At 61.7% G+C, this 43,552-nt stretch carries 40 protein-coding genes (1 of these 40 cut by a window edge); 22 read left to right on the plus strand and 18 right to left on the minus strand.

The window, feature by feature from the left end; all coding sequences use genetic code 11:
• Positions 1 to 116, plus strand: partial view of a glycine betaine ABC transporter substrate-binding protein gene (locus tag R6254_RS05850; RefSeq protein ID WP_318405126.1) — the end only. Its footprint begins 1,429 nt before the window's first position; only the last 116 of its 1,545 coding nucleotides appear in the window; its start codon lies off the left edge, out of view; it ends in the stop codon at positions 114 to 116.
• Positions 117 to 227: 111 nt separating this feature from the next.
• Here the strand turns inward: R6254_RS05850 and R6254_RS05855 are convergent, their stop codons facing one another.
• From R6254_RS05855 to R6254_RS05895, 9 genes are all read right to left on the minus strand, one after another.
• The gene (locus R6254_RS05855; protein WP_318405128.1) at positions 228 to 1,196 is read right to left on the minus strand and encodes a Bug family tripartite tricarboxylate transporter substrate binding protein; all 969 of its coding nucleotides are present in this window, start codon (positions 1,194 to 1,196) and stop codon (positions 228 to 230) included.
• A gap of 48 nt (positions 1,197 to 1,244) precedes the next feature.
• A complete protein-coding gene (gene glxR, locus R6254_RS05860; RefSeq protein WP_318405130.1) occupies positions 1,245 to 2,132 on the minus strand; it encodes a 2-hydroxy-3-oxopropionate reductase in 888 nt (295 codons plus the stop codon).
• 104 nt (positions 2,133 to 2,236) lie between these two features.
• Positions 2,237 to 3,019, minus strand: coding sequence for a 2-dehydro-3-deoxyglucarate aldolase (gene garL / locus R6254_RS05865; protein WP_318405131.1), 783 nt, complete (start codon positions 3,017 to 3,019; stop codon positions 2,237 to 2,239).
• A gap of 45 nt (positions 3,020 to 3,064) precedes the next feature.
• Entirely contained in the window at positions 3,065 to 4,639 is a 1,575-nt protein-coding gene (gene garD / locus R6254_RS05870) for a galactarate dehydratase (RefSeq protein WP_318405132.1), read from the minus strand.
• A gap of 31 nt (positions 4,640 to 4,670) precedes the next feature.
• Positions 4,671 to 5,960, minus strand: coding sequence for a TRAP transporter large permease (locus tag R6254_RS05875; protein WP_318405134.1), 1,290 nt, complete (start codon positions 5,958 to 5,960; stop codon positions 4,671 to 4,673).
• Positions 5,951 to 6,439, minus strand: coding sequence for a TRAP transporter small permease (locus R6254_RS05880; RefSeq protein WP_318405135.1), 489 nt, complete (start codon positions 6,437 to 6,439; stop codon positions 5,951 to 5,953). Before R6254_RS05880 ends, R6254_RS05875 begins: the two co-directional genes overlap by 10 nt.
• Before the next feature lie 101 nt (positions 6,440 to 6,540).
• The gene (locus R6254_RS05885; protein WP_318405137.1) at positions 6,541 to 7,515 is read right to left on the minus strand and encodes a TRAP transporter substrate-binding protein; all 975 of its coding nucleotides are present in this window, start codon (positions 7,513 to 7,515) and stop codon (positions 6,541 to 6,543) included.
• A gap of 49 nt (positions 7,516 to 7,564) precedes the next feature.
• A complete protein-coding gene (locus R6254_RS05890; protein WP_318405138.1) occupies positions 7,565 to 8,458 on the minus strand; it encodes an SMP-30/gluconolactonase/LRE family protein in 894 nt (297 codons plus the stop codon).
• 4 nt (positions 8,459 to 8,462) lie between these two features.
• Positions 8,463 to 9,272, minus strand: coding sequence for an NAD-dependent epimerase/dehydratase family protein (locus tag R6254_RS05895; RefSeq protein WP_318405140.1), 810 nt, complete (start codon positions 9,270 to 9,272; stop codon positions 8,463 to 8,465).
• A 186-nt stretch (positions 9,273 to 9,458) separates the two neighbouring features.
• On the opposite strand from R6254_RS05895, the gene R6254_RS05900 reads away from it, so the two are divergent.
• The 3 genes from R6254_RS05900 to R6254_RS05910 all read left to right on the plus strand — a co-directional run bounded on the left by R6254_RS05900 (position 9,459) and on the right by R6254_RS05910 (position 12,510).
• Positions 9,459 to 10,223, plus strand: a complete 765-nt coding sequence (locus R6254_RS05900) for a FadR/GntR family transcriptional regulator (protein WP_318405142.1) — start codon at positions 9,459 to 9,461, stop codon at positions 10,221 to 10,223.
• Positions 10,224 to 10,484: 261 nt separating this feature from the next.
• The gene (locus tag R6254_RS05905; protein ID WP_318405144.1) at positions 10,485 to 11,477 is read left to right on the plus strand and encodes a Bug family tripartite tricarboxylate transporter substrate binding protein; all 993 of its coding nucleotides are present in this window, start codon (positions 10,485 to 10,487) and stop codon (positions 11,475 to 11,477) included.
• Positions 11,470 to 12,510, plus strand: coding sequence for a Gfo/Idh/MocA family protein (locus R6254_RS05910; RefSeq protein ID WP_318405146.1), 1,041 nt, complete (start codon positions 11,470 to 11,472; stop codon positions 12,508 to 12,510). The genes R6254_RS05905 and R6254_RS05910 overlap by 8 nt, the downstream gene beginning before the upstream one ends.
• 112 nt (positions 12,511 to 12,622) lie before the next feature.
• On the opposite strand, the gene R6254_RS05915 is transcribed toward R6254_RS05910, so the two are convergent.
• Together R6254_RS05915 and R6254_RS05920 are read right to left on the minus strand one after the other, a co-directional pair.
• On the minus strand, positions 12,623 to 13,555 hold the full coding sequence (locus R6254_RS05915) for an RCC1 domain-containing protein (protein WP_318405147.1): 933 nt from the start codon (positions 13,553 to 13,555) through the stop codon (positions 12,623 to 12,625).
• 53 nt (positions 13,556 to 13,608) lie between these two features.
• Positions 13,609 to 14,478, minus strand: a complete 870-nt coding sequence (locus R6254_RS05920) for an amidohydrolase family protein (RefSeq protein ID WP_318405149.1) — start codon at positions 14,476 to 14,478, stop codon at positions 13,609 to 13,611.
• Between the two features lie 125 nt (positions 14,479 to 14,603).
• Between R6254_RS05920 and R6254_RS05925 the strand changes: the two genes are divergently transcribed.
• The 15 genes from R6254_RS05925 to dnaJ all read left to right on the plus strand — a co-directional run bounded on the left by R6254_RS05925 (position 14,604) and on the right by dnaJ (position 32,795).
• Entirely contained in the window at positions 14,604 to 15,398 is a 795-nt protein-coding gene (locus tag R6254_RS05925) for a crotonase/enoyl-CoA hydratase family protein (RefSeq protein ID WP_318405151.1), read from the plus strand.
• 19 nt (positions 15,399 to 15,417) lie between these two features.
• Positions 15,418 to 17,310 (plus strand): feruloyl-CoA synthase, encoded by a 1,893-nt coding sequence (locus R6254_RS05930; protein WP_318405153.1) that lies wholly within the window; start codon positions 15,418 to 15,420, stop codon positions 17,308 to 17,310.
• Positions 17,307 to 18,071: an SDR family NAD(P)-dependent oxidoreductase gene (locus R6254_RS05935; protein WP_318405155.1), complete on the plus strand. Its 765-nt coding sequence runs from the start codon at positions 17,307 to 17,309 to the stop codon at positions 18,069 to 18,071. Before R6254_RS05930 ends, R6254_RS05935 begins: the two co-directional genes overlap by 4 nt.
• A 37-nt stretch (positions 18,072 to 18,108) precedes the next feature.
• Complete coding sequence (locus R6254_RS05940) at positions 18,109 to 19,248, plus strand: ABC transporter substrate-binding protein (protein WP_318405156.1); 1,140 nt, start codon at positions 18,109 to 18,111, stop codon at positions 19,246 to 19,248.
• An 87-nt stretch (positions 19,249 to 19,335) separates the two neighbouring features.
• Positions 19,336 to 20,376: a branched-chain amino acid ABC transporter permease gene (locus R6254_RS05945; RefSeq protein WP_318405158.1), complete on the plus strand. Its 1,041-nt coding sequence runs from the start codon at positions 19,336 to 19,338 to the stop codon at positions 20,374 to 20,376.
• A gap of 1 nt (position 20,377) precedes the next feature.
• Positions 20,378 to 22,144 (plus strand): branched-chain amino acid ABC transporter ATP-binding protein/permease, encoded by a 1,767-nt coding sequence (locus tag R6254_RS05950; RefSeq protein ID WP_318405160.1) that lies wholly within the window; start codon positions 20,378 to 20,380, stop codon positions 22,142 to 22,144.
• Between the two features lie 11 nt (positions 22,145 to 22,155).
• The gene (locus tag R6254_RS05955; RefSeq protein WP_318405161.1) at positions 22,156 to 22,899 is read left to right on the plus strand and encodes an ABC transporter ATP-binding protein; all 744 of its coding nucleotides are present in this window, start codon (positions 22,156 to 22,158) and stop codon (positions 22,897 to 22,899) included.
• A 6-nt stretch (positions 22,900 to 22,905) separates the two neighbouring features.
• Positions 22,906 to 24,618, plus strand: coding sequence for an acyl-CoA dehydrogenase family protein (locus R6254_RS05960; RefSeq protein ID WP_318405162.1), 1,713 nt, complete (start codon positions 22,906 to 22,908; stop codon positions 24,616 to 24,618).
• Between the two features lie 66 nt (positions 24,619 to 24,684).
• Complete coding sequence (locus R6254_RS05965) at positions 24,685 to 25,674, plus strand: Bug family tripartite tricarboxylate transporter substrate binding protein (protein ID WP_318405164.1); 990 nt, start codon at positions 24,685 to 24,687, stop codon at positions 25,672 to 25,674.
• Positions 25,675 to 25,811: 137 nt separating this feature from the next.
• Positions 25,812 to 27,551: a tannase/feruloyl esterase family alpha/beta hydrolase gene (locus R6254_RS05970; RefSeq protein WP_318405165.1), complete on the plus strand. Its 1,740-nt coding sequence runs from the start codon at positions 25,812 to 25,814 to the stop codon at positions 27,549 to 27,551.
• Positions 27,552 to 27,646: 95 nt separating this feature from the next.
• Entirely contained in the window at positions 27,647 to 28,099 is a 453-nt protein-coding gene (locus tag R6254_RS05975) for a MarR family winged helix-turn-helix transcriptional regulator (RefSeq protein ID WP_318405166.1), read from the plus strand.
• 195 nt (positions 28,100 to 28,294) lie between these two features.
• A complete protein-coding gene (locus tag R6254_RS05980; protein WP_318405168.1) occupies positions 28,295 to 28,627 on the plus strand; it encodes a winged helix-turn-helix transcriptional regulator in 333 nt (110 codons plus the stop codon).
• Positions 28,628 to 28,894: 267 nt separating this feature from the next.
• Complete coding sequence (grpE, locus tag R6254_RS05985) at positions 28,895 to 29,455, plus strand: nucleotide exchange factor GrpE (protein ID WP_318405170.1); 561 nt, start codon at positions 28,895 to 28,897, stop codon at positions 29,453 to 29,455.
• A gap of 140 nt (positions 29,456 to 29,595) precedes the next feature.
• Positions 29,596 to 31,536 carry a molecular chaperone DnaK gene (gene dnaK, locus R6254_RS05990; protein ID WP_318405172.1) on the plus strand — a complete coding sequence of 647 codons (1,941 nt, stop codon included), beginning with the start codon at positions 29,596 to 29,598 and terminating at the stop codon, positions 31,534 to 31,536.
• Positions 31,537 to 31,652: 116 nt separating this feature from the next.
• A complete protein-coding gene (gene dnaJ / locus R6254_RS05995; RefSeq protein WP_318405174.1) occupies positions 31,653 to 32,795 on the plus strand; it encodes a molecular chaperone DnaJ in 1,143 nt (380 codons plus the stop codon).
• 289 nt (positions 32,796 to 33,084) lie between these two features.
• Here the strand turns inward: dnaJ and R6254_RS06000 are convergent, their stop codons facing one another.
• Positions 33,085 to 33,969, minus strand: coding sequence for a transporter substrate-binding domain-containing protein (locus R6254_RS06000; protein ID WP_318405176.1), 885 nt, complete (start codon positions 33,967 to 33,969; stop codon positions 33,085 to 33,087).
• Positions 33,970 to 34,230: 261 nt separating this feature from the next.
• Here R6254_RS06000 and R6254_RS06005 point away from each other — a divergent pair, with 261 nt between their 5' ends.
• Together R6254_RS06005 and fghA are read left to right on the plus strand one after the other, a co-directional pair.
• Positions 34,231 to 35,337 carry an S-(hydroxymethyl)glutathione dehydrogenase/class III alcohol dehydrogenase gene (locus R6254_RS06005; RefSeq protein ID WP_318405178.1) on the plus strand — a complete coding sequence of 369 codons (1,107 nt, stop codon included), beginning with the start codon at positions 34,231 to 34,233 and terminating at the stop codon, positions 35,335 to 35,337.
• Between the two features lie 107 nt (positions 35,338 to 35,444).
• Positions 35,445 to 36,314 carry an S-formylglutathione hydrolase gene (gene fghA, locus R6254_RS06010; RefSeq protein WP_318405179.1) on the plus strand — a complete coding sequence of 290 codons (870 nt, stop codon included), beginning with the start codon at positions 35,445 to 35,447 and terminating at the stop codon, positions 36,312 to 36,314.
• Between the two features lie 21 nt (positions 36,315 to 36,335).
• Here the strand turns inward: fghA and R6254_RS06015 are convergent, their stop codons facing one another.
• Positions 36,336 to 37,010: an N-acetyltransferase gene (locus R6254_RS06015; protein WP_318405181.1), complete on the minus strand. Its 675-nt coding sequence runs from the start codon at positions 37,008 to 37,010 to the stop codon at positions 36,336 to 36,338.
• Positions 37,011 to 37,479: 469 nt separating this feature from the next.
• Positions 37,480 to 38,565 (minus strand): PA0069 family radical SAM protein, encoded by a 1,086-nt coding sequence (locus R6254_RS06020; RefSeq protein WP_318405182.1) that lies wholly within the window; start codon positions 38,563 to 38,565, stop codon positions 37,480 to 37,482.
• Between the two features lie 116 nt (positions 38,566 to 38,681).
• On the opposite strand from R6254_RS06020, the gene R6254_RS06025 reads away from it, so the two are divergent.
• Positions 38,682 to 39,029, plus strand: coding sequence for a DOPA 4,5-dioxygenase family protein (locus tag R6254_RS06025; protein WP_318405184.1), 348 nt, complete (start codon positions 38,682 to 38,684; stop codon positions 39,027 to 39,029).
• A 98-nt stretch (positions 39,030 to 39,127) separates the two neighbouring features.
• On the opposite strand, the gene R6254_RS06030 is transcribed toward R6254_RS06025, so the two are convergent.
• From R6254_RS06030 to R6254_RS06045, 4 genes are all read right to left on the minus strand, one after another.
• The gene (locus tag R6254_RS06030; RefSeq protein ID WP_318405186.1) at positions 39,128 to 40,195 is read right to left on the minus strand and encodes an acyltransferase family protein; all 1,068 of its coding nucleotides are present in this window, start codon (positions 40,193 to 40,195) and stop codon (positions 39,128 to 39,130) included.
• Positions 40,196 to 40,207: 12 nt separating this feature from the next.
• Complete coding sequence (locus R6254_RS06035; RefSeq protein ID WP_318405188.1) at positions 40,208 to 41,161, minus strand: NAD(P)H-dependent flavin oxidoreductase; 954 nt, start codon at positions 41,159 to 41,161, stop codon at positions 40,208 to 40,210.
• 110 nt (positions 41,162 to 41,271) lie between these two features.
• Positions 41,272 to 43,062 (minus strand): acyl-CoA dehydrogenase, encoded by a 1,791-nt coding sequence (locus R6254_RS06040; protein ID WP_318405189.1) that lies wholly within the window; start codon positions 43,060 to 43,062, stop codon positions 41,272 to 41,274.
• Between the two features lie 120 nt (positions 43,063 to 43,182).
• Positions 43,183 to 43,552, minus strand: a 370-nt coding sequence (locus R6254_RS06045) for an electron transfer flavoprotein subunit alpha/FixB family protein (protein WP_318405190.1), incomplete at its 5' end; no start/stop codon positions are given.

Consider the following 43,552-nt stretch of genomic DNA (forward strand, 5'->3'; position numbering starts at 1 on the left):
TGAACGACGGCCAGTTGCTGCTGGCCGGTGCCCTGCCCGCGACCTTGCTGGCGCTGCTGAGCGAGGCGCTGTTTGAAGGGCTGGAGTATGTGCTGCGGCGGCGACAAAGACTCTGACTCAGGCGCGCAGAAAGCCTTGCGAGCCAATTTGACCTGTTTTATACAGTCAAATAGGCCCCCAGCCCTTACATGACGGTCGCAAGCAGCTATTAAATCAGTAGCGACTGATCAATCCAGCTTGATCTTGGCCTGTGTCACCACCTCGGCCCAGCGCTTGCGCTCCTGATTGAAAAACTTGTCCTGTTCGGCCGGGGCCATGGTCACCACTTCGGCGCCCTGCCCGCTGAGCTTGGCGCGAATTTCGGGGCTGCGGATGATCTTGATCAGCTCGGTGTTGAGCCGGCTCACAATCGCCGCCGGTGTGCCATTGGCCACCAGCATGCCTTGCCAGGTACCGGACTCGAAACCGGTCAGGCCTTGTTCCTGCAAGGTCGGCACATCACCTATCAGCGGCATGCGTGTGGCTTTGGACACGCCAAGGATTTTGAGTTTGCCGCTTTGAACAAAAGGCAAGGTGGCCAACATGCCGTTCATCAAGACCTGGGTTTGCCCGGCGATGGTGTCGGTCACGGCTTGCGAGCCGCCTTTGTAGGGAATGTATTGCCACGTCGCCTTGCTGGCACGTTCCACAGCCACACCGGCCAGGTGCGGCGCACTGCCCATGGCCGTGACGGCAAAGTTGAGCTGCGACTTGTGCGACAAGGCGACCAGTTCCTTGAGGTTGTTGGCCGGCACCGAGGGGTGCACCACCAGCAAATGCGGCGAATAAGCCAGCATGGTGACGCCGCGCAAGTCTTTGCTCGGGTCAAACGCCAGCTTGGTGTAGACCGAGGGGCTGATGGCCAGTGCACCGGTGTCGCACAGCAACAAGGTGTAGCCGTCGGGTGCGGACTTGGCCACCGCGTCGGCGCCCAGGTTGCCGTTGGCCCCGGCCCGGTTTTCAACAATCACCGGCTGCTTGAGGGCTTCCGACAGCGCCTGGCTGATGGAGCGGGCAATGATGTCCGACGAGCCGCCGGGCGGGTAAGGCACCACGATACGTATCGGTTTGGCCGGCCAGGCCTGCGCTTGCACGCCGGAGGCGGCCAGACCCAGGGCCAATGATGAGGCCAGAACTTTGCGGCGGTTCACAGACATGACAACTCCTCGAACAGATTGAAAAAACAGGCCGAGCGGCCCTGTGGTTTAAGCCTTGGCGACCTCGTGGTTGGCCATCAGTTCCAGCGCACGCACCAGCGCCGAGTGATCCAGGTCCTGCATGCCGTTGGCGCTGCAAACCTGCATCAGCTGGGCTGCGCTGGCCGTTTGCGGCAGCGCCACACCCAGGGTGCGTGCACCGCTGAGCGCCAGGCCCAGGTCTTTCTGGTGCAGGCCGATGCGAAAGCCGGGGTTGAAGGTGCGTTTGATCATGCGTTCGCCATGCACTTCCAGGATGCGTGAGGATGCAAAACCACCCATCAGCGCCTGCCTGACCTTGGCCGGGTCAGCGCCGGCCTTGCTGGCAAACAACAGGGCTTCACCGACGGCGGCGATGTTCAGCGCCACGATGATCTGGTTGGCCACCTTGCAGGTCTGGCCGTCGCCGTTGCCGCCGACCAGGGTGATGTTTTTACCCATCAGTTCAAACAGTGGCTTGACACGTTCGAAAGCCGCATCCGGACCACCAATCATGATGGTCAGGCTGGCCGCCTTGGCGCCGACTTCGCCACCGGAAACCGGCGCATCCAGGTAGTCGCAACCCAGATCGTTGATCTTCTTGGCAAATTCCTTGGTGTCCATGGGCGAGATGGAGCTCATGTCGACCACGGTTTTGCCCTTGCTCAGGCCAGCCGCCACACCCTTGTCACCGAACAGCACTTTGGCCACATCGGGCGTGTCGGGCAACATCATGAAAATGATGTCGGCCTTTTCTGCAACTTCCTGGGCCGAGCCGCAGGCCACGGCCTTGTCGGTCAGCAAATCCGCCGGCACCTTGCTGCGGGTGGTCAGAAAAACCTCGTGGCCGGCCTTGACCAGATGTGCTGCCATTGGCGCGCCCATGATGCCCAGACCGATAAAACCAAGCTTGCTCATTTCAATTTCTCCTTTGATTGTCAAAAAAATACCTGCACCTCATGACCCGCGACTCAGAAGGCGGGTGCATGGATCCCGGATCAGGTCCGGGATGACAGGAAAAATCAGCTCGTGTATTTGTCGTGCAAGGCCTGCGTGGCCGCGCGGAACACGCCCAGATCGCTGCCGACGCCGACAAAGGTGGCGCCCATTTCCATGTAGCGGCGTGCATCGGCTTCCACCGGTGCCAGGATGCCAACCGGCTTGCCGTGGGCCTTGGCATCAGCAAAGATGCTGACCATGGCCGCCTGCACTTCCGGGTGGCCGGCATTGCCCAGGTGGCCATAACCCGCCGCCAGGTCCGAAGGGCCGATAAAGATGCAGTCGATGCCGTCCAGCGCGGCAATGTCACGCGTGGCGGCCACGCCGGCGCGGCTCTCGATCTGCACCATCACGCAGATGTGCTCGTTGATGGACTTGAAATACTCGGGCACCGTGCCGTAACGGTTGCTGCGCTGGGACACCGACACGCCGCGTATGCCCTGCGGCGGGTAACGCGTGGCTGAGACCGCGCTGGCCGCCTGCTCGGCGCTTTCAACAAAAGGAATCAGGAAGTTGTAAAAACCGGCATCCAGCAGGCGCTTGAGCTCGACCGAGTTGTTGGAGCTGGGACGAACCACGGGCGCACTCTTGCTGTCCTTGAGCGCCATCAGCTGCGGAATGTAGGTGGCCATGTCGTTGGGCGAATGTTCGCCGTCCAGCAAAATCCAGTCAAAACCGGCCACACCCAGCACCTCGGTGGTGATGGCATTGGACAGCGAGGACCAGCAGCCAATCAGCTTCTTGCCGGCCAGCAGGTCGCGCTTGAAGGTATTGGGAAAGGATTGGTAAGGTGTGGCTTGTGTCATGGGGTCTCGCTTGAAAAAATGATCTAAAAAGTGCGTGTACGGGGTTCAGGTGATAGGTGCCGGGTTGAACAGCACCAGGGCGTTGTGCAGCTTCCAGTGTTCAGCCCAGGTTTTTTTGCGGCCACTTGCAACTTCCAGCATCAGGTGGAACAGCTCCCAGCCCACGTCTTCGATGCTGGCCTCGCCGTCGGCAATACGGCCGGCGTTGATGTCCATCAGGTCGTGCCAACGCCTGGCCAGATCGCTGCGTGTGGCCACCTTGATCACCGGCACTTCGGCCAGGCCATACGGCGTGCCGCGGCCTGTGGTGAAGACATGCAGGTTCATACCAGCAGCCACTTGCAAGGTGCCGCAAATAAAATCGCTGGCCGGCGTGGCGGCGTAAGTCAGGCCTTTTTGCTTGAGCTTTTCGCCGGGTGCCAACACACCAGTGATAGGCGCTGTGCCCGACTTGACGATGGAGCCCATGGCTTTTTCGACGATGTTGGACAAGCCGCCTTTTTTGTTGCCGGGCGTGGTGTTGGCGCTGCGATCGACCAGGCCTTTTTGCAGATAAGCGTCGTACCAGGCCATTTCGCGGATCATGGCCTGCGCCACTTCCGGGCTGCTGGCGCGTGCGGTCAACTGGTCAATGCCGTCACGCACTTCGGTGGTTTCGGAAAACATCACACTGGCGCCGGCGCGCACCAACAAATCGGTGGCAAAACCGACGGCCGGGTTGGCGGTCACGCCGGAGAACGCATCACTGCCGCCGCATTGCACACCGACCACCAGCTCGCTGGCCGGCACGGTTTCGCGGCGTCGTGCATCGAGCTTTTCCAGGTGCAAAACGGCCGCCTGCATGATGGAGTCGATCATGGACATGAAACCGACATGGTGTTCCGACTGCAGGCAGACCACGTCCAGCACGGCGTCGGCACTGATGCCCACATCGGCCACATTGCGTTCATCCACAATCTGGATCGTGCCTGGCGGCAGCAGGCGCTCGGGCTGCAACTTTTCGCAGCCCAGGCTGACCACCATCACTTCGCCACCAAAGTTGGGGTTCAGCGTGATGTTGCGCAAGGTACGTATCGGGATGATGGCGTCGGGCGCATCAATCGCCACGCCACATCCGTAGGTGTGCTCCAGGCCTACCACATCGTCCACATTGGGAAAACGCGGCAGCAGTTCTTCCTTGATACGTTTGACCGCAAACTCCACCACACCCGCCACACACTGCACCGTGGTGGTGATGGCCAGGATGTTGCGGCTACCGACCGAACCATCGGCATTGCGATAACCCTCGAAGGTGTAACCCTCCAGCGGCGGCAAGGGCTCAGGCCGCAGCGTCGCCATCGGCAAGCCAACGAGTTCGCGTGCGGCCGGCATCTCCAGCAGGCGCTCATGCACCCAGCTGCCAGCCGGAATGTCTTTCAGCGCATAACCGATGGGCACGTTGTAACGCAAGACCGCGCTGCCCCGGGGCAGATCAACCAGTGCCACCTTGTGGCCCTGCGGCACACGGTCACACAGCGTCAGGCCGTCGGCAAACCTGGCGCCGGGCGCCAAGCCGCCGTCGTTGGCAACGATGGCCACGTTGTCGGCCGGGTGCATGCGGATGTAAAGCGGATCGGTCATGGTTCAGTTCTCTTCGGGCGATATTCCAGGCTCACTTGTACAGAGACGGCAACCAGAGCGAAAACGCCGGCACGTAAGTCACGAGCAACAGGCAAACACCCAGTGCGCTGTAAAACGGCAAGATTGAGCGCATCACCTGGCCCACAGATATCTCGCCAATCGCGCAACCGACGAACTGCACCGATCCGACCGGCGGCGTGTTCAGGCCCAGTGCGCAGTTGATCAGCATCACGATGCCGAACTGCACCGGGTCCATGCCGAATTGCATCGCAATCGGCATGAAGATGGGCGTGCAGATCAGGATGGTTGCGGCCATGTCGAGAAAGGTGCCGAGGATGAACAGCAGCACATTGATCATCAGAAAAATGACCCAGGGCTCGCTGCTCACGGACTTCATCAGGTCGCCGGTCAATTGCGGCACCTCGTACAGTGCCATGAAATAACCGAATGCCGACGAGATACCGATCAACAGCAATACCACCCCGGTGGTCTTGCAGGCCTTGGCGCAGGCCTTGAGAAAGTTTTTCCAGGTCAAGGTCTTGTAGACCAACACCGTGATGGCCAGTGCCCAAGCCACGGCGATCGAGGCCGACTCGGTGGCGGTGAATGCCCCCGACAAGATGCCGACCAGAATGATCACCACCACCAGCAGACCCGGCAACGCTGCGCCGAAGGCGCGCATCACTACCCGCCAGCCGGGAAACGTGCCGTGGGTCGGATAACCGCGTTTGACCGCGACGTAATAGGCCGCACCGAGGTTGCACAAGGTCAGAATGATTGCGGGCACCAGACCGGCAAGAATCAGACTCAGCACGCTGACCGAGGCAATGCCCGAGGTGGCCAGCGTGAAGATGATCATGTTGTGCGAGGTCGGCATGATCGCCCCGACCAGCGAAGCGTGCGTGGTGACGTTGACCGCATAGTCGGCGTCGTAACCTTCCTTCTTCATCAGCGGGATCATCACCGAACCCATGGCCGACACGTCGGCCAGGGGCGAGCCGGCGACGCCACCAAACAGCGTGCAGCCGATCACGTTGCTCATGCCCAGGCCGCCACGTACGTGGCCGACCAGGCTGTTGGCAAAACGCACGATGCGCTCGGCGATGCCGCCGTAGAGCATCAACTCGCCGGCAAAAACGAAAAACGGGATGGCGAGGAAGGAGAACACCTGCATGCCGCCGACCATCTTCTGAAACACCACGGCGACAGGCAAGCCTGCCGCAATGATGGTGGCCACCGACGACAGGCCAATCGCAAATGCAACCGGGACGCCGATGACCAGGAGGAGCGTGAAGCTCAGGGCGAGTACGGTCAGTTCCATGCGGGCTCCACTGTTTGGCCGCGCACCAGCGCGATGATATGTTCAATCGAAAACAGCACGATCAGCACGCCGGCAATCACCAGCGGCAGGTAATCGATGCCGTCGGGGACGGGCATCATGGGTTTTTTTTCATCCCACTTGGCGACCATCCACAACCAGCCGCCTTGCACCATCAGCACGCCGAAGAGGCCAACCAGCCCGTGAATCAGGATTTCAATTCGGTGCTGCCATTTTTCAGGCAGCAGGACAACCAGGGACTCCAGGCCGATGTGGCCGGCGTCGCGCACACCGACCGCCAGGCCAAAAGCCGTGACGAACAGCACCAGCAGCAGCGCCAGATTTTCGGCCCAGGTCGGCGTGTCGTTCAAAACGTAGCGTCCAATGACTTGCCATTGAACACACAGGACGATCGCAATCAGGCCGATCACCGCCAGGATCAGGCTGAGCTTGGATAGCGCTGCGCAAAATTTTGTATACATATGATTTCTCTGCTGACCCTTGTCGCAACGCTCCCGCCAGTGGGTGAAGCGCCGCTCACCCCGGCCTTTTCAGGCGAGGATGAGGGCTTGCCAGGTGATGCTTACTTGGTATCCTGAATGGTCTTGACCAGGCGTTTCAGGTCGGGCGTGCTCATGAACTTGTCATAGACCGGACCCATCACCGACTGGAACGAGGCCTTGTCAACCTCAACGATCTGGACACCGCCCGCCTTGACCACGGCCAGCGACTTGCCTTCCTGCTCGTCCCACTTCTTGCGCTGGACCGCGACCGACTCCTTGGCCGCGCTGCGGATCATCTCCTGGTCCGCCTTGGGCAGTTTGTCCCACACCAGTTTGGACATCAGCAGCATCTCTGGCGCCATCGAGTGTTCGGTCTTGGAATAAAACTTCACGGCCTCGTAGTGCTTGGACGTATCGAACGAAGGGATGTTGTTTTCGGCAGCGTCGATCAGGCCGGTCTTCAGGCCGGTATACACCTCGCCGTAGGGCATGGGCGTTGCGTTGCCGCCCATGGCGGCAATCAGGGCCACCCACAGGTCGGACTGCTGAACGCGAATCTTCATGCCCTTCACGTCGGCCACGGTCTTGATCGGCTTCTTGGCGTAGATCGAACGTGCGCCGCTGTCGTAAAAGGCCAGGCCAATAAAACCGGCGGACTCGCAGCTCTTCAGTATCTCTTCGCCAGCAGGGCCGTCAAGCGACTTGCGCATGTGCTCGACCGAGTGGAACAGGAAGGGCATGGTCGGCACCTGCGTCTTCTGGCAAATCGCGTTCATCGGGCTGATGTTCACACGTGTGAGATCCAGCGCGCCTATCTTCACCTGGTCGATGGTTTCCTTCTCGGTGCCGAGCGCGCCCTTGTTGAAGACCTTGATTTTGTATTTGCCGCCGCTCTTTTTGTCCAGCACCTCGCTCATGTATTTGACGGCGACCACGGTCGGATAGTCGTCGGCATTGTGGATGTCGGCGGAACGGAACTCGGCGGCCAGGCCGACCAGCGGCGTCAATGCCAGGGCGGCAGTGACAGCCAGCAATGTTTTTTTAATCTTCTTCATGTCATCCTCTAGGTTGGTGGTTGAAAACTCTTCTGCTCTTCTTGCTCTTCTAATACGAACACGCGGCTTCAGGCAGTCCGCGCACGCCGGGGCGCAACGCAAACACACCACCGGCCAGCGGCTGGTCAGACAGGTCGATGCCGTCAGGGCAAATCGATGTCACGAACAGGGTGTCCAGGCCGGCGCCGCCAAAGGCGCACATGGCTGGTTTTTTCACGGGCACGGCCAGCGAGCGGTCCAGCTTGCCGTCGGGCGTGAAGCGGTGCACCAGGCCGGCATCGTTGCCGCAAATCCAGTAACAACCGTCTTCATCCACGGCCGCACCATCGGGGCGGCCCGGAAAAGAATTCATGTCGACAAAGACCCGGCGGTTGGAGGGTGTGCCGGTCACGGTGTCGTAGTCAAACGCCCAGATCAGTTGGACCGAGGGGTGGGAATCCGAGAGGTATAAGGTGCGGCCGTCAGGGCTGAAGCCCAGTCCGTTGGGTGTGATGAAGCCGTCCAGCATTTTTTGCAAGCCGCCAGGTTGGCTATAACGGTACAAGGCACCGGCGGTGGATGCCAGGCCCATGTTCATGACCATGGTGCCGGCCCAAAACCGCCCTTGCCGGTCGCAGCGGCCGTCGTTGAAACGCATGCCGGGCTGGGCATGGTCTACACCGGCCAGCAACTGGCTGCCCAACTCGCCGCCGGGCAAGGTCTGCAATTCAAAAATGCCGGTTTCCAGACCTGCCACCCAGTGGCCCGGGCGGCTGCCCTGCGCGATGCAGGCCAGCATTTCGGGCGCCCGCCAGGTGGTGATTTCGCCTGTGGCCGCTAACCAGCGGCAAAGCTGGCGGGCCGGGATATCAACCCAGTAAAGTGCTTGTTCAGCAACTTGCCAGACCGGGCTTTCGCCGGTCGCGTTGCGGCTGTCCAGCACGAGTTCGGCTTGGGCGCTCATGGCATCAATCGGCGAAAGGGCCGGCTTTGACAAAACCACCGCCCTGGAACTGGACCGCGGGGTCGCTCAGGTCGGGCGCCGGAGTGCGCGCATAAACCGCTTCGCGGAAAATATCCGAGCTGTCTTGCGGCTTGTAGCCGATATGCCGAGCCTTGCTGTTATCCCACCAGGTCACGGCGTTATTGGACATGCCGAACACAATGCTGTGGCCTAACACGGGGGTGGTCAGGCAGGCGGTGATCAGGCGGTGCAAATCGTCAAAACTCAGCCAGCTGGCCAACATGCGCCTGTCTTTGGGTTCGGCAAACGAGGAGCCAATCCGCACACAGGCGGTTTCAATGCCGTAGCGGTCGAAATAAAAACGCGACAAATCCTCGCCGAAGGCCTTGCTCAGGCCGTACATGCCGTCGGGGCGGGCCGGCGCATCGGCATCGATGGTTTCGCTCTGGCGGTAGAAGCCCGTGACATGGTTGGAGCTGGCAAACACCACGCGTTTGACGCCGTGTTTGCGCGCCGCTTCATACAAGTTGTATAGGCCCAGGATATTGGCTTGCAGGATGGGACCAAAAGGTCCTTCGACCGACACGCCGCCCAGATGAACAATCGCGTCCACGCCCTGCACCATCACATCCACCGCCGCAGCATCGGCCAGATCGGCCAGCACCACCTCTTCCTGCGCACCTGCCGCGCCCAAGTCCACCCGGTCCGACAGGCGCAAGACCGCGCAGTTGGCTTTCAGGCGCTCGCGCAAGGCCTGGCCCAAGCCGCCGGCAGCACCGGTCAACAGCAATTTTTTGTGAACCTGGATTGTCATAAGGTCTCTGTTTGAATACTTGCCGGGGTGCAATGCTGGACTTTTTTACCCAGTTTGCTACAGTGGCTTGAATTGATCAACACATCAGTCATATGTTGTCTGATGACAAAGAATTTTAATGAGCAGCCTTTACCTGTCAACATTTTTTTGATGACACCCAGGCAAACCCCTATACGAGCAAACCCGATGGAACCCAAGCCGAGCAGCCCCCTGATTGACGAAGCCCCGCGCATGCGCCGCCCGCGCGGGCTGGTGACGGAAATCGTCGAAAGCCTGGCCGCCAGCATCAAGGAAGGGCAACTCCAGCCCGGCGACAAACTGCCCACCGAGGCCGAAATCATGGTCCGTTTTGACGTCAGCCGGACCGTGGTGCGCGAATCCATTTCCAAGCTGCAGGCCTCCGGCCTGGTCGAAACGCGGCACGGCATAGGCACTTTTGTGATTCAACACCGGGAGTCCGGCAACTTCCGGATTGCCGCTGCCGACTTTGCGACGGTCGCCGATGTCATCTCGGTGCTGGAGCTGCGTATCAGCCTGGAAACCGAGGCCGCCGGCCTGGCTGCCCAGAGGCGAAGCACGGAAAATCTGGAAGCCATGGCCAAGGCCTTGCGCGCCTTCCAGGACTCCATCCATGCGGACTCCGACGCCGTGCCGCCCGACTTCCAATTTCATATGGAAGTGGCGCGCGCCACCGGCAACCGGCACTTTGCGGACTTGATGACTTACCTGGGCACCATGATCATCCCGCGCACCCGCGTGAACACGCCGCAAAGCGCGCCCGAGGGCCGGCTGAACTACCTGCAGCGTGTCAACGGCGAACATGAGAACATTTACAACGCCATCCGCAACCAGGACGCGGAAGCCGCCCGGGCCGCCATGCGCACCCATCTGTCCAACAGCCGCGAACGGCTGCGCAAAGGCCAGAACACCGAGCCCACGCCGGTTCGCTGAGCCTCAAGCGCGGGGGAAGAGGCCAATCAGGGAATTCCCCGATTGGCAGAAAATCCAGCCAAGTTGTACGATGACTGATCTATTTTGACAGTTTGTGCGATCCTTTCCCCTGCTTCTGAATCTCGAACACACACGCCCTGGACGCCAACCACAAACCGGCGCTCACCTGCACAGCCTGCGTGCGCCGATTCAGGGCCTCCCACAAAACCGTTCATACCCGCGCGCCTGCCTTTTCATCCTTAACAACAGCCTGGAGACAATATGAAACGCCGCTCACTGATTCACTCTACCCTTGCCTTTGCCGCCCCGCTCGCCCTGGGTGGCGCCATGGCGCTGCCGGCCTGGGCCCAGGACAAATGGCCTTCCAAGCCGATTAACTATGTCGTGCCCTTTCCCGCCGGTGGCACCACAGACATTCTTGCGCGCCTGATCGGACAAAAGCTGGGGCCGGTGCTGGATACCACCGTGGTGGTCGAAAACCGCGGCGGCGCCGGCGGCAGCGTGGGTTCGGAGATTGCCTCACGTGCACCGGCCGACGGCTACACCCTGCTGGGCGGCACCATCAGCTCGCATGCGATCAATGTCAGCCTCTACCCCAAACTCGGTTACGACCCGATCAAATCTTTCTCGCCGGTGACACTGATTGGCTCCAACCCGGTGGTGTTGATCGTCAAAGCGGACAGCCCTTACAAGACCTTGCAAGACGTTCTGAACGCGGCCAAGGCCAAACCCAAAACCGTCACCTCTGCCTCGGCCGGCAATGGCACTTCGCAACACATGACGCTGGAGTTGCTGGGTTTTCGCTCGGGCACGCAGTTCATCCACGTACCCTACAAAGGCAGCGGCCCGGCCATCCAGGACGTGATTGGCGGCCAGGTCGACATGATGTTTGACACCACCGTGGTGGCCGGCCCCCATATCCAGAGCGGCAAGGTACGCGCCATCGCCGTGAGTTCGGCCAAACGCCTGGAGTCGCTGCCGAACGTGCCAACCATTGCAGAGTCCGGTGTACCCGGTTTTGAAGTGGTGTCCTGGCAAGGCATTTTTGTGCCCGTCGGTGTGCCCAAACCCATCGTGGACCGTTTGCACGCTGAAACCATGAAAATCCTGCAGACCACCGAGATGCAGGACCGCCTGAAAAGCCTGGGCATGCAACCCTCCAACATGACACCGGATCAGGTTGCGACCTTCCAGAAAGCCGAGGTCGAGAAATGGGCCCAGGTCATCAAGGCGGCAGGCATCAAACTTGAATAAAAGCGTCGGCACCCGCATGCGTGTGGCCGTGGTGGGTGCGGGTCAGGCCTCGGCCCCGCATTTGCAAAGCCTGGAAGACCTGGGCGCCGAAGTGGAACTGGCCTGGGTGGTGGCGCGCAGCACCGAGCGTCTTGCCGGACTCAAGTTACCAGCCGGCACCGCCACCAGCACCCGGCTGGAAGACGTTCTCGAAGACCCGTCAGTTCAGGCGGTGCTGGTGCTGACACCGCCCAACACCCACGGCGACATCGTGCAGCGCCTGGCCCAAGCCGGCAAACATGTGCTGGTGGAAAAACCGCTGGACGTCAGCCTGGACAAGGCCGAACAGATGGTGGCCGTTTGCGAGCAACACGGTGTCAAGCTGGCCGTGATGCTGCAACACCGCATGCGCGATGCGGCCGGAACACTGGCCCAGTTGGTGGCCGGCGGCGACCTGGGCAGCCTGGTCAGCGCCTCGGCCAGCGTGCGCTGGTGGCGGCCCCAAAGTTATTACGACGAGCCCGGCCGCGGCACTTTGGCACGTGATGGCGGCGGCGTCTTGATGACACAAGCCATCCACACGCTGGACCTCTTGCTTTGCCTGACCGGCATGCCGGACAAGGTGATCGCGCTGGCCAGCACCAGCGCCCTGCATCACATGGAATGTGAAGACACCGTGGTCGCCCTGCTGCATTACGCCAACGGCGCCGTGGCCAACATCGACGCCACCACGGCGGCTTATCCTGGTTTTCCGGAACACATCGCCCTGAACTTCACCTTGGGCAGTGCCACGCTGGAAGCCGGCGAGTTACAGGCCGAACTGCTGGATGGCCAAAAAATTCACGCTGGCGAGAAACAGGCCTCGGGCTCGGGCGCCAACCTCATGGCCTTTGACCACCAGGCGCATCGCGCGGTGCTGCAGGATTTTGTGAACGCCATCCGCAGCAACACCGACCCTGCCGTGACAGGACGCTCCGCGCTGCAAGTGCACCGGCTGATCACGGCCATGATGGCCTCATCGGCAAGCGGCGCCGCCGTGTCCCTGCTGCGCTGAAGCGCTCGGGCCGGCGCGCCATTCGCTATTTTTTCGATAGCTGCTTGCGCCCGTGGGATGTGGGCTAGAGGCTTATTTTTCTTAAGAAATTCTATGGAGTGGCATGCTGGGTTCAGCGCGTTGCCGGCAGTTCAACCGGGCGCAGCGGGCGCTCGCCGAGCGCCCAGTTCCAGAGCCGCCCATCCACATCGATGGCCAGCGTGTCCTCCAGCCCGGCCGCCACCTCGGCCACACGCTGCATCACCTGGCGCGGCTGCAGTCCCTCTTGCGCGCCCCATATCCACAGGCTGCCATCGGGCCGCAGTGCCAGCGAGTGGCGGCTGCCGGTGGCGATCGCCGTCGCGCCCTCGAAGATCACACCCCAGCGTGCAGCCTTGTCGCCATGGCCGTGGCTGGCTAACGGGCCGTAGATATTGCCGCCAGTGCCCAACACCGCGCCGTCCCGGCGCAGGTACAGCGCATGCCCTGTGTGGCCGACCACGCGCCCACCTTGCGCGGCCACGGCGGTCCAGCCCGGCGCCTGGGCCAGCTTGCCGTCACCGTATTGGCCGCGGTGCGCCAGGCCACGTGCATACACCTGCCCGTTGGGGGCGATGTAGTAGTCAGCGCCATCGCCAACCCAGGCGTGGATGGCCGCATCGGCGCTGCGGGTCCACTCGCCGGCGCCCGTCCTGCGTTGCCACAGGCTGCCGTCACAACGGATCGCCAGCAGTCCGCTGTCGCCGGCCGACAGCAGCGCAACCTTGTCAAGCAGCGGCTCAGGCTCGACCCGCGCTGATCCCAGCGTCCAAGCCAGCGCGTTCTGCTGCATATCGATCGCATAGCCACGCGACTTGCCCACCGCCACATGGCTCGCCCCTTCAAGCACCAGCCGCGGACGCCGGCTGCCTTGCCATTCAAAAACGCGGCCGTCAATCAGTGCGAGTTTGTGTTCGTAATAGCCCGCCAGCCGCGTGCGGCGCAACATCGCGGCCGCACCAGCTTCCGAAACCTGCGCACACGTACCAGCGTCAGGCGAGGCCAAGGCCGGCGATGAAGCCGTCATGACGCAGGCCCCTGCCAGTCCCAGCAGTGCGACCCACCGCTTCAGGCCTGCAATCAATCCTGCCCCAACCCCAACAGCCGCATCGCATTGCCCTTCAGGATGCCAGGCATCACCTCCGGCTTGAAACCCGCATCTTCAAAATCTTTCATCCAGCGGTCCGGTGTGATCAGCGGGTAGTCGCTGCCGAATAACACGCGGTCCTTCAGCAAGGTGTTGGCGTATTGCACCAGTTGCTTGGGGAAATATTTGGGGCTCCAGCCCGACAGGTCAATCCAGACATTGGGCTTGTGCGTGGCCACACTCAGGGCTTCGTCCTGCCAGGGAAAGCTGGGGTGCGCCATGACGATCTGCATGTCGGGGAAATCGATGGCCACGTCGTCCAGGTGCATGGGGTTGGAATACTCCAGCCGCAGGCCGCCGCCGCAACGCATGCCGCTGCCAATGCCGCTATGGCCGGTGTGGAAAATCGCCGGCAGTTTGTAGGCGTTGATCACCTCGTAAATCGGCCAGGCCATCTTGTCGTAGGGGTGGAAGCCTTGCACCGTCGGATGAAACTTGAAACCCTTGACGCCGTACTCCTTGATCAGGCGTTCGGCTTCACGCGCGCCCATCTTGCCTTTGTGCGGATCGATGCTGGCGAAAGCCATCATCATGTCGCTGTTTTTCTGCGCGGCTTCGGCAATTTCTTCGTTAGGAATACGGCGCCGGCCGAGTTTGGATTCGCTGTCCACCGTGAACATGATCAGGCCGATCTTGCGTTCGCGGTAATAAGCAATGGTTTCTTCAATCGTGGGCCGGCGGCTGTTTTTAAAGTATTTGTCGGCGGCACGGTCGTACTCCTCGCCATAGTTGTCAAACGGGTTCCAGCAACTCACTTCGGCGTGGGTGTGCATGTCAATGGCGATGAGGTTTTTGTAGTCCATGGTGTTTTGGGGCAAGTTCGGTGTCTTCCGCATACATGCGGGTTAACACCGAGAAATAAGGTCTGAAAATCGATTGAATTGGTTATTGTTTATAACAATAATTCAGTCACTTTGCAAACCTCACCATGACTTCCAAAACCCCATCCAAAGATATCCAGCTTGACTTTCGCGGCGACGACCAGGAGGTCGCCGTGGTTCGCCTGAACCGCGCCGCCAAACGCAACGCCCTCAACGACGGCCTGATCCTGGCCCTGCGCGATTTATTCGAAAACCTGCCCGCCACCGTGCGCGCGGCCGTGATTCATGGCGACGGCGGGCACTTCTGCGCCGGCCTGGATCTGAGCGAATTGCAAGAGCGCGACGCCGGCCAGGGCATGCACCACTCCCGCATGTGGCACGCGGCGCTGGAGCGTGTGCAGTTCGGCCCGGTGCCGGTGATTGCGGCCCTGCACGGCGCCGTGGTTGGCGGCGGCCTGGAGCTGGCCAGCGCCTGCCATATCCGCGTGGCCGATGAATCCACGTTTTACGCCTTGCCCGAAGGTTCGCGCGGCATTTTTGTCGGTGGTGGCGGCTCGGTGCGTATTCCCAAACTGATAGGTGTGGCGCGCATGACCGACATGATGCTGACCGGCCGCGTCTACAACGCCGAAGACGGCGAACGCGCCGGTTTTGCCCAGTACCTGGTGCCGGAAGGCCAGGCTTTTGACAAAGCCCTGGAACTGGCCCTGCGGGTCGCGCAAAACGCCCCCTTGACCAACTACGCCCTGATGCACGCCTTGCCCCGGATTGCAGAACAACCGGCCGACCAGGGTTACCTGACCGAATCGCTGATGGCGGCGATTGCGCAAAGCGCACCGGAAGCCAAACAACGGGTCCGCGCCTTCCTCGAAGGCAAGGCCAACAAAGTCAAGACCGTCTGAAGCACAGAAAAACAAGAACATGAGCGAGACAACATCTACTTCTTCCCCGCGTTACCGTCCGCTGGAATTCGGCGTCACACGTGTGGCCCTTCGCGATGGCGACAACGGTATTCGTTACCTCCAGGCCGATCAGCCGCTGACGGCTTATGCGGAACGCATGACCGACCGCTTTTTGCACTGGGCGCAAACCGTGCCCGAGCGCACCTTCCTGGCGCGCCGTGTCAAAAATGTCGATGGCAGTCTGGGCGACTGGCGCCACCTCAGCTACGGCGAGGCGCTGGTGCAGGCCCGCGCTGTCGGCCAGGCCTTGCTGAACCGCGGCCTGAACGCCGAACGCCCGGTGGTGATCCTCAGCGAAAACAGCATTGAACACGCACAACTGGCGCTGGGCTGTCTCTACGCTGGCATTCCCTATTGCCCGGCCTCCCCGGCCTACAGCGTGGTCAGCTTGGACTACGACAAGTTGCGGCATATTTTCAAAACTTTGACCCCGGGCCTGATCTTCGCCAGCGACACCGCGCGTTATGGCAAAGCCATCCAGGCCACGGCCAACCCCGGTGTTGAAGTCGTTTTGTGTGAAGGGTCGCTGGACGGCCTGTCGGGCCTTTCAAGCACGCCTTTCGCCTCGCTGCTGGCCACCACCCCGACGGCGCAAGTGGATGCCGCCTTGCAGGCGACCGGGCCGGACACCATCACCAAGTTTTTGTTCACCTCGGGCTCCACCAAGATGCCCAAGGCCGTGATCAACACCCACCGCATGTGGTGCGCCAACCAGCAGCAAATGCGGCAATCGATGCCGGTGCTGACCGAAACGCCGCCCGTGCTGGTTGACTGGCTGCCCTGGAACCACACCTTCGGCGGCAACCACAACGTCGGCTTGACGATTTACAACGGCGGCACCTTGTACATCGACGACGGCAAACCCACACCGGCGCTGATGGGCGAGACCCTGCGCAACCTGCGCGAAGTGGCGCCCACCTTGTACTTCAATGTGCCCACCGGTTTCGAGGCCATCGCCAACGCGATGAAAACCGACGCGCAGTTGCGCCAGACCCTGCTGTCACGCGTGAAGATGTTTTTTTACTCGGGCGCCGCATTGGCGCAACCGATCTGGGACAGCCTGCACGCCACCCAGGAAGCCGAGGTCGGCGAACGCATTGTCATGGGGACCGGCCTGGGCATGACGGAGTCCGCGCCGTTTGCGGTATTTGTGACCAGCCCCAATGTGAAGGCCGGCGACATCGGTGTGCCCACGCCGGGCGTGGAGCTCAAGCTGGTGCCTACCGACGGCAAAACCGAGGTGCGTTACCGCGGACCCAACATCACGCCGGGTTATTGGCGTTCGCCCGAAGCCACGCAGGAAGCTTTTGACGAAGAAGGTTTTTTCTGCACCGGCGACGCGGTCAAATGGATTGATGAACACAACATCCACCAGGGCCTGAAGTTCGACGGCCGTATTGCCGAAGATTTCAAACTCGCCACCGGTACCTTTGTGAGTGTCGGCCCGCTGCGCGCAAAAATCATCGCGGCCGGTGCGCCCTACATCCAGGATGCGGTGCTGACCGGCATCAACCTCAAGGAAGTCGGCGCCCTGATTTTTCCCACCGCTGCCGTGCGATCACTGGCCGGACTGCCTGCCGAGGCTAGCCTCCAGCAAGTCCTGGAAAGTGCGCCCGTGCAGGCATATTTCCAGAAAGTGCTGAATCAGCTCGCCGCCACCGCCACCGGCAGCGCCAACCGCATAACGCGCCTGCACCTGATGCACGAGCCACCGTCCATCGACAAGGGCGAGGTCACGGACAAAGGTTCGATCAACCAGCGCGCCGTGCTCAAACACCGCGAAACACTGGCCCATACGCTGCATGAAGGCAGCCTGCCTTTCACCCTCCAAGCACAAGGAACCCTCACATGAACATCCAGGGACACACGGCCATCGTCACCGGCGGCGCCTCCGGCCTCGGCGAGGCCACGGCGCGTGAGCTTGCCCGCCTGGGCGCCAAGGTCGCCTTGTTCGACGTCAACCTGGCCCTGGCCGAAAAAGTCGCAGCCGAGATAGGCGGCATCGCCTGCCACTGCGACATCACCAACACCGACAGCGTGACAGCGGCCCTCGCCCAGGCGAGCGCGGCCCACGGGCCGGCACGCATCCTCATGAATATCGCCGGCATAGGCAGTGCCAAACGCGTGGTGCAAAAAGACGGCTCGGCCGCACCACTGGAAGACTTTGCCAAAGTCATCAACGTCAACCTGATCGGCAGCTACAACATCAGCCGGCTGTTTGCGGCCGAATGCGTGAAACTGGCGCCGCTGGAAGACGGCGAACGCGGCGTGATGATGTTCACCGCCTCGGTGGCCGCGTTTGACGGCCAGGTCGGCCAGCAGGCCTACAGCGCCTCCAAAGGCGGGCTGGTCGGCATGACCCTGCCCATGGCCCGCGACCTGGCACAACACGGCATTCGTGTCTGCACCGTCGCACCCGGCCTGTTCGCCACACCCTTGATGAAGCAATTGCCGGAAGCCGTTCAGCAATCCCTGGCGGCCTCCATTCCCTTCCCCTCGCGCCTGGGCAAACCCGAGGAGTTTGCCCAGTTGGCGGCCCACATCGTGACCAACACCCACCTCAACGGCGAAGTCATCCGCCTTGACGGCGCGCTGCGCATGGCGCCGCGCTGAGGCCTTCTTTCTTCATCCACCCGCAGGAGACATTCCCATGACATTCAAAAAAACAATCATCACCGCCGCCGTGGCCATGCTGGCCGCTGGCAGCGCCCTGGCCGATATCAGCATTGGTGTGAGCCTGCCCTTGACGGGACCGACCTCCGCGTTGGGCATCCCGATCAAAAATGCCATCGCGCAATGGCCCACCAGCATAGGCGGCGAAAAACTCAACGTCATCATTCTTGACGACGCCACCGACCCGACCAATGCCACCAAAAACGCCCGTCGTTTTGTGACCGACGACAAGGTGGATATCCTGATGGGTTCGGCCGCCACGCCACCAGCCAACGCCGTTGCCGCCGTCGCTTCTGAAAGCGGCACCATGCACCTGACTTTCGCCCCCATCGACGTGTCCACGGCCAAGTCGCCCTGGTCCTACAACATGCCGCAGTCCACCCTGGTGATGTCGCATGCCATCGTTGCGCACATGAAGAAAACCGGCGTCAAGACCGTTGGTTTCATCGGTTACGCCGATGCGTATGGTGAGCTGTTCCTGCGCGACATGAAGGTCAAGATGGCCGGCACCGACATCAAGTTTGTGTCCGAAGAACGTTTTGCGCGCACCGACACCAGCGTCACCGGCCAGGCCCTGAAGGTCACCGCGGGCAACCCCGACGCGATCCTGATCGTCGCCTCGGGCAGCGGCGCGGCCATGCCGCACAAGGCGCTGATCGAACGTGGCTACAAGGGCAAGATTTACCAGACCCATGGCGCAGCCTCCCGCGACCTGATGCGGGTCGGCGGCAAGGACGTGGAAGGTGCGTTTGTGGTCGCCGGTCCGGGTGTGGTGGCCGAACAGTTGCCGGCCGATCACCCGAGCAAAAAGGTCGCGATGGCCCACGTGATCGCCTGGGAAAAAGTCTACGGCCCCAACAGCCGCAACCCCTTCGCCGGCCACGCTTACGACGCCTCCGTGGTGCTGCAGAAAATCATTCCCGTGGCACTCAAGACCGCCAAGCCGGGCACCAAGGAGTTCCGCGCCGCCCTCAAGGCCGCCCTGGAAAACGCCGGCCCGATTGCGCTGTTCCATGGCACCGTCAACTACACCGCCAGCAACCACGCGGGTTACACCGATGACACCGGCGTGATCATGCAGATCGTGAACGGCGACTGGAAATTGCAGCCTAAGTAAACGCTGCATTTCTACGGTTCTCCCGGGCCGGACCGCAGACACGCGGTTCGGCCCGAACAGGTTTCACGGGCACCCCTGAAGGTTTTTATGGATTTTTCAATTGCCAGCATTCTGCTGGTTGACGGCCTGACCAATGGCGCGATTTACGCGCTGCTGGGCCTGGCCACGGTACTGGTGTTTGCCGTCACGCGGGTGATCTTTATTCCGCAAGGCGAGTTTGTGACTTATGGCGCGCTCACCTTGGCCATTTTGCAAACCGGCAAGGTGCCGGGCACCATCTGGCTGCTGCTGCTGCTGGCCGGCCTGGCCGCGCTGGCCGAGGCCTGGCACACCTGGAAAAGGCACCAACAAGCCCTGGGCGCTCTGCGCGCCGGGCTCAAGGTGCTGGTGATGCCGGTGGTGGTGGCGCTGGTCACACTGTGGGCCGCGCCCCAGCAGTTCTCCTTGCTGGTGCAAGCCCTGCTCTCGGTCTGTATCGTGACCTGTTTCGGGCCGCTGGTCTACCGCCTGGCCTACCAGTCGCTGGCCGATGCCAGCTCGCTGGTGCTGTTGATTGTGTCGGTCGGCGTGCACTTTGCACTGACCGGTCTGGGCCTGGTTTTTTTTGGCGCCGAAGGTTTTCGCAACCCGCCATTCTGGGATGCACGTTTCAGCCTGGGTGCGGTCAACCTGTCCGGCCAGGCCGTGATCATCGCGCTGGCGTCGATGGCGCTGATTGTGTTGTTGTGGCTGTTTTTTGAGCGCACCTTGTACGGCAAGGCCTTGCGTGCCACCGCCGTGAACCGTCTGGGCGCCCGCCTCATGGGTATCTCGTCGCAAACCGCGGGCCAGTTGACCCTGGCCATGGCGGCCCTGATAGGTGCGCTCTCGGGCCTGCTGATAGGCCCCACCACCACGATTTTTTACGACTCGGGCTTTTTGATCGGCCTGAAAGGTTTTGTGGCCGCGGTGATTGGCGGCCTGGCGAGTTACCCGGGCGCGGCCATAGGTGCCTTGCTGGTCGGGGTGATCGAGGCCTTTGGTTCCTTCTGGGCCAGTGCTTTCAAGGAAGTCATTGTTTTCACGCTGATCCTGCCGGTGCTCTTGTGGCGTTCGCTCACCAGCGGCCATTCGGACGAGGAGCACTGACATGGCGCTTCGCAAATGGGGCGGCTGGCTCCTGATCGCCGCGCTGGTTCTGGTCTGCATCCTGCCCGTGCCCGAGTTCTGGATCACCCAGCTCAACTACATCGGCATCTCCAGCCTGGCGGTGTTAGGCCTGATCCTGCTGACCGGGGTTGGCGGCCTCACCTCCTTCGGCCAGGCCGCTTTTGTCGGCATAGGCGCATACACCAGCGCCTACCTCACGGTGAACGCCGGTCTCTCGCCCTGGCTCACGCTGCTGGTGGGCCTGGGCCTGACAGCGATGTGTGCGGTGGTGCTGGGCTGGATCACGCTGCGTATGTCCGGCCATTACCTGCCGCTGGCGACGTTGGCCTGGGGCCTGTCGCTGTACTACACCATGGGCAACCTGCAGGCGCTGGGCAAATACGACGGCATTCTGGGAGTCACCGGGCTGTCCATTTTCGGCTGGGAGCTGGGCCAGGGGCGGGTTTACCTGCTGCTGAGCTGGTCGCTGGTCTTGCTGGGCAGCCTGAGCCTGTTACATCTGCTGGACTCGCGTGTCGGCCGGGCCATACGTTCGCTCAAGACCGGCTCGCAAATGGCCGAGTCCATGGGGGTGGACACCTTGCGTTTCAAGATCGGCATCTTCCTGATCGCCGCCTTGTTTGCGTCCCTGTCCGGCTGGTTGTACGCGCATTTCCAACGTTCGGTCAACCCCTCGCCTTTCAGCGTGCATGTGGGCATCGAGTACTTGTTCATGGCCGTGCTGGGCGGCGTTGGCCACGTCTGGGGCGCCATCACCGGCGTGACCATCACCAAACTGCTGGCCGACCAGTTGCAAGTCTTGCTGCCCAAACTGCTGGGCACCAGCGGCAGCTACGAAATGATTGTGTTCGGCGTGTTGCTGGTGCTCACGCTCAAATACGCGCCCGACGGCATCTGGGCTTTTATCGATCGTAAGTTACCCAAAACCAGGCGCAAGGTGGACTGGCAGGACGCGGCCCCCCTGCCGGCGCGCACCAAACCGGCGGCCGGTGAAATCGTGCTGCAGGCCTGCAATATCCGCAAGGAGTTTGGCGGCCTGGTCGCGGTCAACGACATCAACTTCTCGGTGGCCTCGGGCCAGATTGTGGGTCTGATCGGCCCCAACGGCGCCGGCAAATCCACGACCTTCAACCTGATCACCGGCGTGTTGGCCCTGACCCGCGGCAGCGTGAGTTTCCGAGGTGAGACCATCAGCAGCCTGCCCTCGCGTGAGATTGCCAAACGCGGCATTTCGCGCACCTTCCAGCATGTCAAGATGATTGCCGACATGACCGTGCTGGAGAACGTGGCGCTGGGCGCCCACCTGCGCGGCAACAAGGGCGCGACGGCCGCCATGTTGCGGCTGGATCGCGCGGAAGAACAAGGCCTGCTGCGCGAAGCCGAACACCAGTTGCGACGTGTCGGCATGGGTGAACACCTGCACGAACTCGCCGGCAACCTGGCCATGGGCCAGCAGCGCCTGCTGGAGATCGCCCGGGCCTTGTGCAACGACCCGGCCCTGCTGCTGCTCGACGAACCCGCGGCCGGTTTGCGTTACCTGGAAAAACAGGCGCTGATCGAGGTCTTGCGCCAGCTCAAGGCCGAAGGCATGAGCATCCTGCTGGTTGAACACGACATGGACCTGGTGATGCAGGTGACCGACCGCATCGTGGTCATGGAGTTCGGCACCCGGCTGATTGAAGGCACGCCCGAAGAAATCCAGGCCAGCCCGGCGGTACGCGCCGCCTACCTCGGCACCGAACACTGAAGGTCCCCCTCATGAGCACCCCTCTTCTTAAGGTCCACAACCTCCACGCCGGTTACGGCAAGGCCGAGGTCTTGCGCGGCATAGACCTGCAGGCCGACAGTGGCAGCATCATCACCGTCATCGGCCCGAATGGCGCGGGCAAGTCCACCTTGCTCAACGCGCTGATGGGTGTGCTGCCGGCCACCGGCAGCATCGAATACGCCGGCCAGTCCATCATCGGGCTGCCGCTGGAAGAACGCGTCATGCTGGGCATCGCCCTGGTGCCCGAAAAACGCGAATTGTTCGGCAGCATGTCGGTCGAAGACAACCTGGTGCTGGGCGCCTTTCGCCAGGTGCGCTTGCGCAACAAGGCCTGGCGCGACCAGATGGAGGTGGTGTTTGAGCTGTTCCCCCGCCTCAAGGAACGCCGCGCCCAAGAAGCCGGCACCTTGTCGGGCGGTGAACGGCAAATGCTGGCCCTGGGCCGGGCCTTGATGTCGCGCCCCAAACTGCTGATGCTGGACGAACCCAGCCTGGGCCTGGCACCGCTGATCGTGAAGGAAATCTTCCGCACCATCGAAGCCTTGCGCAAGACCGGCGTGACCACCCTGCTGGTGGAACAAAACGCGCGCGCCGCACTGGAAGCGGCCGACCACGGCTACGTGCTGGAGATGGGCGAGATTGGCCTGAGCGGCCCGGCCGCCGAACTCGCACGCGACACGCGTGTGGTCGACACCTACCTGGGCGCCTCGCGCAAGTCCCCCGTTTCAAGCTGACAGCGCATGCATTACCAGCCCCGCATCGAGGACATCCGGTTCATCCTGAACGAGGTGCTGGACGCGCCCGCCCAGCTGCAGGCGCTCACGCCTTTTGCCGAGACCGACACCGAGCTGATGCAGCAGGTCCTGAGCGAAGCCGGAAAATTTGTGGCCCAGGAGATCGCGCCGCTGCAGCAGGGCGGCGACGAGATCGGCTGCACCTTTGACCACGGCCGCGTCACCACCCCGCCCGGCTTCCAGGCCGCCTACGCCGCCTTCTGGCAAGGCGGCTGGCCGGCGCTGGCCTGTGCGACTGAGGACGGCGGCCAGGGCCTGCCCACGGTGCTTGAAGCCGTGTTGTACGAAATGCTCAGCGCCGCCAACCACGGCTGGACCATGGCGCCCGGCCTGCTACACGGCGCTTACGAATGCATCAAACACCATGCCAGCGATGCGCTGAAGGCGACTTATCTTGAGAAAGTCGCCACCGGTGAATGGCTGGCCACCATGTGCCTGACCGAGCCGCATGCGGGCAGCGACCTCGGCCTGGCGCGAACCCGCGCCGTGGCCCAGGCCGATGGCAGTTACCGCATCAGCGGCACGAAAATTTTTATTTCCGGCGGCGAACACGACCTGAGCGACAACATTGTTCACCTGGTGCTGGCCCGCCTGCCCGATGCGCCGCCCGGTCCCAAGGGTTTGTCGCTGTTCCTGGCGCCCAAGCTCTTGCCCGACGGCGCGCGCAACGGCGTGTACTGCGAACGTATCGAGGAAAAAATGGGCCTGCACGGCAGCCCGACCTGCGTCATGCGTTTTGACGAGGCGACCGGCTGGATCGTCGGCACACCGGGCCGCGGCCTGGCCGCGATGTTTGTGATGATGAATGCCGCGCGCCTGCATGTGGGCCTGCAGGGGCTAGGCCTGCTCGAAGCCGCCTGGCAAAAAGCCGAGGCTTATGCGGGCGAACGCCGGCAAATGCGTGCGCCTGGTCCGCGCAGCAGCGCCGAACCGGCGGATTTGATTGCCAGCCACCCGGCCATCCAGCGCATCCTGGACACCCAGCGCGCCTGGATTGACGGCGGCCGCGTGTTGGCCTACCGCACCGCGATCGAACTCGACATCGCCAAACACCACCCCGACGCCACGCGGCGCGATAGCGCGCAACGCTGGTGCAGCCTGGTCACGCCCGTGCTCAAGGCCGCCTTCACCCACCAGGCGTTTTACGGCGCCAGCGAATGCCTGCAGGTTTTCGGCGGCCACGGTTATGTGCGCGAATGGGGCATCGAGCAAATCGTGCGCGACTCGCGCGTCGCCATGATTTACGAAGGCACCAATGAGATCCAGGCGATCGACCTGCTGGTACGCAAAGTATTGACCGACGGCGGTGCAGGCATGGCCGCGCTGCTGCGGGAACTGCAGACCGGCCTGGATGCCGGTTGCCCGGATGACGCCGATGTGTTGCGCCGCTTCAAAGCGCTGCGCGACCTCACGGCCCTGCTGGTCGAAGCCAGCCAGGCCCACCCGGTGCTGCCCTTTGAGGCCGCCGACGACTACCTGCGCGCCGTCGCGCTCGCCCTGCTGGCCTGGGCCTGGTCCCGCATCGACCAGGCGACGGGCGGCGACGCCCCGCGCTGGCGCCGCGGATCGGCCGCGCTGCGTCTGCGCGTGTTGCCTGAATTCGACATGCGCATCCAAACGATTCAGGGCCAGTGCGCAGCGGCTCCTGCAACGGCCTGAATCACAAGGTCCGCACTAAGGTCACCTGAGTTTTTTACTTCAATCCATTACAAGGAGACAGACACCATGACAACACGCCGCGAATTCACCCAAGCCCTGGGCGGTGCCGTCGCCCTGGCCAGCCTCGGCCTGCCGCTGTCAGCCCAGGCGCAGACCAGCCTCGAACTGGCCAAACTCATCTGCGGTTTTCCGCCAGGCGGCACCAGCGACGCGATGTCGCGTCGCCTGGCCGACAAGCTGCGCGGCAACTATGCGGCCAACGTCATCGTGGACAACAAGCCGGGGGCGGCCGGCCAGATCGGCATCACCGCGCTCAGGGACAGCCCAGCCGACGGCAGCGCTCTGTTGCTGACGCCCTCGTCCATGTTGTCGATCTACCCTTTTGTCTACCCCAAGCTGCCTTACAAACCGGCCGAAGACGTGGCGCCGGTCTCGCTGGCCTGTTATTTCAACCACGCCTTCGGCGTCGGTCCGGCCGTGCCGGCCAGTGTCAAAACTCTGAAAGACTTTCTGGCCTGGGCCAAGGCCAACCCCGACAAAGCCAACTATGGCTCACCCGGCGCGGGCTCCATGGCGCACCTCATCGTCGGGCTGATGAACAAGCTGCTGGGCACAGATTTGCGCCACGTCCCTTACCGCGGCTCGGCGCCTGGCATCCAGGATTTGCTGGGTGGCCAGATTTCGTCCATGTCCTCGCCGGTCGGTGACTACCTGCCTTACCTGAAAAGCGGCAAGCTGCGCCTGCTGGCGATCTCGGGCATCAACCGCAGCCCCTTTGTGCCCGACGTGCCGACTTACCGCCAGCAAGGCATTCCCATCACCGTGCGCGAGTGGTATGGCGTGTTCCTGCCGGGCAAAGCCAGCCCGCCAACCGTGCGCCGCGCGGCCGCCTACATGCAAACCGCCCTGGCCCAGCCCGACCTCATCAGCAGCATGGCGCAAGTCGGTATGGAGGTGGGCTCCTCGTCACCGCAGGCGCTGGACGAGCTGCTCAAGGCCGACGCCGACGAATGGCGCCGCCTGATCAAACAAATCGGCTTTACCGCCGACTCCTGAGTCACGCCAGGCTGCGCCGCCCGAGCTTATGCATAAAAACAGGCTGCAGCCACCATCCCACCTGCGCAAGCAGCTATTGAATTTATAGCAAATTTCAGGTGCCATCCAACGCATCAGCCCACACGAAGGAGACACCCATGCCCCACACCGTCACCCGCCTGGTGGCCAGCGCCGCCGGCCTGCTCCTGCTGGCCGCCTGCAGCAGCACGCCGACTGCGCGGCCTGCCGCCACTGGTTCCAGTGCCGTCATGACTTGCGAAGGCTTGGCGGCGGGTTTCAGTTTTGCCGGCACACGCATCTTGTCGGCGCAACGGGTGGAAGCCGGCCAGCTCAAATTAGCCGGCATCGCAGAGGCCATGCCCGCGCATTGTGTGCTCAAAGGCGCCATGCACGAACGCATCGGACCGATAGACGGCAAACCTTATGCGATCGGGTTCGAGATGCGCCTGCCCACGGCCTGGAACGGCCGTTTCTTTTACCAGGCCAACGGCGGCCTCGACGGTTTCCAGACCCCGGCTTATGGCGACATCCTGGGCGGCGGCCCATCCGCCAACGGCCTGCTCAAAGGTTTTGCGGTGATCAGCTCGGACGCCGGTCATACCTTCGACCGCAACACACCGATAGGCGGCGCCACCTTCGGGCTGGACCCGCAGGCGCGACTGGACTATGGCTACAAGGCCGTGGCGCAACTCACGCCCATGGCAAAAGCCCTGATCAAGACCTATTACGGCAAAACGCCAGACACGTCGTACCTGGTGGGCAGCTCCAACGGCGGGCGCCACGGTTTTGTCACCGCCTCGCGCCTGCCGGCCGCTTACGACGGCATCCTGGTCAGCACACCGGGCTACAGGCTGCCGCTGTCGGCCGCGGCGCAGGTGTGGGGCGCGCAGCAGTTTGCGCGTATCGCCAAAACCAACCCTGCCACCGGCCGGCCCGATCTGAGCACAGCCCTCACACCCGCAGACCTGGCCCTGCTCGCGCGACGTGTGCTCGCGCGTTGTGATGCGCTTGACGGCCTGGCCGACGGCATCGTTGCCGACCTGCAAGGCTGCCAGGCAGCCTTCAACATTGAACGCGACGTACCCAGTTGCGCAGCCAGCACGGTGCCCGACGGCAACTGCCTGAGCGCGGCGCAAAAAACAGCCATGGCCAGCGTCGCCAACGGGCCGGTGACGGCGACCGGCCAACGTGTGTATGCCGGTCTGCCCTGGGACCCGGGCATGGCGGGGCGCGACTGGGCGAGCTGGAAATTTATCAACAGCGTGGGCCCGCGAGATGCCATCGCACTGGCCTTTGTGATGAACACCCCACCGGCCTCGCCCGCCGTGGTCACGGGCCAGGGCAACACCTTGATCGACTACGCCCTGCAGTTCAACATCGACAGCGACCTCGCGCGCCTGTCGGCCACCGACGGGGCTTACCGCGAATCCGCCATCAACTTCATGACGCCGCCTGACCCCACCCTGCGTAGCTTTGTTGCACTGGGCGGCAAACTGCTGGTCTTTCACGGCACGGCCGACCCGGTATTTTCCGCGCTGGACAGCATCACCTGGCATGACAACTTCCGCCAGGCCCATGGCGCTGCCGCCGACAACCATGCCCGCCTCTTCCTCGTGCCGGGCATGAACCACAGCCGCGGTGGTCCGTCCACCGACCAGATGGACATGCTGGAGGTACTGGTGCGCTGGGTCGAACAAGGCCAGGCGCCGCAAGCCGTGGTGGCGCAGGCGCGCGGTGCTGGCGCCGCCGTGCCCAACCCCGAAATACCCGCCAACTGGAGCGCCACCCGCACCCGCCTCTTGTGTCCCTACCCGCAAGTGCCGCGTTACCAGGGCAGCGGCGACAGCGAAAACGCGGCCAGTTTCAGTTGCCGATAAAAGCAAGAGACCAGGACAAAAGCCGCCAGCCGGCCCCGGCCAAGCAGCGGCGATACTAACGCCCCTCCCCACCACCTGCAGACCCGCCCCATCCGATGCCAGAAAAATTACCCCCGGCTGTCGAAACCGTCGATACCCGCTACCTGGAAAGCCTGCTCGGTTACAACGCCAGGCGCGCCGCGGTGGTCGTGATCGAAAGTTTCCTGGAACGCATGGCGGTGTATGACTTGCGGCCGGTCGATTTTTCGGTGATCTCGCTGATCACACACAACGCGGGCATCACCTCGCGCCAGTTGTGCGCGGCGCTGAACATCCAGCCGCCCAACCTGGTTGGCATGATCAACGCGCTGGAACGGCGCGAGCTGATTCAGCGCAAACCACACCCGCGCGACGGCCGGGCCTTTGGCCTGCACCTGACGCCCAGCGGCCAGAAACTGATGCGCCAGGCCGAAAACACGGCGCAGGAACTGGAATCCGACGCCGCCGCCCGCCTGAGCGCCACCGAGCGCAAAACGCTGCTTCGCCTGCTGCAAAAAATTTACCTCTGATGCGCAGGCCGTGAACAGCGCCCGGGGGATTACTCCATCCGCCCCAAATTTTCAAGCCCTTTTGGCTGCGAAGCTACACCGTGCGGGCGCAGGCAGCTACAAAACTAGTAGCAGTTCAAAATTTCCGCTATATTTCGCATCAAGCCCGTGCTTACCGATTAACCGTGACAAAAACGTGACCAGGAGATCCCCCTAATGAGTTCCAAAGAAAATGCCGCCGTCGGCCAACTGTTTGAACTGCTTGAATCGCGTTACGCCTTGCGCGTGTTGTGGGCCCTGAAAGACGGTCACCCGCAAACCTTCCGCCTGCTGCAGGACAGCATCGGCAGCATCACCCCCAACACCTTGAACACCCGCATCAAGGAATTGCGCAACGCCGGCCTGATGAGCCACGGCAACGAAGGCTACACCGTCACCACACTGGGTGCCGACTTGCTCAAACGCCTGAACGACATGCAGGCTTTTGCCGCCAAATGGACCACCAGCCAGGTCAAGGCCGCTGCCGGCAGCACGGTCAAGAAAAAATAAACTGTCTCCCCCTCCTGAAAGACAGGCCTGGCGCCTGTCTTTTCATTTGGGCGCCAAGTGGCTGGGCGCTTGATTTTTTTGTATAAAATCCGCCCTTGGCCCTTTTCCTGCGTGCGCAGGAAGCTATTTATTTCATAGCATGTTGACGGCGCCTGCTAACGCAGACGCACGTTGCAGGTCAGGCATCGGGGCACAAACCCTTGCCTTGAAAAGGGCTTTGCTGCCCCCAGCTAGCTCACTTGTCCTTTTGAATAACCGCCTCCGACCATGCCAGAAAACAAACAATCCGAACAAAATCAAGCACTTACAGGCGCTCCCAGCCCGGAAGAACTGGAAGCCGCGCAAGCCGCCAACGAAGCCGATGCCCTGAGCGCAGCGCAAGCCGAACTGGTCCTGCTGCAGGCCAAAAACAGCGAACTGGCCGACAACTTCCTGCGTGCCAAGGCCGAGGCTGAAAATGCCCGCCGCCGTGCCGACGATGAAATTGCCAAGGCCCGCAAGTTCGCCGTCGAGGGTTTTGCCGAAAGCCTGCTGCCCGTTGCCGACAGCCTGGAAGCCGGCTTGGCCATCAAGGAAGCCAGCGTCGAGCAGTTGCGCGAAGGCACAGAAGCCACGCTCAAACAGCTCAAAAGCGCGCTGGAACGCAACAAGGTGGTCGAGATCAACCCCGCGAACGGCGAGCGCTTCGACCCGCACCAGCACCAGGCCATCAGCATGGTGCCGGCCGAGCAGGAAGCCAACACCGTGGTCAGCGTGTTGCAAAAAGGTTACCTGATCGCCGACCGCGTCTTGCGTCCGGCGCTGGTGATGGTGGCCGCCCCCAAATAAACCCCTGTCCAGGCGCGTGCGGCACTTGAAACAGTCCAAGTTATCCACAAGTCATCAACATAGTCATTCACAGCGGCTGGCCTGAAGGGCCATCCCCGCTGAGTTAATCAAGCAAACAGAAAATCTAGGAGTAAGCAATCATGGGAAGAATCATCGGCATCGATTTGGGCACCACCAACAGCTGCGTCGCTGTGATGGAGGGCAATGTTCCCCGCGTCATCGAAAACTCGGAAGGTGCACGCACCACGCCGTCGGTCGTGGCCTACCTAGAGAACGGTGAAGTGCTGGTCGGCGCCTCGGCCAAGCGCCAAGCCGTGACCAACCCCAAGAACACGCTTTACGCGGTCAAACGCCTGATCGGCCGCAAGTTTGCCGAAAAAGAAGTGCAAAAAGACATCGACCTGATGCCTTACAAAATCGTGGCGGCCGACAACGGCGACGCCTGGGTCGAAGTACACGGCAAAAAAATGTCTCCGCAGCAAGTGTCTGCCGACATCCTGCGCAAGATGAAAAAGACCGCCGAAGACTACCTCGGCGAGCCGGTCACCGAAGCTGTGATCACCGTGCCTGCGTATTTCAATGATGCGCAGCGCCAAGCCACCAAAGATGCCGGCCGCATTGCCGGTCTGGATGTCAAACGTATCATCAACGAACCCACGGCCGCGGCCCTGGCCTTCGGCATGGACAAGCAGGAAAAAGGCGACCGCAAGATCTCGGTCTATGACCTGGGCGGCGGTACTTTCGACATCTCCATCATCGAGATTGCCGATGTCGACGGCGAAAAACAATTTGAAGTGCTGTCGACCAACGGCGACACCTTCCTGGGCGGCGAAGATTTCGACCAGCGCATCATCGACTTCATCATCGAAGAGTTCAAGAAAGAGTCCGGCGTCAATCTCAAGAACGACGTGTTGGCCCTGCAGCGCCTGAAGGAAGCCGCTGAAAAAGCCAAGATTGAGCTGTCCAGCAGCGCGCAGACCGACATCAACCTGCCCTACATCACGGCAGACGCTTCGGGCCCGAAACACCTGAACATCAAGATGACACGTGCCAAGCTGGAGCAGTTGGTTGAAGAGCTGGTCGAACGCACCATCGCCCCGAGCCGCGTTGCGGTCAAGGACGCCGGTGTGAGCAGCGCCGACATCCATGACGTGATCCTGGTCGGCGGCCAAACCCGCATGCCCAAGGTGCAGGAGAAGGTCAAGGAATTCTTCGGCAAGGACCCGCGCAAGGACGTGAACCCTGACGAAGCCGTGGCTGTGGGCGCTGCGATTCAGGGCCAGGTCTTGTCCGGCGACCGCACCGACGTGTTGCTGCTCGACGTCACCCCCCTGTCCCTGGGTATTGAAACCATGGGCGGCGTGATGACCAAGATGATCAAGAAAAACACGACCATCCCGACCAAGTTTGCCCAGACCTTCTCGACCGCTGAAGACAACCAGCCGGCCGTGACGATCAAGGTGTTCCAGGGTGAGCGTGAAATTGCTGCCGGCAACAAAGGCCTGGGCGAGTTCAACCTCGAGGGTATTCCGCCAGCCGCACGCGGCACGCCGCAAATTGAAGTGTCGTTTGACATCGACGCCAACGGCATCTTGCACGTGGGCGCCAAGGACAAGGGCACCGGCAAGGAAAACAAGATCACCATCAAGGCCAACTCGGGCTTGAGCGAAGCCGAGATCCAGCAAATGGTGAAAGACGCCGAGCTGAACGCCGAAGACGACCGGAAAAAAGTCGAGTTCGTGACCGCCAAGAACAATGCCGAAGCCATGGTTCACAGCGTCAAGAAATCGCTGACCGAATACGGTGACAAGCTCGAAGCCGGCGAGAAGGAAAAAATCGAGACCGCCATCACCGAGATGGAAGAAGCCCTCAAAGGCGACAGCAAGGAAGCCATTGACGCGAAAAACACCGCGCTGATGGAAGCCAGCCAGAAACTCGGTGAAAAAATGTACGCCGACATGCAGGCAACACAAGCGGCTCAGGCCGGTGGTGCAGCCGGTGCCGAAGAAGCGGCAGCTGCCAAACCAGCAGCCGACGACAATGTGGTGGATGCCGAAGTCAAGGAAGTCAAAAAAGGGTAATGCCTATTTTTGAGGCATAGCCTCGATGCAGCGAAGCGGAAGCCAGGGGTCACCCCGGATTCCGCTTTGCCATATTCGGGCAGCAAGCATTTCTCTCCACTGAACACGCAATTTCCATGGCCATCAAAAAAGACTATTACGACACGCTGGGTGTTCCCAAAAACGCCAGCGACGAAGACATCAAGAAAGCCTATCGCAAGCTGGCGATGAAGCACCACCCGGACCGCAACCAGGGCGAGACCGGGAAAGCCTCGGAAGAAAAATTCAAGGAAGCCAAAGAGGCTTACGAGATGTTGTCCGATGCGCAAAAACGCGCGGCTTACGACCAGTACGGCCACGCTGGCGTGGACCCGAACCGCGGCGGCCCGGGTGCGGAAGGTTTTGGTGGTTTTGCCGAGGCCTTTGGCGATATCTTTGGTGACGTCTTTGGTGGGCAGCAGGGACGCGGCGGACAGCGCGGCGGCCGCCAGGTCTATCGCGGCGGCGACCTCAGTTATGCGATGGAAGTTACGCTCGAAGAAGCTGCCACCGGCAAGGATGCACAAATCCGCATCCCAAGCTGGGACGACTGCACAACCTGCCACGGCAGCGGCGCCAAGCCCGGCACCAAGGTGGTCACCTGCACCACCTGCCACGGCCATGGTGCGGTGCAAATGCGCCAGGGCTTTTTCAGCGTGCAGCAAACCTGTCCGCAGTGCAAAGGCACGGGCAAACTGATTCCCGAGCCTTGTGTGGCCTGCCACGGCGTGGGCAAGACCAAGAACAACAAGACCCTGGAAGTCAAAATTCCGGCCGGCATCGACGACGGCATGCGTATCCGCTCCACCGGCAACGGTGAGCCGGGCACCAACGGCGGCCCGCCGGGTGACCTCTATATCGAGATCCGGCTGAAGAAACACGACATCTTCGAACGTGACGGCGACGACCTGCATTGCGTGGTGCCCATCGGCATGGCAGCAGCAGCGCTGGGCGGCGAGATCGAGGTGCCGACCCTGGCCGGCAAAGCCGCCATCGACATTCCTGAAGGCACACAGTCCGGCAAGCAGTTCCGTCTGCGCGGCAAAGGCATCAAGGGTGTACGTTCCAGCTACCCCGGCGACCTGTATTGCCACATCACGGTGGAAACACCGGTGAAACTGACCGAGCACCAGCGCAAGCTGTTCAAGGAACTCGACGAGTCCCTGAGAAAAGGCGGCGCCAAACATTCGCCCAGCGGCGAAAGCTGGACCGACAAGCTGAAAAGTTTCTTCAGCGCCTGAAGTTGCGGCGCAGGCGCTATTTAATTCATAGCTGCTTGCGCCCGCCCCTCAAGGGCTGGAGGCACTTTTTTCTTATAAAAAGGTAACTACTGCAGGTCCACCTGTAGCTATGAATTTCATATAAATCAACGACTTAGAAATTCGCCCGAATCGAAAAATTCAAAACTCGGCGAATTTCGACCGAAATTTGCTTCATATTTGAGCGCCTTTGAAGTCACGTCGGGTGTAAGTCATTGATTCACAAGACCTGAGTAGTTACCAAAAATCAGACGCAAGGCACCGCCCACGCTTACATCGCCGGCTTGTCGCTCATGGCCGTGAGGTTGGCCTTGAGCTGCTCGCTCATGGGCAGGTTCAGATTTACGCCCTTGGGCGGAATCGGCGAGACGAACCACTTGTCGTACATTTTACTGAATTCACCCGACGTCATCAGGCGCGTGATGCTGCCATCGACCAGTTTTTTGAACTCGGGGTCATCCTTGCGCAGCATACAGGCATAGGGTTCGACTTGCAGCGAATCGCCCACCACGTCCAGCGCGGCCGGATTTTTGGAGTTGGCCTTCAGGCCGAACAACAAAATATCGTCCATGGCAAAGGCCAGGGCGCGGTCGTTTTCAACCAGCAGCAGCGAATCGTCATGGTCCTTGCCCAAAATGAGCTGCATGTCGAGGTTTTTATCGGCGCTGTACTTGCGTATCACCTGCGCGTTAGTCGTGCCTGTGGTGCTGGCCACCGTCTTTTTGGCCAGGTCGGCGTAGTTTTTAATGTTTGAGCTCTTCTTGGTCAGCAAACGCGTGCCGGTGTAGAAATGGTTGATGGCAAAGGCCACGTCCTTGCCGCGGGCGGTGTTGTTGGTGGTCGAGCCGCACTCCAGGTCGTAAGTGCCGTTGGTCAATAGCGGGATGCGGTTTTGCGAGGTCACCGGCATGTAAGCCACTTCAAGATTGGGCTTCTTGAGCGTCTTGCGCACGTCATCAATGATGGCTTCGGTCAGGTCCACCGAAAAACCGACCGCCTTGGTCGAACCTATCAAGTAGCTGAAAGGCACGGACGACTCGCGGTAAGACACGGTGATCTTGTTGCTGTCGGCCACTTTTTTCAGCGTTTGCGCGCTGGCGGTGGTGGCCAGACCCAGCGTGAGCAGTACGGCGGTCGTGAGGGTCGAGAGTTTCATGCGGGATTCTTTTAAAAAAATAAATACGGGATAAATGTAAAAAAGGTGGGCTTGATTCTCACAATAAGTCGCAAATACTAGCTTATGGTTTACCCAAGCCCTCCATGACACGGGTCACGCCACAGGCCATGCAATTTTTCGGCCAACTTGTCATGCCCTCTGGCAAGTCGGGCGTTGCAGCACCCCGCAGCGCACCAGGGCGGGGTCTGATTTATAGTGCCATTCATTCACCGTTCACTCCAAGCGCAAGCTCTTATTCCCATGAAAACCAAAGCCGCCGTCGCCTGGCAAGCAGGCCAACCCCTGACCATTGAAACCGTGGACCTGCAAGGCCCGAAGTTTGGCGAAGTCCTGATCGAGATCAAGGCCACCGGCATCTGCCACACCGACTACTACACCTTGTCGGGCGCCGACCCGGAAGGCATCTTCCCGGCCATCCTGGGCCATGAAGGCGCGGGCATTGTGGTCGATGTCGGCCCCGGCGTCACCACGCTGCAAAAAGGCGACCATGTCATTCCGCTGTACACGCCGGAATGCCGCCAGTGCAAGTTTTGTCTCTCGCGCAAGACCAATTTGTGCCAGTTGATCCGCGGCACGCAAGGCAAGGGCCTGATGCCCGATGCCACCAGCCGTTTCAGCCTGGACGGCAAACCCATCTTCCACTACATGGGCACCAGCACCTTCAGCAACTACACGGTCGCGCCTGAAATTTCGCTGGCCAAGATCCGCAAGGACGCACCGTTTGACAAGGTCTGCTACATCGGCTGCGGCGTCACCACCGGGATTGGTGCGGTGCTGTTCACCGCCAAGGTCGAAGCCGGCGCCAACGTGGTGGTGTTTGGTTTGGGCGGCATTGGCCTGAACGTGATCCAGGGTGCCAAGATGGTGGGCGCCGACAAGATCATTGGTGTGGACATCAACCCGGCGCGCCAGGAAATGGCGCGCAAGTTCGGCATGACCCATTTCATCAACCCCAAGGAAGTCGACAACGTGGTCGATGCCATCGTGCAGTTGACTGACGGCGGCGCCGACTACAGCTTTGAATGTATTGGCAACACCCAGGTGATGCGCCAGGCGCTGGAATGTACCCACAAGGGATGGGGCCGCAGCATCATCATCGGTGTCGCCGAAGCCGGTGCCGAAATCAGCACGCGCCCGTTTCAGTTGGTCACCGGCCGCAAGTGGGAAGGTTCGGCCTTCGGCGGCGCGCGCGGCCGCACCGACGTGCCCAAGATCGTCGACTGGTACATGGAAGGAAAGATCAACATTGACGACCTGATCACGCACACCATGCCGCTGGAAGACATCAACAAGGGTTTTGAGCTGATGAAAAGCGGCGAATCGATTCGCGGCGTAATTATTTACTAGCCCCCACGTTCGCTCACTGCGTGTAGCTCTCTGCCCCCTCAGGGGGCGCTGCGCCTGCGGCCCGGCTAAGCCGGTTCCGCGGCCCCTGCTCGAATTGAAAGAGGCCCATGACCACACAACCTGAACTCCTTAGTGAACACGCCTGCTTCGGTGGCGTGCAGCGTTTTTACCGCCACGACTCGCGCGAGATCGGCTTGCCGATGAAGTTTTCGGTGTTTCTGCCGCCGCAAATCCTGATCGACAAGGCCGGCGGCAAGGTGCCCGCGCTGATGTACCTGGCTGGCCTGACCTGTACCGAAGAAACCTTCATGATGAAGGCCGGTGCACAGCGACTGGCCGCCAGCCTGGGCCTGGCGCTGATCACGCCCGACACCAGCCCGCGTGGCGCCAAGCTGCCCGGCGAAGCCGACAGCTGGGACCTGGGCGTGGGCGCCGGCTTTTACCTTGACGCCACACAAGCGCCGTGGTCGGCGCACTACCGCATGGAAAGCTACATCACGGCGGAGTTGCTGCCGCTGCTGACCAGCACCCAGCCCATCCAGGCCGGGCGCATCGGCATCTTCGGTCACTCCATGGGCGGGCACGGCGCCTTGACCCTGGCCTTGCGCCATCCCGACTTGTTCAAGTCGGTGTCGGCTTTTGCGCCCATCTGCGCACCCCGCCACAGCCCCTGGGGCCGCAAGGCTTTCACGGCTTATCTGGGTGCCGACGAATCCACCTGGGCGGACCATGACGCCACGGCCTTGATGGCCAAGCTGCACGCAGCGCCCTACCCCGGCGGTATCCTGATCGACCAGGGCCTGGCCGATAAATTCCTGTCCGAACAGTTGCACCCTCACCTGTTTGAAGCCGCCTGCGCCAAGGCAGGCCAGGCGCTGCAGCTGCGCTGGCATACCGGTTACGACCACGGTTATTACTTCATCGCCACCTTCATGGCCGACCACCTGAACCACCACGCGCGCCAGCTGTCTGAATAAACCGAGCGGCGCGACGGCGCCTCAACTCATGCCGGCCGCCTCGGAAAAACGCGCCAGCGTCCAGCCCTCGCCCAGCAAAAATATCCGCGTGTGCAAGTCTTCCTGCACCTGCGGTGAAATCTCCCGGCCGAGGTAACGCAGGCGCTTGTTGCGCAGATCCACAAACCCCCAGTCGTAGTTCCTGGCCAGCGCGCGCCACAAGGCGTGGGCCCCGGCCGACTGGCGGGCACCGCTGACCAGGCACAGGCCCGACGCCAGGCCGCGCTGGTAGACCGCCGTGGCCAGGCCGCGCCGCTGGTAGGCCACATCGTATTTGGAGTGCGGCGCCCGGATGTAGCGGTCCGCCTGGCGACCGACTTCGATCAGCCGGTTGAAGACGGTGTAGCCGGCCAGGCGCTGCTGACGGATATCTTCCACATACACATAATGTTCGCCGTCGGCTTCGCGGCTGCGGATCACAAACTCGGGGTCTTGCATGCCCTCTTCAGGCAGGCCGCCCAAGCGCCCCTCCGGCTTGTTCAGCTGCGTATAGATGTCCTGCAACTCGTCGCCCAGAGGCCTGCTTGTTTGCGGGCCCACGTCGATGCGCAGCTCGGCGGGCCGCAGGTGCCAGGAAGGAAAAGAGGGCCAGGACGCGCGGGACAGCCAGGGCGGCAGGGACGGAAAACAGGGTGGGCAATAAGGGGGCAAGGACAAGACCACAAAAAACTCCAGGCGTGCGGGAACGACGGCGCGCGGCAGGCGGCCGTGACAAGTCCATCAAGGGCAGCAGCTGCTGCGGCCGAAAAGGATGCGCGAGAGGTGTGTTAGCGGCGCGGAAAGCGGATGTCGAGTGCGTCCCGGAGCACCGGATGCGCCGACCTGCCACACTCAGGTCGACGCTGTACTAGCGTGCGGCTTGGGGTCCGTCGATATAACGTGGCACGGCGGCGTGGCAGCAGGCGGGCACCGACCGGCCTGCCCTGCATGGGCACAGGTCTGCAGTGAAATGCAAGCCGTGCATGAGTGAACTTCTCCACGAGTCGTGCCTGAAGCCGTATCCATGATGATGCGGCGAGGCGGGTTGGCCGAAGCCCGTGATCGTAGCGGCTTGGCGATACCGCACGTTTGCAGTGCGGTACTGCGAAGGCCGGCCCTGGCAGGCGGCCCCAGCCCCGTCACGGGTTCAGAAGAGGTGGCCCTGCCCCGCAGCTGCCGGTGGCCTGAACTGGCTCAGGTCCAGCTCGACACGTTCGCGGTTGAAACCCAGGCGCTGGCAGGTTTTCGCAAACCGTTGGCGGATCAGCTCGGCCCACAAACCCTGGCCCTTCATGCGCGAGGCGAAATCGCTGTCGTAATCCTTGCCGCCGCGCATGTCATGAATCCGCGCCATGATGCGTGCCGCACGCTGCGGGTAATGTATTTCCAGCCACTGCTGGAACAAGGGCGCCACCTCCCAGGGCAAACGGACCACGGTGTAAAACGCCGAACGTGCGCCGGCCTGCCAGGCGGCTTCCAGCACCTTCTCCATGTCCTCGTTCACAAACGGGATTTGCGGCGCGACGCTGACACCGACAGGAATGCGCTGCGCTGCCAGCGTCGCTATGGTGCGCAGCCGGCGATGCGGCGCGGCGGCACGTGGCTCCAGCTTGCGCGCCAGCTCGCCGTCCAGCGTGGTGATGGTCACATACACCGCGGCCAGTCGATCGGCGGCCATGGGGGCGATCAAGTCGATATCGCGCTCCACACCGCTGGACTTGGTGACCAGCGAAAACGGATGGCGAGCCTCCTGCAAGACCTCGATCACAGCGCGCGTCAACCGCAACTCGCGCTCCGCCGGCTGGTAGCAGTCGGTGGCCGAGCCGATATTGAGCAGTTTGGGCACATAACTGCGTTTGCCCAAGTCGGCACGCAAGACCTCGGCAATATTGCGCTTGGCAATGATTTTGGTTTCAAAGTCCAGGCCCGGCGAAAAATTCAGGTAGCTGTGAGTGGGCCGTGCGTAGCAATAAACACAACCGTGTTCGCAACCCCGGTAGGGGTTGAGGCTGTAGTCAAAAAAGATGTCGGGCGAGTCGTTGCGCACAATCGCGCTACGCGCGTCTTCAAACAAAACTTCTGTGTCGAGACGCCGCGCCTCGTCACCTGCTTCTTGAAGCGTGCCCCAGCCGTCGTCGTAGGCCGCCCGTGTATCTTTCTCAAAGCGGTGCGCGATGCGTGTGGCCGTGCCTCGGCCTTTGATGGCATGGAGGGGAATGATCACATCGCTCATGGCAACTATTTACAACTGTATAAATATACAGTCATTTTATCCAGAACCCCTGACGACGTCAGAAAAACCATGCTGGCCTGACAATCAAAGCTTCTTTTCCATAGCCCTGCCCTCGCATGACCCAGCGCCCCGAAAACCTTTACGACCGCTACCACGCCCATGTTTATTTCGGCCCGGATACCGTGGAACAAGCACGTGCCTTGCGCCAGCAGGCCGGCGAGTTGTTCAAGGCCAGCGTGGGCCGTGTGCATGAACGCGAAGTTGGCCCGCACCCGCACTGGAGTTGCCAGCTGGCCTTTGACAGCGCGGAATTTGAGCGCCTGATTCCCCGGCTGGAGCAACACCGCAACGGGCTCGATGTGTTTGTGCACGGCCTCACGGGCGATGATCTGGCTGACCACACGACCCATGCCAGTTGGCTGGGCCAGGCCTCGGTGTTAAAGCTTGAGATGTTCAGGCGCTGAGCGGGCAACCTGAATCGCTACTTATTTGATAGCTTCTTGCGACCGTCGGATATGGGCTAGAGGCACTTTTTACTTAAAAAAAATGCCTGTCACGGGCTTTACTGCGGGATCAAACGAGTTTTGCGCCAGGCGTGCAAAGGCGCGTGCGGAGATTCAACACCGCGATACAAGGCCGCGCCGGCCAGCAGGGACAGCAAAAAGGCCGCCAGCAGGCCCAGGGTATGGGCCAGCAACTGGGTCGGCCAGAAATGGCTGATAAAGGCATTCACCAGCAGGCACACCGGGAAGTGAATCAGGAACACCGAATACGAGATTTTCCCGAGCTGCAGCAACCACGGCGCTTGTAGCCAGCGCGCAGCCCACAAGCCGCGCTGCAACCCCACCAGACCCAGCGCCACCAGCACGGCCACCAGCAGCCGGCCCCTGAAATCAAGTAGCAACGCCAGCCCACCCAACACAGCAATAGCCAGCAGCCAGCGCGCTGGATGGGTACTGCGTGAAGCCCACCAGGCCAGCATGCCCAGCGCATAAGAACCGAAAAAATACAGGCCCGTCATGTCCAGCCCGGCATCCCGGTTGAAATACAACAAGGACGCCGCCGCCAGCACCAGCACCAGCCAGCGGTGCCGCGTGTCACGCAGCAGCGAAAGCACGGCCACGCTGATCACAAACAACTGAAAATCAATCGCCACGTACCAGATGCCGGCCGACAAGGCCTCCTGAGCCAACACGTCCTGCAGCAAAAAGATGTGGCTGAGCAGTTGCCAGAAGGTGGGCGCGTCCGGCACCGAGTCATCGGCCAACCAGGGCCGCACCAGGGCCGCGACCGCGACCGTGATGAACACCGCCACCATCAAGGGCAGCGCCAGCCGGCGGTAACGGCGCAGGATCAGGTGGCCGGGTTGCTGAAAAACCGCGACGCCCTCAGGCGCCAGGGAACAGGCCGCGAGAAAACCACCCACTACCAGAAACACCTGCACCGCCATGCGGCCATAGGTGTAGAGCCAGTCCATCAGGCCGGGTGCTGCGTGGTGCACCACATCCGACATCGGGCCGTAAAAAGCCAGGTGGTGCCAGATGATCAACACGCAGGCCAGGGCCTTGAGCGCGTCGATCCCGGGCAGGCGCTGCGCAGGCGGCGCCGTGGCAGCGGCCGGAATAACCATGCGGCGCGAGGCCTAGACGCCCACCCTTTGGCGTGCGTGCTGGTACTCGCGCTTGAGCTGCGCAACATAGTCGGCCGTGCTTTGTACCTTGTTGACCGCGCCTATGCCCTGGCCGCAGCCCCAGATGTCTTTCCAGGCCTTCTTGGCGTCGCCGCCAAAGTTCATCTTGCTCGCATCACTCTCGGGCAGGTTGGCCGGGTCCATGCCGGCGGCGATGATGGACGGCGCCAGGTAGTTGCCGTGTACGCCGGTGAACAGGTTGCTGTAGACGATGTCGTCGGAGCTGCTGTCCACGATGGCTTGTTTGTAGGCGTCAGCGGCGCGGGCTTCGTCGGTGGCGATGAAAGCCGAGCCGATGTAGGCAAAGTCGGCACCCATGGCCTGCGCGGCCAGCACAGCGCCGCCGGTCGAAATCGCGCCGGACAGCGCGATCGGGCCGTCAAACCACTGGCGAATTTCCTGGATCAGCGCAAACGGGCTTTTCACGCCGGCATGGCCGCCGGCACCGGCCGCCACAGCCACCAGGCCGTCAGCGCCCTTTTCAATCGCCTTGCGCGCAAACTTGTTGTTGATCACGTCGTGCAAGACCACGCCGCCGTAGCTGTGTGCCGCGGCATTGATGTCTTCGCGTGCGCCCAGCGAGGTGATATAAATCGGCACCTTGTACTTCACGCACATTTCCATGTCGTGGTCCAGCCTGTCGTTGGACTTGTGCACGATCTGGTTCATGGCAAAAGGCGCGGCAGGTTTGTCGGGATTCGCTTTGTTGTAGGTAGCCAAGGTCTCGGTGATTTCGGCCAGCCAGTCTTCCAGCTGCGCCGCCGGCCTGGCGTTGAGTGCGGGCATGGAACCCACCACACCGGCCTTGCATTGTTCAATCACCAGCTTGGGGTTGCTGATGATAAAAAGCGGCGAAGCGATGATGGGCAGTGGGAGTTTGTCGAGCGGGGCAGGCAGTCTGGACATGGTGTGTTTTCCGTGTGTAGAAGCAAAAATTTATGAAAAAATAGGCTGTAGCCCCCGTCCTGTGGTCGCCAACAGCTACTCTTTTAATAGCGATTTCAGCAAGCGTCGATTTAGAACGCTTCCAGCGCCAGCGCCGTCACGCTGTCCGCGCCTTCAACAATGCTGTCGCGCAGGCCGGGGGCCTTGCTCAGCAAATGGTCGGCGTAAAACACCGCGGTGGTGATCTTGGCTTTCATGAAGTCGACGTCATGGCCTTTGGCCAGTTCTTCTTCCGCCACCAGCAGCGAACGTGCCAGTTGCCAGCCGGCCACCAGGTTGCCGGCCAGCATCAGGTAAGGCACGCTGCCGGCGAAGACCGCATTGGGCGAAGCCTTGGTGTTGCCGGCGACAAATTCCACCACATCGACAAACGCTTCACGCGCGGCCTTCAGGCGTTTGGCCACGGCTTTTGCTGCCGCGCCGCCCTGCTTGATCAGCGCCGCTTCCGTCTTCTCGATCTGGCCGGCAATGCCTTTGGCCGTCTGGCCGCCATCACGCGCGGTTTTGCGGCCCACCAGGTCGTTGGCCTGGATCGCGGTCGTGCCTTCGTAAATCGTCAAAATTTTGGCGTCACGGTAATACTGCGCGGCGCCGGTTTCTTCGATGAACCCCATGCCGCCATGTACCTGCACACCTAAGGAGGTGACTTCCAGGCTCATCTCGGTGCTGTAACCCTTGACCAGCGGCACCATGTATTCGTAGAAGGCCTGGTTTTGCTTGCGCACGTCCGCATCGGGATGGTGGTGCGACGCGTCATAAGCGGCGGCGGCCACCGAAGCCATCGCGCGGCAACCTTCGGTGTAGGCACGCATGGTCATCAACATGCGTTTGACATCGGGGTGGTGAATGATGGGTGCGCTGGCGGCAATCGAACCATCCACCGGCCGGCTTTGCACCCGGTCCTTGGCGAAAGCCACGGCCTTCTGGTAGGCGCGCTCGGCCACCGCAATCCCCTGCATGCCCACGGCGTAACGCGCCGAGTTCATCATGATGAACATGTATTCGAGGCCGCGGTTTTCCTCGCCCACGATGTAACCCACGGCGCCACCGTGATCGCCATACTGCAACACCGCCGTCGGGCTGGCCTTGATGCCCAGCTTGTGCTCGATGCTGACGCAAAACACGTCGTTGCGCGCGCCGAGTGCACCGTCTTTGCCCACCATGAACTTGGGCACGACAAACAGGCTGATGCCTTTCACGCCTTCGGGCGCGCCGGTGACCCGTGCCAGCACCAGGTGCACGATGTTCTCGGCCATGTCGTGTTCACCGTAGGTGATGAAAATCTTGGTGCCGAAAATTTTGTAGCTGCCGTCGGCCTGCGGTTCGGCGCGGGAGCGCACCATGGCCAGGTCGGAGCCGGCTTGCGGCTCGGTCAGGTTCATGGTGCCTGTCCATTGGCCGCTGACCAGTTTTTCCAGGTAGGTGGCCTTGAGCTCATCCGAGCCGGCCGTCAGCAGTGCTTCAATCGCGCCGTCCGACAACAAGGGGCACAGCGCAAAACTCATGTTGGCCGAGTTGAGCATTTCGCCGCAAGCCGCACCTATGGTTTTGGGCAGGCCCTGGCCGCCAAAATCCAGCGGATGTTGCAGGCCTTGCCAGCCACCCTCGGCATATTGTTTGTAGGCTTGCTTGAAACCAGGTGTTGTCGTGACTTCACCGTTCTTCCAGCTGGACGGGTTGATGTCGCCTTCGCGGTTCAAGGGTGCGAGCACCCCTTCGTTGAACTTGGCACATTCTTCCAGCACGGCTTGCGCGGTTTCAAAACCGGCTTCTTCAAAGCCGGGGATTTGCGCCACGGCATCGATGTCGGCCAGGTGCTTGATGTCAAACAACATGTCCTTGAGGGGGGCTTTGTAGCTCATGTCTTGTCTCCGGTGTGTTGTCATCCCGGACTCGATCCGGGATCCATGCCGCATGTACCGACAGGTGTAGTGATCCAGCATGGATTGCGGGTCAGGCCCGCAATGACATTTTTTACAGTCTTACAGCGCAGCCACCAGCTCAGGCACCGCCGTGAACAGGTCGGCTTCCAGGCCATAGTCAGCCACCGAGAAGATAGGTGCTTCCGGGTCCTTGTTGATCGCCACAATCACCTTGCTGTCCTTCATGCCGGCCAAGTGCTGGATCGCACCGCTGATACCGGCCGCGATATAGAGCTGGGGCGCGACAATCTTGCCGGTCTGGCCAACCTGCCAGTCGTTGGGGGCGTAACCCGCATCGACCGCGGCGCGGGAGGCCCCCAGGGCCGCGCCCAGCTTGTCGGCCAGCGGCATCATGACTTCGTTGAACTTCTCGGCGCTGCCCAGGGCACGGCCACCGGAGACGATGATCTTGGCGGCGGTCAGCTCTGGC

This window comes from Polaromonas potterensis, assembly GCF_033446725.1.
GTDB lineage: Bacteria > Pseudomonadota > Gammaproteobacteria > Burkholderiales > Burkholderiaceae_C > Polaromonas.

Coding starts and splice junctions, on each gene's coding strand:
- R6254_RS05855 (WP_318405128.1), bottom strand. CDS start 1,196: ATGTCTGTGAACCGCCGCAAAGTTCTGGCCTCATCATTGGCCCTGGGT.
- glxR (WP_318405130.1), bottom strand. CDS start 2,132: ATGAGCAAGCTTGGTTTTATCGGTCTGGGCATCATGGGCGCGCCAATG.
- garL (WP_318405131.1), bottom strand. CDS start 3,019: ATGACACAAGCCACACCTTACCAATCCTTTCCCAATACCTTCAAGCGC.
- garD (WP_318405132.1), bottom strand. CDS start 4,639: ATGACCGATCCGCTTTACATCCGCATGCACCCGGCCGACAACGTGGCC.
- R6254_RS05875 (WP_318405134.1), bottom strand. CDS start 5,960: ATGGAACTGACCGTACTCGCCCTGAGCTTCACGCTCCTCCTGGTCATC.
- R6254_RS05880 (WP_318405135.1), bottom strand. CDS start 6,439: ATGTATACAAAATTTTGCGCAGCGCTATCCAAGCTCAGCCTGATCCTG.
- R6254_RS05885 (WP_318405137.1), bottom strand. CDS start 7,515: ATGAAGAAGATTAAAAAAACATTGCTGGCTGTCACTGCCGCCCTGGCA.
- R6254_RS05890 (WP_318405138.1), bottom strand. CDS start 8,458: ATGAGCGCCCAAGCCGAACTCGTGCTGGACAGCCGCAACGCGACCGGC.
- R6254_RS05895 (WP_318405140.1), bottom strand. CDS start 9,272: ATGACAATCCAGGTTCACAAAAAATTGCTGTTGACCGGTGCTGCCGGC.
- R6254_RS05900 (WP_318405142.1), top strand. CDS start 9,459: ATGGAACCCAAGCCGAGCAGCCCCCTGATTGACGAAGCCCCGCGCATG.
- R6254_RS05905 (WP_318405144.1), top strand. CDS start 10,485: ATGAAACGCCGCTCACTGATTCACTCTACCCTTGCCTTTGCCGCCCCG.
- R6254_RS05915 (WP_318405147.1), bottom strand. CDS start 13,555: ATGACGGCTTCATCGCCGGCCTTGGCCTCGCCTGACGCTGGTACGTGT.
- R6254_RS05920 (WP_318405149.1), bottom strand. CDS start 14,478: ATGGACTACAAAAACCTCATCGCCATTGACATGCACACCCACGCCGAA.
- R6254_RS05925 (WP_318405151.1), top strand. CDS start 14,604: ATGACTTCCAAAACCCCATCCAAAGATATCCAGCTTGACTTTCGCGGC.
- R6254_RS05930 (WP_318405153.1), top strand. CDS start 15,418: ATGAGCGAGACAACATCTACTTCTTCCCCGCGTTACCGTCCGCTGGAA.
- R6254_RS05935 (WP_318405155.1), top strand. CDS start 17,307: ATGAACATCCAGGGACACACGGCCATCGTCACCGGCGGCGCCTCCGGC.
- R6254_RS05940 (WP_318405156.1), top strand. CDS start 18,109: ATGACATTCAAAAAAACAATCATCACCGCCGCCGTGGCCATGCTGGCC.
- R6254_RS05945 (WP_318405158.1), top strand. CDS start 19,336: ATGGATTTTTCAATTGCCAGCATTCTGCTGGTTGACGGCCTGACCAAT.
- R6254_RS05950 (WP_318405160.1), top strand. CDS start 20,378: ATGGCGCTTCGCAAATGGGGCGGCTGGCTCCTGATCGCCGCGCTGGTT.
- R6254_RS05955 (WP_318405161.1), top strand. CDS start 22,156: ATGAGCACCCCTCTTCTTAAGGTCCACAACCTCCACGCCGGTTACGGC.
- R6254_RS05960 (WP_318405162.1), top strand. CDS start 22,906: ATGCATTACCAGCCCCGCATCGAGGACATCCGGTTCATCCTGAACGAG.
- R6254_RS05965 (WP_318405164.1), top strand. CDS start 24,685: ATGACAACACGCCGCGAATTCACCCAAGCCCTGGGCGGTGCCGTCGCC.
- R6254_RS05970 (WP_318405165.1), top strand. CDS start 25,812: ATGCCCCACACCGTCACCCGCCTGGTGGCCAGCGCCGCCGGCCTGCTC.
- R6254_RS05975 (WP_318405166.1), top strand. CDS start 27,647: ATGCCAGAAAAATTACCCCCGGCTGTCGAAACCGTCGATACCCGCTAC.
- R6254_RS05980 (WP_318405168.1), top strand. CDS start 28,295: ATGAGTTCCAAAGAAAATGCCGCCGTCGGCCAACTGTTTGAACTGCTT.
- grpE (WP_318405170.1), top strand. CDS start 28,895: ATGCCAGAAAACAAACAATCCGAACAAAATCAAGCACTTACAGGCGCT.
- dnaK (WP_318405172.1), top strand. CDS start 29,596: ATGGGAAGAATCATCGGCATCGATTTGGGCACCACCAACAGCTGCGTC.
- dnaJ (WP_318405174.1), top strand. CDS start 31,653: ATGGCCATCAAAAAAGACTATTACGACACGCTGGGTGTTCCCAAAAAC.
- R6254_RS06000 (WP_318405176.1), bottom strand. CDS start 33,969: ATGAAACTCTCGACCCTCACGACCGCCGTACTGCTCACGCTGGGTCTG.
- R6254_RS06005 (WP_318405178.1), top strand. CDS start 34,231: ATGAAAACCAAAGCCGCCGTCGCCTGGCAAGCAGGCCAACCCCTGACC.
- fghA (WP_318405179.1), top strand. CDS start 35,445: ATGACCACACAACCTGAACTCCTTAGTGAACACGCCTGCTTCGGTGGC.
- R6254_RS06020 (WP_318405182.1), bottom strand. CDS start 38,565: ATGAGCGATGTGATCATTCCCCTCCATGCCATCAAAGGCCGAGGCACG.
- R6254_RS06025 (WP_318405184.1), top strand. CDS start 38,682: ATGACCCAGCGCCCCGAAAACCTTTACGACCGCTACCACGCCCATGTT.
- R6254_RS06030 (WP_318405186.1), bottom strand. CDS start 40,195: ATGGTTATTCCGGCCGCTGCCACGGCGCCGCCTGCGCAGCGCCTGCCC.
- R6254_RS06035 (WP_318405188.1), bottom strand. CDS start 41,161: ATGTCCAGACTGCCTGCCCCGCTCGACAAACTCCCACTGCCCATCATC.
- R6254_RS06040 (WP_318405189.1), bottom strand. CDS start 43,062: ATGAGCTACAAAGCCCCCCTCAAGGACATGTTGTTTGACATCAAGCAC.